Origin of the sequence: uncultured Ellagibacter sp. (genome assembly GCF_934617235.1) — a bacterium.
In the GTDB taxonomy this organism is placed as follows: Bacteria; Actinomycetota; Coriobacteriia; order Coriobacteriales; family Eggerthellaceae; genus Ellagibacter.
Map to the genome: position 1 here is coordinate 1 of NZ_CAKTTZ010000003.1, position 57,671 is coordinate 57,671.

General features: G+C 61.1%; 47 protein-coding genes, 2 tRNA genes and 2 pseudogenes (1 of these 51 running past the window's edge). 10 read left to right on the top strand and 41 right to left on the bottom strand.

Features of this window, described 5'->3' with window-relative positions; translation table 11 throughout:
• Positions 1 to 288: pseudogene (locus Q0G85_RS01030) on the top strand (transposase); the annotation flags it as partial.
• A 232-nt stretch (positions 289 to 520) separates the two neighbouring features.
• Positions 521 to 670, top strand: a pseudogene (locus Q0G85_RS01035) (IS3 family transposase); the annotation flags it as partial.
• Positions 671 to 816: 146 nt separating this feature from the next.
• Here the strand turns inward: Q0G85_RS01035 and Q0G85_RS01040 are convergent.
• From Q0G85_RS01040 to glmU, 6 genes are all read right to left on the bottom strand, one after another.
• A complete protein-coding gene (locus tag Q0G85_RS01040) occupies positions 817 to 6,018 on the bottom strand; it encodes a phosphodiester glycosidase family protein (protein ID WP_297153908.1) in 5,202 nt (1,733 codons plus the stop codon).
• A gap of 445 nt (positions 6,019 to 6,463) precedes the next feature.
• Positions 6,464 to 7,021 carry an aminoacyl-tRNA hydrolase gene (pth, locus tag Q0G85_RS01045; RefSeq protein ID WP_297153911.1) on the bottom strand — a complete coding sequence of 186 codons (558 nt, stop codon included), beginning with the start codon at positions 7,019 to 7,021 and terminating at the stop codon, positions 6,464 to 6,466.
• A 12-nt stretch (positions 7,022 to 7,033) separates the two neighbouring features.
• The gene (locus tag Q0G85_RS01050) at positions 7,034 to 8,005 is read right to left on the bottom strand and encodes a ribose-phosphate pyrophosphokinase (protein WP_297153914.1); all 972 of its coding nucleotides are present in this window, start codon (positions 8,003 to 8,005) and stop codon (positions 7,034 to 7,036) included.
• 155 nt (positions 8,006 to 8,160) lie between these two features.
• Positions 8,161 to 9,000 carry a TipAS antibiotic-recognition domain-containing protein gene (locus Q0G85_RS01055; RefSeq protein WP_297153915.1) on the bottom strand — a complete coding sequence of 280 codons (840 nt, stop codon included), beginning with the start codon at positions 8,998 to 9,000 and terminating at the stop codon, positions 8,161 to 8,163.
• A 514-nt stretch (positions 9,001 to 9,514) separates the two neighbouring features.
• Positions 9,515 to 11,464, bottom strand: coding sequence for an NAD(P)/FAD-dependent oxidoreductase (locus Q0G85_RS01060; protein WP_297153916.1), 1,950 nt, complete (start codon positions 11,462 to 11,464; stop codon positions 9,515 to 9,517).
• A gap of 228 nt (positions 11,465 to 11,692) precedes the next feature.
• Entirely contained in the window at positions 11,693 to 13,060 is a 1,368-nt protein-coding gene (gene glmU, locus Q0G85_RS01065) for a bifunctional UDP-N-acetylglucosamine diphosphorylase/glucosamine-1-phosphate N-acetyltransferase GlmU (RefSeq protein WP_297153917.1), read from the bottom strand.
• Between the two features lie 436 nt (positions 13,061 to 13,496).
• On the opposite strand from glmU, the gene Q0G85_RS01070 reads away from it, so the two are divergent.
• The 3 genes from Q0G85_RS01070 to Q0G85_RS01080 all read left to right on the top strand — a co-directional run bounded on the left by Q0G85_RS01070 (position 13,497) and on the right by Q0G85_RS01080 (position 17,247).
• Positions 13,497 to 15,893: a molybdopterin-dependent oxidoreductase gene (locus Q0G85_RS01070; protein WP_297153918.1), complete on the top strand. Its 2,397-nt coding sequence runs from the start codon at positions 13,497 to 13,499 to the stop codon at positions 15,891 to 15,893.
• A gap of 2 nt (positions 15,894 to 15,895) precedes the next feature.
• Positions 15,896 to 16,522 carry a 4Fe-4S dicluster domain-containing protein gene (locus Q0G85_RS01075; protein WP_297153919.1) on the top strand — a complete coding sequence of 209 codons (627 nt, stop codon included), beginning with the start codon at positions 15,896 to 15,898 and terminating at the stop codon, positions 16,520 to 16,522.
• A gap of 89 nt (positions 16,523 to 16,611) precedes the next feature.
• Positions 16,612 to 17,247: a molecular chaperone gene (locus tag Q0G85_RS01080; protein ID WP_297153920.1), complete on the top strand. Its 636-nt coding sequence runs from the start codon at positions 16,612 to 16,614 to the stop codon at positions 17,245 to 17,247.
• Positions 17,248 to 17,410: 163 nt separating this feature from the next.
• Here Q0G85_RS01080 and nhaA read toward each other — a convergent pair whose 3' ends face one another.
• Positions 17,411 to 19,051: a Na+/H+ antiporter NhaA gene (gene nhaA / locus Q0G85_RS01085; RefSeq protein ID WP_297153921.1), complete on the bottom strand. Its 1,641-nt coding sequence runs from the start codon at positions 19,049 to 19,051 to the stop codon at positions 17,411 to 17,413.
• A 308-nt stretch (positions 19,052 to 19,359) separates the two neighbouring features.
• On the opposite strand from nhaA, the gene raiA reads away from it, so the two are divergent.
• Both raiA and Q0G85_RS01095 read left to right on the top strand, forming a co-directional pair.
• Positions 19,360 to 19,938 (top strand): ribosome hibernation-promoting factor, HPF/YfiA family, encoded by a 579-nt coding sequence (raiA, locus tag Q0G85_RS01090; RefSeq protein ID WP_158048656.1) that lies wholly within the window; start codon positions 19,360 to 19,362, stop codon positions 19,936 to 19,938.
• Between the two features lie 50 nt (positions 19,939 to 19,988).
• The gene (locus Q0G85_RS01095) at positions 19,989 to 20,207 is read left to right on the top strand and encodes an acyl carrier protein (protein ID WP_296060580.1); all 219 of its coding nucleotides are present in this window, start codon (positions 19,989 to 19,991) and stop codon (positions 20,205 to 20,207) included.
• 141 nt (positions 20,208 to 20,348) lie between these two features.
• Here Q0G85_RS01095 and Q0G85_RS01100 read toward each other — a convergent pair whose 3' ends face one another.
• The 21 genes from Q0G85_RS01100 to Q0G85_RS01200 form a co-directional block, all read right to left on the bottom strand.
• Positions 20,349 to 20,528, bottom strand: coding sequence for a preprotein translocase subunit SecE (locus Q0G85_RS01100; RefSeq protein ID WP_297153922.1), 180 nt, complete (start codon positions 20,526 to 20,528; stop codon positions 20,349 to 20,351).
• 1 nt (position 20,529) lies between these two features.
• Positions 20,530 to 21,555 (bottom strand): cytochrome d ubiquinol oxidase subunit II, encoded by a 1,026-nt coding sequence (cydB, locus tag Q0G85_RS01105; protein ID WP_297153923.1) that lies wholly within the window; start codon positions 21,553 to 21,555, stop codon positions 20,530 to 20,532.
• Entirely contained in the window at positions 21,555 to 22,994 is a 1,440-nt protein-coding gene (locus Q0G85_RS01110; RefSeq protein WP_297153924.1) for a cytochrome ubiquinol oxidase subunit I, read from the bottom strand. Before Q0G85_RS01110 ends, cydB begins: the two co-directional genes overlap by 1 nt.
• 206 nt (positions 22,995 to 23,200) lie before the next feature.
• Positions 23,201 to 24,934, bottom strand: coding sequence for a folylpolyglutamate synthase/dihydrofolate synthase family protein (locus Q0G85_RS01115; RefSeq protein ID WP_297153925.1), 1,734 nt, complete (start codon positions 24,932 to 24,934; stop codon positions 23,201 to 23,203).
• Between the two features lie 12 nt (positions 24,935 to 24,946).
• Complete coding sequence (locus Q0G85_RS01120) at positions 24,947 to 25,663, bottom strand: uracil-DNA glycosylase family protein (protein WP_297153927.1); 717 nt, start codon at positions 25,661 to 25,663, stop codon at positions 24,947 to 24,949.
• The gene (gene alr, locus Q0G85_RS01125) at positions 25,664 to 26,893 is read right to left on the bottom strand and encodes an alanine racemase (RefSeq protein ID WP_297154026.1); all 1,230 of its coding nucleotides are present in this window, start codon (positions 26,891 to 26,893) and stop codon (positions 25,664 to 25,666) included.
• Positions 26,894 to 27,103: 210 nt separating this feature from the next.
• A complete protein-coding gene (locus tag Q0G85_RS01130; RefSeq protein ID WP_297153929.1) occupies positions 27,104 to 27,586 on the bottom strand; it encodes a molybdenum cofactor biosynthesis protein B in 483 nt (160 codons plus the stop codon).
• 57 nt (positions 27,587 to 27,643) lie between these two features.
• A complete protein-coding gene (glp, locus tag Q0G85_RS01135) occupies positions 27,644 to 28,897 on the bottom strand; it encodes a gephyrin-like molybdotransferase Glp (RefSeq protein ID WP_297153931.1) in 1,254 nt (417 codons plus the stop codon).
• A gap of 109 nt (positions 28,898 to 29,006) precedes the next feature.
• Positions 29,007 to 30,308 (bottom strand): phosphopyruvate hydratase, encoded by a 1,302-nt coding sequence (eno, locus tag Q0G85_RS01140; protein WP_297153933.1) that lies wholly within the window; start codon positions 30,306 to 30,308, stop codon positions 29,007 to 29,009.
• A 158-nt stretch (positions 30,309 to 30,466) separates the two neighbouring features.
• Entirely contained in the window at positions 30,467 to 31,309 is an 843-nt protein-coding gene (locus Q0G85_RS01145) for an energy-coupling factor transporter transmembrane protein EcfT (RefSeq protein WP_297153935.1), read from the bottom strand.
• 123 nt (positions 31,310 to 31,432) lie between these two features.
• Positions 31,433 to 32,002, bottom strand: a complete 570-nt coding sequence (gene rplQ / locus Q0G85_RS01150; protein WP_297153937.1) for a 50S ribosomal protein L17 — start codon at positions 32,000 to 32,002, stop codon at positions 31,433 to 31,435.
• A gap of 12 nt (positions 32,003 to 32,014) precedes the next feature.
• Entirely contained in the window at positions 32,015 to 32,965 is a 951-nt protein-coding gene (locus Q0G85_RS01155) for a DNA-directed RNA polymerase subunit alpha (RefSeq protein ID WP_297153939.1), read from the bottom strand.
• A 29-nt stretch (positions 32,966 to 32,994) separates the two neighbouring features.
• A complete protein-coding gene (rpsD, locus tag Q0G85_RS01160; protein ID WP_158048644.1) occupies positions 32,995 to 33,591 on the bottom strand; it encodes a 30S ribosomal protein S4 in 597 nt (198 codons plus the stop codon).
• Between the two features lie 19 nt (positions 33,592 to 33,610).
• Complete coding sequence (rpsK, locus tag Q0G85_RS01165) at positions 33,611 to 34,009, bottom strand: 30S ribosomal protein S11 (RefSeq protein ID WP_158048643.1); 399 nt, start codon at positions 34,007 to 34,009, stop codon at positions 33,611 to 33,613.
• A gap of 12 nt (positions 34,010 to 34,021) precedes the next feature.
• Complete coding sequence (gene rpsM, locus Q0G85_RS01170; RefSeq protein WP_296060609.1) at positions 34,022 to 34,390, bottom strand: 30S ribosomal protein S13; 369 nt, start codon at positions 34,388 to 34,390, stop codon at positions 34,022 to 34,024.
• 23 nt (positions 34,391 to 34,413) lie between these two features.
• Entirely contained in the window at positions 34,414 to 34,527 is a 114-nt protein-coding gene (gene rpmJ / locus Q0G85_RS01175; RefSeq protein ID WP_006363204.1) for a 50S ribosomal protein L36, read from the bottom strand.
• Between the two features lie 99 nt (positions 34,528 to 34,626).
• On the bottom strand, positions 34,627 to 34,845 hold the full coding sequence (gene infA / locus Q0G85_RS01180) for a translation initiation factor IF-1 (RefSeq protein WP_158048641.1): 219 nt from the start codon (positions 34,843 to 34,845) through the stop codon (positions 34,627 to 34,629).
• A 295-nt stretch (positions 34,846 to 35,140) separates the two neighbouring features.
• Positions 35,141 to 35,214, bottom strand: a tRNA-Gln gene (locus Q0G85_RS01185).
• Positions 35,215 to 35,258: 44 nt separating this feature from the next.
• A tRNA-Lys gene (locus Q0G85_RS01190) sits at positions 35,259 to 35,334 on the bottom strand.
• Between the two features lie 152 nt (positions 35,335 to 35,486).
• A complete protein-coding gene (locus tag Q0G85_RS01195) occupies positions 35,487 to 36,065 on the bottom strand; it encodes a xanthine phosphoribosyltransferase (protein WP_297153941.1) in 579 nt (192 codons plus the stop codon).
• A 58-nt stretch (positions 36,066 to 36,123) separates the two neighbouring features.
• Positions 36,124 to 37,080 (bottom strand): putative manganese transporter, encoded by a 957-nt coding sequence (locus Q0G85_RS01200; protein WP_297153943.1) that lies wholly within the window; start codon positions 37,078 to 37,080, stop codon positions 36,124 to 36,126.
• A gap of 95 nt (positions 37,081 to 37,175) precedes the next feature.
• On the opposite strand from Q0G85_RS01200, the gene Q0G85_RS01205 reads away from it, so the two are divergent.
• A complete protein-coding gene (locus Q0G85_RS01205; RefSeq protein ID WP_297153947.1) occupies positions 37,176 to 37,886 on the top strand; it encodes a DUF554 domain-containing protein in 711 nt (236 codons plus the stop codon).
• A gap of 60 nt (positions 37,887 to 37,946) precedes the next feature.
• On the opposite strand, the gene Q0G85_RS01210 is transcribed toward Q0G85_RS01205, so the two are convergent.
• From Q0G85_RS01210 to Q0G85_RS01260, 11 genes are all read right to left on the bottom strand, one after another.
• Positions 37,947 to 38,600, bottom strand: coding sequence for a DUF1847 domain-containing protein (locus Q0G85_RS01210; protein WP_297153951.1), 654 nt, complete (start codon positions 38,598 to 38,600; stop codon positions 37,947 to 37,949).
• Positions 38,601 to 39,021: 421 nt separating this feature from the next.
• Positions 39,022 to 40,656 carry a chaperonin GroEL gene (gene groL, locus Q0G85_RS01215; protein WP_297153954.1) on the bottom strand — a complete coding sequence of 545 codons (1,635 nt, stop codon included), beginning with the start codon at positions 40,654 to 40,656 and terminating at the stop codon, positions 39,022 to 39,024.
• A 165-nt stretch (positions 40,657 to 40,821) separates the two neighbouring features.
• A complete protein-coding gene (gene groES / locus Q0G85_RS01220) occupies positions 40,822 to 41,109 on the bottom strand; it encodes a co-chaperone GroES (protein ID WP_158048796.1) in 288 nt (95 codons plus the stop codon).
• A gap of 196 nt (positions 41,110 to 41,305) precedes the next feature.
• Positions 41,306 to 42,088: a response regulator transcription factor gene (locus tag Q0G85_RS01225; protein WP_297153957.1), complete on the bottom strand. Its 783-nt coding sequence runs from the start codon at positions 42,086 to 42,088 to the stop codon at positions 41,306 to 41,308.
• Positions 42,081 to 43,349 carry a sensor histidine kinase gene (locus tag Q0G85_RS01230; protein WP_297153960.1) on the bottom strand — a complete coding sequence of 423 codons (1,269 nt, stop codon included), beginning with the start codon at positions 43,347 to 43,349 and terminating at the stop codon, positions 42,081 to 42,083. Before Q0G85_RS01230 ends, Q0G85_RS01225 begins: the two co-directional genes overlap by 8 nt.
• A 280-nt stretch (positions 43,350 to 43,629) precedes the next feature.
• The gene (locus Q0G85_RS01235) at positions 43,630 to 44,199 is read right to left on the bottom strand and encodes an MOSC domain-containing protein (protein ID WP_296062898.1); all 570 of its coding nucleotides are present in this window, start codon (positions 44,197 to 44,199) and stop codon (positions 43,630 to 43,632) included.
• 207 nt (positions 44,200 to 44,406) lie between these two features.
• Positions 44,407 to 44,619, bottom strand: a complete 213-nt coding sequence (locus tag Q0G85_RS01240; protein ID WP_297153963.1) for a hypothetical protein — start codon at positions 44,617 to 44,619, stop codon at positions 44,407 to 44,409.
• A gap of 318 nt (positions 44,620 to 44,937) precedes the next feature.
• On the bottom strand, positions 44,938 to 45,660 hold the full coding sequence (locus Q0G85_RS01245) for a M48 family metallopeptidase (protein ID WP_297153966.1): 723 nt from the start codon (positions 45,658 to 45,660) through the stop codon (positions 44,938 to 44,940).
• An 11-nt stretch (positions 45,661 to 45,671) separates the two neighbouring features.
• Positions 45,672 to 46,529 (bottom strand): 16S rRNA (cytidine(1402)-2'-O)-methyltransferase, encoded by an 858-nt coding sequence (rsmI, locus tag Q0G85_RS01250; protein WP_297153969.1) that lies wholly within the window; start codon positions 46,527 to 46,529, stop codon positions 45,672 to 45,674.
• 136 nt (positions 46,530 to 46,665) lie between these two features.
• Positions 46,666 to 47,496, bottom strand: a complete 831-nt coding sequence (locus Q0G85_RS01255; RefSeq protein WP_297153972.1) for a phosphoenolpyruvate hydrolase family protein — start codon at positions 47,494 to 47,496, stop codon at positions 46,666 to 46,668.
• Between the two features lie 207 nt (positions 47,497 to 47,703).
• A complete protein-coding gene (locus Q0G85_RS01260) occupies positions 47,704 to 48,912 on the bottom strand; it encodes a Tm-1-like ATP-binding domain-containing protein (RefSeq protein WP_297153975.1) in 1,209 nt (402 codons plus the stop codon).
• 204 nt (positions 48,913 to 49,116) lie between these two features.
• Here Q0G85_RS01260 and Q0G85_RS01265 point away from each other — a divergent pair, with 204 nt between their 5' ends.
• Positions 49,117 to 51,438: a BspA family leucine-rich repeat surface protein gene (locus Q0G85_RS01265; RefSeq protein ID WP_297153978.1), complete on the top strand. Its 2,322-nt coding sequence runs from the start codon at positions 49,117 to 49,119 to the stop codon at positions 51,436 to 51,438.
• A 50-nt stretch (positions 51,439 to 51,488) separates the two neighbouring features.
• The gene (locus Q0G85_RS01270) at positions 51,489 to 52,574 is read left to right on the top strand and encodes a hypothetical protein (RefSeq protein ID WP_297153980.1); all 1,086 of its coding nucleotides are present in this window, start codon (positions 51,489 to 51,491) and stop codon (positions 52,572 to 52,574) included.
• 110 nt (positions 52,575 to 52,684) lie between these two features.
• On the opposite strand, the gene Q0G85_RS01275 is transcribed toward Q0G85_RS01270, so the two are convergent.
• Both Q0G85_RS01275 and gltB read right to left on the bottom strand, forming a co-directional pair.
• On the bottom strand, positions 52,685 to 54,199 hold the full coding sequence (locus tag Q0G85_RS01275; protein ID WP_297153982.1) for a glutamate synthase subunit beta: 1,515 nt from the start codon (positions 54,197 to 54,199) through the stop codon (positions 52,685 to 52,687).
• Positions 54,200 to 54,202: 3 nt separating this feature from the next.
• A protein-coding gene (gltB, locus tag Q0G85_RS01280) for a glutamate synthase large subunit (protein ID WP_297153984.1) crosses the window boundary here: on the bottom strand, positions 54,203 to 57,671 show its 3' portion. 1,217 nt of this gene lie beyond the right edge of the window; only the last 3,469 of its 4,686 coding nucleotides appear in the window; the start codon falls outside the window, past its right edge — the gene reads right to left on this strand; it ends in the stop codon at positions 54,203 to 54,205.

Sequence of the window (57,671 nt, forward strand, 5' to 3'; positions counted from 1 at the left end):
GCCCTGGCCGTGGCCGGCGGGGGAAATCCCGAAAGGCTGAGAAGCGAGGCCGAGTTCGCCTCCCTATGCGGCGTCGCCCCGCTACTGGCGAGCTCGGGCAAAACGGAATGCCATCGCTTGAACAGAGGGGGCGACAGGCGCGCCAACAGGGCGCTTTACCAGATCGCAGTGACCAGGATGTCGTATGATCAGAGGATCAAAGATTACGTCGGGAAGCGCAAGCGCGACGGAAAATCCAAAAAGGAGGCCATCAGGTGCCTCAAGCGCTACATCGCCCGCGAGGTGTTCCGGGCGTTGCGCAACCCGCTCGTAATCAAAGGGCCGTCGTGGAAGGATCTGCGCCCCGCAAGACAAGCTCTGGGCATTACTTTGGTGGAAGCGGGGAAGGCCCTCAACGTCGGATTCCAAAAGGTAAGCTACGCTGAGACCGGCCGCCTGATGAACGTTCGGTTCCTGGAAGAATACGATGCCTGGCTGAAATCTCAGGCGAAAAGAGAGAGTTGACATACATAGGAGCTTCGAGTTCTTCCGGGGACGCAGCTGGCCCGACTTCGAGTCCTTCAAGGCGGACCTCGACGCCTATATCGTCCATTGGAACACAAGAAGACGCCAGGTTAAACTGAAGGGACTGACCCCGGAGGAGTTCCGGAGCCAGTCCCTGGTGGCGTAGTCTTTATTTAGACCGTCCAAGTTTTGGGGCGCAGTTCACTGGGAATCGGGCCTTTCAGGGAGAAAGCGACGAAGCTATCCGCTCTCTTAGAAGCCCGGGAGCAGCTAAAATGCCTCAGGGCTGACGTTTTCGACCGAGCCGCTCCGTTACTTCAAGATGCCCAGCTCGAAAGCTCGCTTGAGCAGAACCGCTCCGCGTTCGCGAGGCATGTTCTCCCCGGCGCGCGCATAATATCCGTCAGGTTCCTCATATCCGGTGATGAGACCCTTCTCCACAGCCCACGCCATGCTCTGGGCCGACCAAGAAGCGATTCCTGCCTGGTCGACGAAACGGGAGAGGACCGCCGTGTCTGCCGCAGCGACGTCATTTTGCGCCGCGTAATTACCGAGAATCACCACCGCTTGCTCGAACGTGGCAGGCTCATCTGGCTGGAAGGCTCGAGTGCCATCCGCCAGCTCAACACCCTTGATGACGCCGCGCGCCACAGCCCAATTCGCTGCGGAGGTGTACCACTGCCCCGCTTCCACGTCGGGCATGCCGGTTTCATTGGCGTCGCTCGAGGCCTCGGGCTTGCCGGCTTGTCGCCACAGGATCATCGCAAGCTGAGCGCGCGTCAGCGAATCGCCCACGCCGAAGAGCGTCGTATCGGAATAACCCGTCATGAGGCCCTTCTGTTCCATGAAGGAGACTCCCGACGCATACCAGGCGCTCTGATCGACGTCGGAGAAGGTCGCAGGCTTGCGCCACTTCGCCCAAAGCTCCACCGAACCCGAAGCGTCGGCGCTGATTTCGGACACAGGCGTGGTGAAGTCTGCATCGGCATACCAGCCGTCGAACACATAACCTTCCTTGGAAGGATCGGCGAGCTTCACCGCCGCGCCCGCCTCATAGGACGCCGGGTTGGAGGCGACATTCGTTCCGCCGTCCAAGTGATAGATGATGTCGTAGGTCGGCACCACAGGCTCGTTCGGCTTGCTCAAGGTGAACGAGTCGATCATGCGCGTGGAACCACCTTCCATCGCGTAAGCTTCAACCGTCAGCTTGCCGCCTTCGGTCTTCACCACGCTGAACACGGGGCTGTTGTCGTCATAGACAACATCTTGCCAGGGGCGACCGTTCACATCGGCGTCGTAGAACTTCGATCCTGAAGAGCATCCTCCCACCACGTAGTACACACCGGACCCATCGGTCGCACGCTCGCCACCGGTCATGTTCGTGCGGCTATAGATGTGGTCATGTCCGGACAGCACCAGGCTCACGCCCATGCGATCGAAATCGGAGGCGAGGGCGCGCACATCTTCTTCGTTGTAGTTCATCGGATACGCGCTCCGATGCATGAGCACGACCTTGTAAGGCTTCGAGCTCGCGGAGAAGACCTCTTCCATATGGGAAATCTGGCTCTTGAAGCCCGGATCGTAGGAGTAGGTCGCCTCGGTGTCGAGATTGTAGATGACCATGTCGCCCGATTCGAACCAGTAGTTGCGCGGCGTGGTGTAGGTGCCGTTGTCGGGGCCGTTGAACAGACCCGTGAACGACTGCGCGTCGAAGTAGCTGTCATGGTTGCCGATAGTCGCACCCCAGATGCCGGACCCAAGATAGCTACCGAAACCGGCGTCGATGGCGCTCCACTCGCTGTAGAGCTGTCCAGAATCGGAAACATCACCTGCAATGAGGCTCATATCGACATCGGGATAGAACCCGCGCAGCGCCTCGATGGTCTCGGGGAATCGGTCGTAGCTGCCCTGGATGTCGCCATAGAACGCAATCGTGGTGTCGCTGCCGCCGCGCGCTGTGGTAAAGCTCTTGACTTCGCTCCAATGCCCTTCCTGGCCCACCTTGTAGTAGAAGGTAGTATCGGACGGAAGGTCGGTAAGCTTCACGCCCCAGCTTTGGTACAGGCGAGAGAAGCTGCTCTCGCTCGTGGTGATGGTGCGCGACTCGCCGTCAACAGTGCGGGCGTCCGAAAGGTCGGCATTCGTGGAAACCACAAGGCTGCTTGCGGGGACAGCAAGGCTCGTTTCCCAGCTAATGCCCACCGACGTCGCAGGATTCTCACCTGTAGTCACCGCGATCTTCTCGGGATCAAGCGAGCCCAAGCTGTCGTAGACCTGCACGGTTTGCTCGTTGGAAAGAGCGCCCGTGTCGTCAACCACCCATGCGGTAAACGAGGTGCCAACTGAGTAGCTTGTCAATTTGTCAGTGGCGATCTGCCCATTCTCATCGGTTACCGCACCGAGATCGATGACGTTATCGCCCTGCTTGACGTTGATCGGCATGCCGGCCACGGGATTGCCATCGGAGTCGGTCACCGTGAACGTGGTGCCGCGCCCAGCCGTCGATCCATCCCAAGAAAGCGTGTACTTGAAAGCCAGCTCGCGGTCGTAGCCTTCCAGGTAGAGATCCGTGCCGTCGACTTCACCCGTCTGACGCACAACGGCCTTGTTAACTTTGATGCCCGTCTGACCGCCCGAGTTGTTCGTCACCTGGAATCGCAGTTTCACAAGCGGGTTGTTCTCGTCTTTTGGCAAATCTTTCATGCCCGAAAGCGAGAACTTCACCGACCCGTTTTCCTTGTCGACCTCATTGACCGAGGCGTTCAGTCGATTGTCGTAGCTCGCATCGACAAGCTTCACGTAAAGCGGATTGAAGCTCAGATCGAAATCGAAGTTCTCGAAGTTCTTATAGTCGGTGGCGTTCACGATATAGTCGAAGGTCGACCCCGCCGCAGCCTTCTCACCTGCGGGCTTCGTCTCCTCGAGGTTCACCGCGTACCCTGCAACGGTAAAGGACCATTCCTTGAAGTACTTGTTGCCCGCATTGTCCTCGATACGGTACTTGATCTTGTTCAAGCCGGATCGCAGGCTGGTGAGCGCAGAGGGAATGTAGCTGACCTTGACGCTGCCGTCGGAGAGCGTTTCTTGCAGCACGTTGTCCATCACGCGGCCGTTGATCCACAGCTTCGTGCGGTCGGTGTTGATGCCGGTATATGCGGAACCTTCAACCTGCGGGTCGCGCACCGTGAAGCTGATGTCCGGCTGATGGCCCACTTCAGTTGCGCCGTCGGAGGGCGAGACGTCGGTGTCGGGAACCATCTCGGGCGCCGCAGTGTCATCATTCTTGTAATCGTACACCGCCCGCAGCCCGTCGACGTAAATGGTGCCCTTCTTGTTCGGAGCGCCGGTAGTCGGCGTGGAAAGCACGCGAATGCCCCACTTCAGGTTATAGGGGAAGCTGGCGGTCGAGGGGATGGGGGTCTCGATGTATTTCCATCCCTTCCAATCGACGAAGGTGTCGCCCGCATAAGCTGCAGGAGCCAGCTGGATGCGAACCCATGCGCCCTGGCCGTCGCCGTAAATCCAGCAACCGATTGCCTTCGGCTGGCCCTCGAGCTCCATGCCGCCAACCGGGCCCGCCTCGCAGGTCACCGTGCCGGTGAGGGGCTTCGTCGCGAAATCATAATCGACGCGCAGGCTGCCGTCGCCGCTTTTCACGAAGCGCTCGTCATGATTGATGGACATCGAGGCATCGCCACCACGTTCGGGCGTGAAGTAGCGCCAGGTCCAGCCCACTTCCTCGAGAGGTTGCTCGAAGTCGTTGAGCGTCACCGGCAGCTTGCCGATTTCAACCGGCATGGTTAGCGTGCAATCCTTGTAGCTCACTTCGAGCGTGCCCGTCCCCTGCGTATCTGCCGCGGTAAACGTGCCATCTGCAGCGATGGTTCCGAGAGAGTCGTCGGAAAGCTTAAAGGCGAGCGCATCGCTTGTAAGCACGACGGGAACTCCGTTGTCCTCGCCAGTGAATGAAAGCTGAGTCGTGGCACCGGGCGCAACGGAGACGATAGAGCGATCGGCAACGAGCTTCGTCAGGCTGTCGGTCACTTTCACGTCGATCGACCCGGTCGCCTCGGTGCCGGCATAGGTTGCCTTCACCGAGCCCTCATGTGCTCCCGATGCGGCAGTAAGCGTACCATCAGGGGAAATCTCGCCGATGCCGCCTTCAGCAGAGAAGCTCACCTTGGAAGAATCAACCTCGGATGCGTAGTAGTTGTCGTCGGTGCCCTTCACTGAGAAGCTCATCTTGCCGTTCTCGAGCAAAGCGACTATCGTGCCATATCCCTCGTCCATATTTGGGTACACGTGAAGCTTGGTCGTTTGAGAGTCAGCCTGCTTGGGAGCACTTGCGATAAACAGAAGCGCGTTGCTGTTCGCGCGCTCGTGCCCGTCGGAGGGGCGGTTGAGCACCGTCGAATCCTCGTCACCTGGCAGCGTGGCGGTGATAGTCGAGCTGCCGCCGCCGTCGAGGTTGAAGACGTTCACGCAGTGCTTCTCGTTGACCAGGTAGTTGGTCATCTCGGCGAAAGTCATGCCGTCGGCAAAGCCAGGCTGGCGACCGTCGCATTGGAAGAGTACAAGCGAGCCATCGGCGCGGATGCCAATAGCGGTGCGCGGGTGAACGGCGTCGTCATCGTTCACCGCAGAAGTCTCGACGGAGTTCTTCACCAGTGTGTGGAAGATACCGATTGCTTGCTGAACTTCGGACCAGTCGACTTCGCTGCTCGCATTTTGCGCGCTCACGGTCACCGTCTGCCCCGGCGCAAGGGCAGACAGGGCAGCATACTTGCTCGACGCGCTGTTCGCTGCGAGAACGATGTTTCCCTTGCCGATCGCGGTAGTGTTTTTATCGGCATTCGCTTGCACTTGGTTCACCGCGGTTACGGTCGCCGTGAAGGAGCCGCCGATGCGAACGCCGGTGTAGCCGGAGGTCGTCACCGAAAGCTGGACCTCCACGCCCGCTTGGCTCGACTCGGTCGCCTTGTCAAACTGCTCGGTGAGCAGATAGGCACCCTCTGTGTCGAGCTTGCGCTCCGTGTTCACCTGGTCGATTGCGAGCTGATTCCCGTTCCCAAGGTCGGCAGTCACCGATACGCTCGGATTGCCGAATACCGCTGTGCCATCGGCTTTGAATCCCACGGCGTCGTTGCCGTTTTTCGAGGTCGAAATCAGGACGCCATCACGAATCGTCAAGCCGTTCGGGACGCCGTTCGTCGTGTCGTACGCATCGCCGTTGATGCCGAAGACGACCTTCTTGCCGCCGCGCTCCTCATCGGCAACCAAATCCGACATGATGTCGCCGCCCATAACATAGGTACCGTACGAAACAACCGGCTCCACCTCGGCAGTCTTCGGGTCGAAATCGACCGTGTAGGTCTTCTGAAGGCCAGTATCGTTCTCACTCATGCTGTGCGAGAGCTCAACGCCGTTGTAAATCTCCCGTGTCCACTCCATCGAAACCGGGCCGATACCCGTCTCGTCGGCGAAGGCCATCTGCTGTGGAGGGAGCTGCACCATCGTTGCAGAAAGAGCAACGGCCAAGCCTGCCGAAACAAGGCGCCTTCTCCAACCGAACATCCTCCGCTTTCTCGTGCGGGCATTCGAGGGTTCACTCACCCCGAGCCGCGCGTGAGAGGTTTGCCGCATGCGCGCTTGCGCTTCCATACGCGTTTTCTCCTTTTCGTCGATCCCCAAGAGCGTCCAATACGCCACATCGATTATGAGAGAAAGAAGAAACGCCCCGAAAGCGGGACAATGTAAAGTTGTTCTTCGCTTTTCGTAAAGCAAAAAGTGACGAAAATGGGACACTCAGCACGACGGTATTCGAAGCAAAAGCGGCGAGAGCGCTACGAACAGGCGCATGGCCTGCAGAGATGGAAAGCGTTAACTGCAAGTAAGAAAGCCCTGGAAGAGTGGCTCTTCCAGGGCTTAAAGAAACCGTGCGAAGATGGACAAAAACGCGCTAGTTGAATTTCTGCTGCGTCTTTTCCAAACCGTGCTCGATAAGGAACAGCGCCGCCTCGCACCCCAGGTCAGTCGCCTGCGTAAAGTCGTCCGCCGCGTCCTTCTTGGGGAGGGACAGCACGTAGTCGGCCACCGGCATGCGTCCCGGCGGGCGCCCGATGCCGCAGCGCACGCGGAACCAATCGCGCGTGCCCAGCTTGTCGCAGATCGAGCGCAGGCCGTTGTGGCCCGCGTGCCCACCGCCGAACTTCACGCGTATCGTGCCCGGGTCGATGTCGAGCTCGTCGTGGATGACGACCAGATGATCGGGCGACACGCCGTACGCGTTCATAAGCTGCTTCACCGGGCCGCCCGATGTGTTCATATAGCTTTGCGGCTTGGCGAGCACCACGTCGATGTCGTGGTAAGCGCCTTTGCCGGTCAGCGCGCCGCACTCGTTTTTCCAGTAACGCACACCGATTTCCTCTGCGATCTTATCAACCGTGTCGAAGCCGGCATTGTGGCGCGTATGCTCGTATTCCTCCCCGGGGTTCCCCAGGCCAACAATAAGAAACATATACTTCGTACCCTATTCGAACAGCGAAGCGACCGAGCCGTTGCTGTAAACGTTTTTGATGGTCTGCGCGAACAGCGGGGCAAGCGTGAGAACCTTGATCTTGCCGGTCTGACGCTCGAGCGGCACGGGGACGGCGTCGGTCACGACGACTTCCTCGATGCAGCTATTATCGATGCGATCGAACGCCGGGCCGCTGAACAGACCGTGCGTCGCGCAGGCAAAGACCTTCTTCGCGCCCTTCGCCTGAAGCGTTGCCGCCGCAGCGACAAGGGAGCCCGCCGTGTCGATCATGTCGTCGTTCAGGATGCAAATCTTGCCTTCAACATTGCCAATAAGCGCGGTGATCTCGGCCTGGTTGTGCTTGGGGCGGTCCTTATGCATGATGGCGATATCGCAATCGAGCAGCGTGGAGAACTTCTTCGCAGCCTTCGCGCGGCCCACGTCGGGAGACACCACGCAAAGTTCCTCGGGGTCGAAGCCCATGGCCTTGTAGTAGTCGACGAAGATGGGCATCGCGGTCATGTGGTTCACCGGCTTGTCGAAGAAGCCCTGGATAGCGTCCTGGTGCAGGTCGATCGCGATGATGTTGTCAGCACCGGCGGTAGTGAGCAGGTCGGCGACGAGCTTCGCCGTGATCGGCTCGCGCGGAGCGGCCTTGCGATCCTGGCGAGCATAGCCGTAGTGCGTGATGACGGCGCTCACGCTGTGGGCGCTCGCGCGCTTAGCGGCGTCGATCATGATGAGCAGCTCCATCAGGTTGTCGTTCACGTCGAAGCCGTTGGGGCTCGAGCACACGGACTGCACGATGAACACGTCGGCACCGCGCACGCTCTCGAGGTAGCGAGCGTAGATTTCACCGTTAGCGAACTTTTCAAGCTTCACATTTCCCAATGAAACGCCCAGTTCAAGGGCAATTTTATCAGACAGCCTCGGGTTGGAAGACCCCGAAAATACAGCGATTCTCTTCATCTTCTCGAATTCCATGCGGCGCTCCTTCTTGTGCCAATCGACTCATCTTTTTCCCGCCCAGAAGGCAAGACTCGTATCGTCCATTGTATCCAAGCTCCGCGCCGATGCGCGAGAAGTTCGCGGTATCTTCGCAGAGGGAAGCGAAATCCTGCGGAACAGAAACAGCAGCCTTAATCGATTCCCCTTTCCTCCATCGCGGCCTCGATCGCCGCAACTAAAAACGCCGTCGCGCCCTTGCCCGCTCGTGAGTCGTAGTAATTGACGAATCGCTCATCTGCAAGGTAGCTTTGGGCGAGCGCAACATACGCATTCGGCGAATACGCCCCTTCGCCCCATTGCGCGCGAATCCATTGGGCATGCATCTGCGCGAGCTTCGTCGCCTCGGGCCCCATTGCATCTCTTGTGGCCATCGCGGCTTTCAGCTGCTCGATAATCGCCCGCTCAAGCGTTTCCTTCTCGACCCACTCAGCCTCGCTCATGCCGAGCTGTCTTTCGTTCGCGGCATCGACCGCAGCATCGCCGTAGCGCTCGCGCGCTTCTTTTCCGTGGATCATCTCGTTGGCATGTACAACACTCCAACGCTTCAAATGCGGCAGCACCGCGCCCATAAGCGACACCGCTTCGTCGCGGGACATGCCCGTGTTTTCGGCCAAGCGCGGCGCACAATCCTCGATCATGGCGTCCATTGTGGTGTCGTAGGTATATTTTCCCTGTTCATAGCACCATTTACAGTAATGCTCATCTTTAGATCCGTCAGCGTCGGAACCGTAATCGGCCGGCGTCAAAAGCATGCCGCAGCTCTCGCAATAGTGCTCGGGCAAATCGAGCAGATGCATAATGGGTTCGTCGAGCACGTTCGCGATGAGCTTCATCATGTCGATGCCCGGCACAACCTCGCCGCGCTCCCAACGCGACACCGCCTGCCGCGTCACGTACAGCTTCGCCGCAAGTCCTTCCTGCGTCAGGCCCTTGCGTTTACGCAGCTCAATCAGTTTTGTTGCGATATCCATTGAAAGCCCCTTTCTCGAACCTGTTGGCAAAACTCTATCCCAACCAAGCACGAATTCCTAGCAACCTTCAGTTGCGGATCCAGTTGGCGCGAGGCGATACATCCCATTCCGGCACTTGCTCACCGAGGGGCTTACAAAAAATTGCCCGATGTGCGTAGGTTTTCGCGGAGCGAGCTCGGATGCCGATTAGTTGCCATATGCGTGACCTGGGCTTTTCTGATTCCGAAGCGCCTGCTGCGAAAGGCCCTACGCCAAAGCCTACGCACATCGGGCATTTTTCTTCATTGGCAGCGCATCGGAAGGTGCGGGGGCGCGGCGGAAGGGGCGGGGCGGCGGCATTGCGTGCCGCCGCGCGTATGGGAAGGTGGCGAGATTAACCAGCAGCCGGCGAAATTGGCCGGTTCCGGCGTTTTAGCTCGATGTCGCGCACCGCGTGGAAGGCGCCACCTCAGCTGGCCAGCGTCGCGTGGTAGGCGCCATCCCAGCTGGCCAGCGCCGCGCGGCCAGCGCCAACCTAAATGTCGAGCGCCGCGTGGAAGGCCTCGTACACCGCAGTCGTGATATTGGAAGGCCGCACCGCGTCGCCGACGATGCGCACGAACGGCGCCGCATCTCGCAGGGCGTCCACCGCATCGCTGCACGAGCGCTGGCCGATGGCGCAAATCACCGTGTCGCCAGGAACAAGGTGCTCCTCTCCATCCCCGTCCGCAACGACGAGCCCACCACGCTCCACGCGCACACCGCGGGCGTTCAGGCTGACGTCGATGCCCGCACGCTCGACCTCCGCAAGTAAGATGGGCCTATGGCGAATATTGGCGTCGATGGCAAGACCGTCACGCATCTCGACGATGTGCGCACGCCTACCGAGTCGCACCTGGTTGATCGCGCATTCGCAGCCCGTCAGCCCGCCGCCGAGGACGACGACCTCATCGCCTGGCTGCTCGCCTTCCAAGTACAGGTCGTCGATTGAGAGCACACGCGCGCCCTCTTCCACAGGAAGCGGCATCGGAATCGGCGCGGACCCCACGGCGACGATTACCGCATCGGCCGCAATCCTCTCCGCGAAGGCGGCATCGACCTCGGTATTCAGTCGAATGTCCACGCCAAGGCGCTCAACCAAGCGCGCATAGGTACGCCCCAACTCGTACATATCGCGCTTGAAGGGCAGCGCTGCCTCAGTGCGCAGAATGCCGCCGAGCTCGCCCTCGCGCTCGCACAGGATGACATCATGCCCGCGGCGGGCAGCCGTCGCCGCGGCGACCATGCCGGCGATGCCGCCGCCCACGACGAGAACCTTGCGCAAACGGGAAGCCCGCGCGACGTCCATCCCCTCGAACTCGCGTCCGATAAGCGGATTCACCGCGCAGCGGCGCGTCTGCGTCACGGCACGCTCGGCCATGCAGACGTAGCAACGCAGACATTTCACCACGTCATCGCCGCGATTTGCCATCACCTTGGAAGGAAGCTCGGGGTCGGCCAGAAGCCCGCGCGCCATGGCGACGGCGTCGGCCTGACCGCTCGCGACGATTTCCTCCATCTGCGCGGGGTCGGAAAGCCCGCCAATCGCCACGACGGGAATACTCACGTGCTTTTTGATCTCCGCCGCAAGATGCACGTTGCAACCGTGGTCGCGGAACATCGACGGGTGCGTGATCGAGAAGCCAAATTGATAGGACCCTGCCGAAACATGCATGAGGTCGACCAGATCCTCGAGCGCATGGGCGATGCGGGCGCCCTCCTCCACATCGTAGCCGCCCTCGAAGAGCTCGGCGCCGCTTATGCGCAGCTCAATGGGGAATCCGGGGCCAACAGCGCTGCGCACCGAAGCGAGCACCTCGCGCGCAAAGCGGATGCGGTTCTCAAGCGGCCCGCCGTATTCGTCTTCGCGCTTATTGAAATAGGGGGAGAGGAACTGGTTGATCAGCCAGCCGTGACCCGCATGCACCATGACCATCTGGAAGCCGGCACGCTTCGCGAGCGCTGCCGCCTCACCATACGCCGCGACAATGCTCGCGATCTGCTCATGCGAAAGCGCGCGCACGGGCATGCCGTCGGGACGCACGCCGTCGGAAGGCCCCCACTGGCACAGATCGCCCTTCTTCTCCTTGTCGACCATGTAGGTGCCGGCATATTGGCCCGAGTGGGAAAGCTCGATAGACGCAACCGCGCCGTGACGCTTGATCGCATCGGCAAGATAGGTGAAAGCGCCAAGTTGACCTGGAGTTTTAAGGGACAGTCGCAGCATTTGCGAGCCGTCGGTTTTGGGATGGACCACAAGCTCACTCACGGTGACAACAGCCGCGCCGCCTTTCGCGCGCAGCTCGTAGAACCCCTGGGTGCGCGGCCCAGGCGTACCCTCTGCCGTGATATCGGTCGCACCCATCGGCGCAGATAGCATACGGTTGCGAAGCGTCAGGCGTCCCACCGTAAGCGGCGCGCACAGATGCGGATAATCTCGCTTCATCGAACTCCCCTTCTTATCAATAATCTCTCTCCGCCGCACATCTCGCGCGCCGCAGGCCGTGGTCACGGGTCGAAGGCCACGCTCGAAAGCCGCAGGCCACATCCCGCGGCCCGCAATCGCGCTCACAGGAAAAGCCCTCAGGCACCGGACGCACTAACGCCCGGCAGGCGTTGCGGCGGGCGCGGCGTCCACCCCCTTGCGGACGCCGCCTGTCAAGCACTGCGCAGTCTAGTTCGACGGATGGTGCTTTTCAACCCAGCCTTCGTGGTTTTCCTGACGACCACGGGCGATGGCGAGCGCGCCGTCGGGAACATCCTTCGTGATGACGGAGCCCGCGGCAACAAGCGTATGCGCGCCCACGTTCACGGGGGCCACCATCATGGTGTCGCTGCCGATGAAGGCGCCGTCGCCGATGGTGGTCGGCCACTTCTTGGCGCCATCGTAGTTGCAGGTGATCGAGCCTGCGCCGACGTTCACGCCCTCGCCGAGCGTCGCGTCGCCGATGTAGCTTAGGTGCGGAACCTTGCTGCCGCGACCGATCGTGGACTTCTTGATTTCCACATGCGTGCCGGCCTTCGCGCCCTCGCACAGGTGCGCGCCGGGACGCAGATACGCGCGCGGACCGCACGTGGCGCCGTCATCGATGCGCGCCTCGATTGCGACCGTTTCATCGACCGTGCAGCCCGAGCCGACGACCGTGTCGGTCAGGCGCGTGTTCGGCCCGATAACGGAGTCTTCGCCCACCTGGGTTTTCCCCAGAAGATACGTCTGCGCGAGCAGCTCCACGTCGGGCGCGATCTGCACGTCGGGTCCGATCCACACCTGAGTCGGGTCCCACATGGTGACGCCCGCCGCCATATGCGCCTTGTTGATGCGTGCCTGCAGAGCGCCCGTCGCCGCAGCCAGCTGCACACGGGAGTTCACACCCAAGCACTCGGAAACATCGCTTGCGGGAAGCGCGAGCACATCGCGCCCGGCAGCGCGACAGATCTCGAGCACGTCGGTCAGATAGAACTCACCCTGTGCGTTGTCGCTTCCCACCTGCTCAAGCGCCTCGAAAAGCGCCTGCGCGTCAAAGCAGTAGAAGCCGGAATTGCATTCGGTGACGGCAGCCTCGGCGGCGTTCGCATCCTTCTGCTCGACGATACGCTCGACGCGCCCCTCGCCGTCGCGGATGATGCGCCCGTAGCCGAACGGGTCGTCGAGCTCCATGGTGAGCACCACGACCGCCGCGTTCGAGCGGGTGCGCATATCGGCGAGCTCACGGATGGTATCGGGTGTGATAAGCGGGCAGTCGCCCGAGAGCACGAGCAGCGAGCCATCGAAGCCGGCAAGCGCGTCCTTGCAGGTGAGCACCGCATCCGCCGTGCCGCGCTGCGCCTTCTGCACGACGACCTCGGTGTCGGACACCAAAGGCTCCACGATATCGCGGGCGTGTCCCACTACCGACACGATGCGATCGGCGCCCGCCTTGCGCGCAGCGTCAACGACCCAGCGAACGAGCGGCTTGCCGAGGATCTCGTGCGCGACCTTAGGTTTCTTCGACTTCATACGAGTTCCCGCACCAGCTGCGAGCACGATGGCGGCAGTATCCATTGAAACGACCTTCCGATTGATTGAAAAATGCCAGGAAAAGTATAGCGCAACCCGAAACTGACACGTTCCTGCAGGCGGCGGGCTCATCGGTATACCATCATCCACCATCGCTCATCGAGCAAAACGGCCGCTTGCGCGCACCCGGCGCTTCGCCAGGCTAGCCCGAATGCATCTTGGGTGGTATCATATCCGTCGAAGGGCCGGGGCATTATGCCCTCTTCTGCAACCCTTCCCTTTCCGCTTTGCAACGCGCGGGGGCGCGACATTCTGCTTGCAAAGAATCAACAAGACGAGAATGCCATAGCACGAAGGCGAATTCGGATCGCCCGAACGCAATCGATTGAAAAACCTTGTGGGAGACGCAAGGTTGTTTTTTGCGCGCTCGTTCGCGCGTCCGACACACCGCATCGCACTGTGGCCTACGAGGTGGAATCAAATGGAAGAAACGAAGCACTGCCTGACCAGGAGGTCGTTCATCCAGGGAACAGCAGCTATCGGCGCCCTTGCGGCGCTCACCGGATGCACATCCGAATCCCTTGCCAAATCAGACGGAAGCGACGCCAAGGAGCCCGTCACCGAAGTGCGGCATTCCTATTGCCAGATGTGCGGACCGACCCGTTCGGGCTGCTCAACGCTGTGCTACATCAAAGACGGCCGCTGGACCAACGTGGAAGGCAACCCCGTCGCCGGCAACAACTGGGGCAGAGGCTCGCGCTCCCTGTGCGCAAAGGGCCAGGCGGCCATGCAGACCATCTACGACCCCACGCGCCTTCTGTACCCGATGCGCCGCACCGGCAAGAAGGGCGAGGGCAAGTTCGAGCGCTGCACCTGGGACGAAGGCATCAAGGCGCTCGCCGACAAGCTCAAAGAGCTCAAAGACGCTGGAACCCCCGAGGCATTCGGCGTGCTCTCCCCTCAGTTCTGGCCGGTGCTTGCCCAGATGGGCCGCCGATTCATGAACGTCTACGGCACCCCGAACTACCTGCACAGCGCCATTTGCGCATCTCAGCGAGCAGCCTCCAAGCGCATCTCCATCGGCGCAGGCGCAAACTGCTATCCCGGCCAGCTCGACAAGACCGAGCTTCTGGTCATCTGGGGAGCCAACCCGGAGAACTCCGAGGTCAACCAAGGGAAACCCGCGCGCATCGTCGAGGCCAAGAAACGCGGCATGCAGCTCATCGACATCCGTCCGATGATGGATCAGCTCACGTCGAAGGCCGACATCTGGATGCCGATCCGCCCCGGCACCGACGGCGCACTTGCGCTCGCCTTCTTGAACATCATCATCGGCGAGGACCTTTTCGACCACGACTTCGTCGAGAACTGGTGCTCGGGCTTCGACAAGCTCGCCGAACACGTGAAGCAGTTCACCCCCGAATGGGCGGCTGAGATCTGCGGAATCGACGCCGACGTCATCCGCAATGTCGCTCGCACCATGGGAACCACCAAGCCCATGGGCATCCTCTACGGCAATGGCATCGGCGACCAGCAAAACGACGGCAACTGGGAAACCATCTCCGTGTGCCTCATCGAGGCCATCACCGGCAACCTCGACATTGCGGGCGGCGGCGGAGCTGGCATGGTCGCCCCGCCGAGCCTCATCAAGACGAGCGCCATCAACATCCTCGCCGATCGCATGCCGATGAGCGAGCAAGACGAGGCAAACGGCTACGCTGCTGGCATATCGGCCCTGGTCGCCCCCGAGTTCCCGCGCTGGTACCAGACTCCTCAGACCACCGAGTCGGGCGGGTCGTCGGCGTACTACAAGGGCCTTATGAGCATCCTCACCGAGAAGCCTTACGCCCTTCGCGTCGTGCTTGCGCAGGGAACCAACCCCTTCGGCGCCACGCGCCAGCCCAAAAAGATCGCCGAAGCGCTCGAGAAGCTCGAGTTCTACTTCGTGGTCGACACGCACTGGAATTCCTCGTGCGACTACGCCGACTACGTGCTTCCCGCCTGCATCCAGTACGAAGCGGGCCTGCAGTTCGCCACGAAGAACTCCGCCGCCGGCACCTTCATCGGCTTCAACCAGCAAATCGCCGAGCCCATGGGAGAATCGCGCTCGGACTGGAATTTCTGGCTCGATTTGGCCGTGGAAATGGGCTACGGCGACGATTTCTGGGGCGGCGACATGGACGAGTGCCTGCGCGAACAGCTGAAAGGCTCGGGCATCACCCTCGAAGAGCTGCGTGAGGCGAACGGCGGCATCTTCGTCGAGCGCACCGACGGCGCGAAGCCGAGCGAGCCTACCTACCAGAACTACGAGAAGCTCTTCGCCCAGCTCCCGGGCGGCAAGGTGCAGTGCTACAACGAGTGGATCGGCGGCAAGCCGAACTGCATGGATACGGGCACGCTGGAGTTCCTCCCCGTTTACTCCGGGCCTCCCGAGGGCATCGCGGAAACCCCGGAGCTCACCGAGGAGTACCCGCTCATCATCACCGACGTCCATGCGTACCGCCTCTGCGAGCACAGCTACTTCGTCGGCATTCCCTACCTGCGCGAGAAGCAGCCCTACCCCTGGGTGCGCATCAACCCCAAGACCGCCGAGAAATACGGCATCGCCGACGGCGACTGGGTGAAGATCGAGTCGCCCCACGGCTGGGTCAAGCTCAAAGCGGAATACTTCGAAGGCCTTTCCCCCGAAGTGCTCATGGCGCGGCGCGGCTGGTGGCAAGCATGCGATGAGCTGGGGCTTCCCGGATACAGCAGCTTCGACGGCGGCGGAGACACCACCGTTTTGTACAACTCCGACATCGACAAGTTCGATGCCTTCCATTCGGCGATGTCCAAGCAGACGCTCGTCAAGATCAGCAAGACCGAGGGGGATGAATAACCATGGCAACGCAATACGGCTTCCATGTCGATTCCGAGAAGTGCATCAAGTGCTGGGCATGCGAAATCGCGTGCAAGCAGTGGAACGGCATCAAGGCGGGAGGCGCTGCCCGACGCAAGGTGCACGAGTTTACTGAAGGCGAGTTTCCGCAGGTGAAACGCACGTTTATCTCGATTGCCTGCCTGCAGTGCGCCGACGCCCCCTGCGCGAAGGCGTGCTCGACCAAGGCGCTCACCAAGCAAGAGGACACCGGCATCATAACCGTCGACAAGACGAAGTGCACCGGATGCAAGGCGTGCCTTGAAGCCTGCCCCTTCGACATTCCCGATTTCTCCGACGACGGCGCAGAAATCTGCGACTGCTGTCTGGGCGCCGGGGTCGAACCGGGGGCATCCCCCCATTGCGTGACCGCCTGCCCGACCAAGGCCCTCACGTACGGCGTCGCAAGCGATGAGGTAAAGGCGGAGAGCGGCAAGACCGCACAGGAGCTTCTCTCCCTGCCACTTCAGGAGGAAAACCCCGCCTACGACGAGCTTGTAACTGAAGCCACCGTCGTGAAGACCCCCGACGACCTCAAATCCGAGGAAGAAGGGTCGGGCACGAAAGCCGTCGACAGCAACGGCTGCTAGCCTTCCCCATGCGCCCGGTGCCTAGCGGCGAAAACGCCAACGCGCCGGGCGCATTGCCCGAACCTGAGAGCCACCGAACCGGAGATTCCATGACCGACAACCCCACGACAAACGACACGAACACGCTACCCCGCGACCGCGCTTCGATCTATCGCCTGTTCTCTGGGCTTCTGATGCAAGAACCCTCCGCCGAGTTCTTGGCGCAGGCGGCAAAACTCGCCCCCGCCATCCAAGGTGAGCTGGGGGAATACTTCACGACGCTCAACGGTTGCGACATCGAGCGAGCCCGCGCCGATGCGGCATCCGACTTCGCGGCGCTTCTGCTCAACATGTCGCCGAACCCTGTGATCGCCTACGAGTCGGTCTACACGAGCGAAGAGGGGCTTTTGATGCAGGACGCGCGCGACGATGTGCGCGCACAATACCGCGCTTGCGGGTTCGCGCTCGATGAGGGTATCTCGCTTCCCGAAGATCACCTGAGCTTCGAGCTCGAGTTCATGGCGCTTCTCTGCGAACGCGAGGCATCGTGTGAAGACGCGATCGATGCGCAGGGGCTTGGCGAGGCGCGCGCCATCGAGCAGCGCTTCCTTAGCGAGCACCTGCTTGCATGGGCGCCCGATTTCTGCCGCAACCTGCACGAACGCGCACGATGCGGGCTCTATCGGGGCCTTGCGAGCTCGCTTTCGCAATTCCTCGACCTCGAACGGGAAGAGTTCGACCTCTAGTCGGGACGCGCAGGGGCGAAATCGGCGGGGACGCGTTACGCCTGCAGGACGCACTTCCATACGCACCCGTTCAGGAGTGCGAAATGCGAGAGCTCGAGAACACGGGCGGCCAAGTTCAAGCGCCCCGCGGCGGCGCCCGCATCCGAACGCCGCCGCGCCCGGGCTAGCGCTTCTCCTTGAGGGAAACCGCCACTTCCGCAATGCCCTCGCACCCCGCAAGCGCCTGCTCCACCTCGCGAATGACCTCGGGATCGTCGATTTCGCGAAGGAGCCTCTCGGATGCGGCGTTGGCTTCCTCGCCTGCAGTCTGACGCTGCATCTCGCTCGGGCCGATCGACATGAAAGCCACGCCCTGCTTCTGCGCCGACTTCGCCTGCACCGCGAGCAGCGAGAAGCCCGCAACGCCCGCGACGAGCGAGGCTAAAAGGACGCCGAGCTTCGCCGCGGCGATCGTGGCCGCATCGACGTAGGCCAGGTTCGCCACAAAGATTGCCATGGTGAAGCCGACGCCGCCCAAAACCGCCGCGCCGAGCATATGCATCCAGGTCACATTCTCGGGCAGGCTCGCCGCCTTCAGCTTCACCACAAGGAAACTCGCGGCCATAATGCCAAGCGGCTTGCCCACTACCAGGCCGAAGAACGCACCAAGCAGCGCCGGGTTCGAGAACAGGGCGCCCAGGTCGCTGCCCGCAAGCCCGACGTTCGCGTTCGTGAGCGCGAACAGGGGCAAGATCGCGAAGTACACCCAGGGGTAGAGCAGATGCTCCAAACGCGTCGCCGGGGGCACGACCTGCTTTGATACGCGCGCCAGCGAGGAGACCGTCTTCAGGTAATCCTCCTGCCCGATGACGGGTTCTTGCGCGTTGAAGGCGCTTTTCGCCTCGGCGACGCGCTCGCCCGACCAGCGGATGAAGCTCTTCACGTTCACGCGCGAGCCGGAGGGAATCGCGAACGCAAGCAGAACGCCGGCGATGGTCGAGTGCACGCCCGACATGAACACGCAGTACCACAACACGGCCCCCACCAGCAGATACGCATATAGCGAAAACACGTGGCGCTTGTTCATGAGCAACAGCGCGCAGAAGACGACCGCCGCGCAGCCAAGCCACGGCAAAGACGGCGCCTGCCCGTAGAACACCGCGATGACGATGATCGCGATGATGTCGTCGGCGACGGCCAAGGTGCTCAAGAACACGCGCACCCCGTTCGGCACGCGGTTGCCGAGAAGCGCCAAGATTCCCAGCGCGAACGCGATGTCGGTTGCCGTCGGGACGCCCCAACCGCCCGCCGTGTCGGGATTGCCCACGTTGAGCGCAGAGTAGACGGCAACGGGCACGAGCACACCGCCCACCGCAGCGACGATGGGAAGAATCGCCTGGCGGATGTTCGTCAGCTCGCCCACCGTCATCTCGTATTTGATTTCCAAGCCCACGAGCAGGAAAAACACTGCCATGAGCACGTCGTTGATAACGTGCGAGAGCGGCATCGTCGCCTGCGCCTGCCCGAACACGAAGCCGACGTCGGTGTGCCAGAAATGGGAGAAGGCGTCGGCGACGGGAGAGTTCGCCACCACAAGCGCCGCGATCGCCGCGAGGAGCATCGCACCCGCAGCCTTCGTGGACGAGCTCGTGAACTGGATGAGCTTGCGATAGCGGGCCTGATGGCGCTGAACCTCGCTGATGTAGATGCGCCCCGGATCGGGGTTTTGCGCGCTGGGGTGCTCGGGTGCTGCAGGCGCATCGAGAGCCACGCCTTCCGCAGAGCGCTCTTCTTTGTGCGCAGATGAGGCGCAATGTTCGGTCATGGGGAATCCAATCTATGCGCGAATAGCGCATACCACGGGGTCGGGCGTTTGCTGCATTATCCCTCAAATAACGGGTTCTTAACTTGCAAAACCCCCTTTCACCTGCGAATGTAAGCGAAGCGTTGCCAAAACGGTCGCAAATACTCATCTCCCCCGACGCCGTTTTGCGCTATGCTGTTCCTATCAGCTTCGAGGTAAGGAGCCAACATGTTCCATGCAGACGGGTATCGAAATCGCAGATAAACCCGCATGGACAAGGGCATCCTCCCAGGCTGTTTTTTATTCGCCACGATTGTGAGGTGGTAACTATGAGCATTACCGTATCCGGCCGCAAAATGCCTGTAACCGACGCGCTGCGCGCCTATGCCGAGGAGAAAATCGGCAACTCGATGAAGGTCATGGATATCGACCCCCTCAACGCCGAAGTCGTCCTGAGCAAAGAGAAGAACCCGGCGAACCCCTGCCCCGACACCTGCGAAGTCACGCTGCGCACGAAGGGCCACATCATCCGCGTGGAAGAGCACGAAGACGATATGTACGCAGCCATCGACGTCGCCGCGGCGAAGGTGCTGCGCCAGCTGCGCAAGTACAAGACGCGCGTCATCGACCGCAAGACCCGGAACGGCGAGAAAACCGTTGACGCCTCGCCCATTCCCGTCTCCGAAGGAGAGCTCGACCTCGACGGGCTTATGAGCGAGCTGTCCGACGACGAGGTCGTGCGCGTGAAGGAAATCGAGTTCGCACCACTCACCGAGGAAGAAGCACTCGTGCAAATCGACCTTCTGGGCCACGATTTCTTCGCTTACACCGATCGCGACACGAACTTGGTGAATGTTCTTTACCGTCGCGACAATGGAGGTTACGGCCTTTTGAAGCAGAAGGAGTAGCGATAGGGTACAATACCTTCGCTAGTTCACTGTGAGAAAGGATGCCTTCAATGGCTACGCTTGATACCGTTAAAGAAGTTCTCGAATCGAACCTCGACATCGACCCCGAGAACGTGACCGAAGACGCCACCTTCGAAGACCTGGGAATCGACTCCCTCGACATGGTCGAGCTCATCTGCGATCTCGAGGAGAAGTGCAGCGTCGACTTCGGCGAGCCGGAAGGCCTCACCACCGTCGGTGACCTCGTCGAGTACATCGACAACCTGTAAGGTTTCACCACCGCAACGAAAGAGCCCGCATCTGCGGGCTCTTTTCATTTTCGGGAACGTGCAGTGGCGCGGTGGCAGAAAAGCGTGGGCACGCGCTGCGGCTTCGGCAAGGCGCCAGGGCGCACAACCGCAACGAGAAGCCTAGTTGCGCTCGCGGCGAGAAAGCCACGCGAGCACGGCGGCGGCAACGACGAGCAGGCAAACCGTCGCAACACGCCCTGCGCTTAAGGGCTGATATCCCACAAGGAAGATGCCAACCCCGAACGCCGCCAGGACCACGCAAACGACGGAGAGCCATTTCAGGTAGTCTTTCCTCTCCATGCTAGGCCACATCTTCCTCGCTCAAACGACCGCGGAACGTGCGATAAACGATAACGTGGTACACCAGCACGAGCGGCACACCGATGCACGCGATGCCCGTCATCCAAGCAAGGGAGGTCTCCGAAGACGCCGCGGTCGCCACAGTGATCGAAGCGCCCACGCCAGCGGGGTCGGCAACCACAAGCGTCGGGAACATCGACGCCGCCAAAAGCCCGATGAGGCAGACCGCACCCACCGATTGCGCGATAAACGCGCCCAGGTCGTTTTCCTTCGCGCGACCCAGATACATCGACGCGATGAGAGCAATCACGAAAAAAACCGCGAACACGCAGGCCACAGGCCACATCGCAGGCTCAATGACGGGTCGGATGACCCCAAGCGTCGCAACCGTGCACACCGCGAACAGCGCAAGCGTCACCACCTGCAAAACGCGTCCGAGCTTGCGCGCCCGTGCACAAAGGTCGCTTCCCTCAGGGGTCTTAAGCGCAATCCACAAGCACCCGGCCGTCAGGCACATCGCAAAACCCAGCAAGCCGACAAGTAGCGTATACGGGGTGATGAGACCCAAAAGCGAAACACCCGAGTAGTCTCCGTTCGCCGCCATGGGAATGCCCGCGAACGCATTGCCCACCGCAACCCCGAGCAATAGCGCCGGCAGGAACGACCCCACGATGAAGCACACGTCCCACACGCGTGCCCAGCTTGCATCGTGCGCGCGGAACTCAAGCGACACGGCGCGCACGATAAGCCCGAACAACACGAGCATCACCGCAAGGTAGAAGCCCGAAAACGTCGTGGCGTATGCCGCCGGGAACGCCGCAAACAGCGCGCCGCCCGCCGTGAGCAGCCAAACCTCGTTACCATCCCACACAGGACCGATGCTGCGACGGATGTACGCACGCTCAGTCTCGTTCTTCGCGAGGATCGGGTAGAGCGTGCCTGCACCCAAATCGAATCCATCGAGCACGAAATAGCCCGCTATCAGCACAAAAATCAGGAAGAACCACAGTATCTGAAGAATCGTCATTACTGCTCACCACCCTTTTCACCTGCGCCGGCAACCGCGAGGTTCCCGTCACCCGTATTGGCACTACCCTCATCAGGCCCCTTCTTCACGAAATGGGAGATGACGCGCACCCAGCCGACGAGGAGGAACAGATACACCGCGAGGAACAGCGCCAGCGTGATCAAAAGCTCAGGCGCCGACACGGATTGGGAAATCGCGTCGTTCGTCAGAAGCGACACGCCGTCGGGACCGGTCGTCGAGGGGTAGACAACCCACGGCTGACGCCCCACCTCCGCCGTGATCCAGCCAACTTGAATGGCCACGAACGGGAACAGCGGCGAAATAACGAACAGCTTCTGCAGCCAGCGCATCGAGCGGACGCGCCCGCCGCGCATGGTGAAAACAATCGCAAGGATCGCCGTCACCATGATGAGCCCATACATGGCAACCATCAGGTGATACGTCTGAAACACAAGGTTTACCGGCTGATCTGCAACGTTCATGTCGGAGTATTTGTCCTCCTGCGCGAGCGAGTGCAGGCCCTTGTACTCGGTATCCCACGTGCCGGTCGCAAGGAAGCTCGTCCCGCCAGGAATGGCGAACGGGGTGATCACCCGCTCGTTTTCCTCGTCAACCCAACCGAACGCGTAGAGCGGTGGCACCTCGTCGTTGTACATGCCCTCCATCATGGCAAGCTTGGTGGGCTGTTCCTCGGACACCTGGACGGCAGACGCATGCGCGGTCACGATCATCGCGCACGAAGCGACGATGCCGACAACAGCGCCGATGCGCACTGTTTTCATGGCGAAGTCGGTGTGCTTGTTCTTAAGCAGGTACCACCCGCCCAAAGCGAGCGACGTGAACGCACCGATGATCAGCAGCGCAACGATCACGTGGAAGTAACGCGGGGCAATCGAAGGATTCATGGCGGCCGCGAGGAAGTCGGTGATAATGGCTTTCTTTCCATCGGCTGCAAGCTCGGCGCCGGCGGGCGTCTGCATCCACGAGTTAGCGATGAGGATCCAGAGCGCGCTTAAAAGGGAGCCTGCCCACACAAGCCATGCCGACACGGTGTAGAACTTGGGCGAGACCTTGTTACGGCCGAACAGCAGCACGCCCAAGAACACCGACTCCAGGAAGAAGGCGAACAGTGCTTCAGCGGCAAGCGGGGCGCCGAAGATGTCACCCACGAAGCGCGAGTAATCCGCCCAGTTCGTGCCGAAGGAGAACTCCATCGTGATGCCCGTCGCCACGCCAATGGCGAACGTCGCGGTGAAGATCTTCACCCAGAAGCGCACCGCCGCGCCGTCCTTTTCGTCACGCGAGCGATAGTACTTCGTCGCGAAAATCGCCGTGATCAGGCCAAGCCCGATCGAAAGCGGGACGAAAATGAAGTGGTACGCAACGGTGAGCGCAAACTGGATACGTGAGAGTAAAGCAACGTCGGTCAAGATATCCATAACGCAACCCCCTCCTCTTCGCAAATGCGATTATTGATTGCTGGAAGTTAGGATAGCACATTATCGATAACTATTCTCATTATTATTGAGAATTATTTTCGATAGTAAGAATCCTAGCAGTCGATCGTTATATGAGGACAGGAATAGCCTAGCCCCGCCTTTTGCGATGACCAAGCACCGTATATGCGAAATGTTGTCGGGAAACTCTACGACTGCGAAGAGTTGCCGTCCGCAGTGCGAAGAAACGCGGCCTTGACGTCGGCAATCGAGTAGAGGCTGCCGAATGCGCAGATAAGGCCTTCGGAGCCGGCGATTTTACGTGCAGCAGAGACGGCGCCGTCGAAATCGCCCGCAACCTCGATGGGTGCGCTAACACCAAGCTCATCGCACGTCTCGTGAATCGCCTCAGCGAGATCGGCAGCATCAAGGGCGCGCGGATTGGGCGGCGTCACGCACACAAAGGCGCTCGCCAGCGGCGCAACCTCTCGAAGCATCGAGCGATAATCCTTATCCGCAAGGATTCCCACAAGGAATACTGGCCGCTTATCAGGGAAAACGTCGCACAGTGAATCGGCGAGCACGCCCGCACCCTGCGGGTTGTGGCCGCCATCGATCACCACGGTCGGCATACCCGCTGGTTGATCAAGCACTTCAAAGCGCGCAGGCCACCGCGTCTCGGCAATTCCGCGCGCGATAGCCTCATCAGGAATCTCCCAGCCGCGCTCGCGCAGCGCACCAGCAATTTCGATAGCCATCGCCGCATTCGAAGGCTGATAAGACCCCAAAAGCCGCGTCGCATACTCCCGCCCGCGATAGAAGAACTGACGCATGGGAACAGCACTCTCAACCTGCGACATAGGGGTTTGGTGGGCATATGCCATGCTCAAACAGTCCTGAGCTCGCACGAACGTGCCAGAGGGCACGTTCGGCTCGTGCGGAACTGCGCGTGGCATACGCCCACCAAACCCGGCATCGATTGACGAACTTACTTGGAACTTCTGGGCGGGGGCAACGTGCTCCGCGCGCAGTTCCGCAGCGCAGCGAGGACTGCCTGAGCACGGAGCCTCCCGTGCGGGGTCGCCAGCCTCGCAGGTTGAGCCTCCCTCGGCCCCCACCTGAAGCTCTTGAGCATGAGGGGCAACGTGCTCCGCACGCAGTTCCGCAGCGCAGCGAGGACTGTCTGAGCACGGAGTATGCCCCTCGTGCTCAAGAGCGGTCCCACAGCTCAACAGCGCAGCGCCCCTCGTCACCTTCCCCACCGAAAGCAGCGAGAAATCAGGCACGACGAGCTTGTCGCCCGCGCGCCGTGCCGCATCTTCCACCACTTCCATGGCGGATGCCTCCTGCGGCCACGACACCACGATCGAACCCGTCTTCACGATGCCCGCCTTCTCATGGGCGATCTCGGCAAGCGTGTTCCCCAGAAGGTTCGTGTGATCGAGCGCAATCGACACGATGGCCGCAACCTCGGGCGCTGCGATGACGTTGGTGGAATCGAGGCGGCCGCCAAGCCCCACCTCGAGCACCACGACGTCGCAACTGACGCGCGCGAAATACACGAGCGCCACGGCAGTCATCAACTCGAACTCGGTGGGGTGTTCCCCGCCTTCCGCCTCCATCGCCTCAGCGCATTCCCGCACGCGAAGCGTCGCAGCCGTGAGGTCCTCATCAGAAATGTTGCGCCCGTTCACGCGAATACGCTCGTGGAAGGTCTCCACGTAAGGGCTCGTGAAAAGCCCCGTCTTAAAGCCCGCCTCCGTAAGGATAGAAGCCGTGAAGGCGCAGGTCGACCCCTTGCCGTTCGTGCCGGCAACATGGACGAACTTCAAGCGGTCCTGGGGGCGTCCCAGCCGATCGAGAAGCTCACGAATGCGCTCAAGGCCGAGGCGGGACGTCAGCCAGCGGGGCGTGTTGATGTATTCGATTGCGTCGAAAGGCATGCTTCCACCTTTTTAGAGAAGTGTTTGCTGAGAGGGTGTGCCATCTTCCACCTGGGAAAACGGCGATGTTTCCCCCACCTTGTCGGAGGGGGCAGGTACGGACGCAGGCGTTCGCGACGCCGTGTCTTCCCCACGTGATAAGCCATCGGGGTCAGCGGCAACGATGCCCGCCTGGCGCAAAAGCTCACCGAGGGTCGCGAAGTCGTTCTCCAACGCCTCGCGCTTGCTGCCGTCGTAGAGCGCAGCGGCGGGATGGTAAATCGGGAAAACGCTGAAGCGACCCGCATGCTGCAAGGTCCCGTGCAGCCGTGTGATTCCCACCTCGGTCTTCAGGATGAACTGCGTGGCGAACTTGCCGAGCGTCACGATGAAGTCAGGCATGATGGTGCGCGTCTGTTCACGCAGATAGGGCGCGCAGAGCTCGATTTCTTCAGGCCTGGGGTCGCGATTTCCAGGAGGGCGGCATTTCAGCACGTTCGCGATGTACACGTCGTCGCGGGAAAGCCCTGCGATCGCAAGCAGGTCGTTGAGCATGTGCCCAGCGGTGCCAACGAACGGCTCGCCCTGCAGATCCTCATTGCGACCAGGCGCTTCCCCTACGAAAAGCACGCGGGCACGGGGGTTTCCCACCCCAAACACCGTTTGCGTGCGCCCCTGCGAAAGCGGGCAGCGATGGCATGCCTCCACTGCGGCGCGAATCTCGGGAAGGGGTATGTGCGGTTTGGTCATCTATACGTACACCTTCGGCAGGCGCATTCCGAAGGCACAGGCCAGCTCGTAGTGGATCGTGCCAAGCTTGTTCGCCATGTCATCGAGCGTCACCACGGAATCGCCCTGGCGGCCGACAATAACCACTTCATCGCCGATCTGCGGGTCGAGGCGGCGGCGGGTGCCGTACGTGCGCAAATCGACCTCGAACATGCACTGGTCCATGCAGATATTGCCGACCTGGCGCACGCGTGTGCCGTCGACGATGAAGTCGGTGCGTCCGGAAAGGCCGCGGTTCAAACCGTCCGCGTAGCCGACAGGCAGCGTGCAGATCTTCACGCTGCCGGGGCTGCGGTAATTCAGCCCGTAGCTCACGCCCTCGCTCATGGGAAGCGTGCGCGTGTCGGTGATGCGAGCATGGACGCTCATCGCAGGCTTGAGGTTGATCATCGTGCGCGTTTCCTGGCAGGTGTGCAGTCCGTAGAGCGACACGCCCCACCGTACCATGTCGAAGTGGACCTGCGGATAGCGAACCGTCGCGGCGGAGTTCGCGCAGTGTACGATGCCGGGGTCGATGCCCACCTCGCGCAGTGCGGAAATAGCTTCCGTGAACCGCTTCACCTGGATACCGAAGTCGAGCGTGCCCTCGCAGTCCGCCGTCGCAAAGTGCGTGAACGTGCCCACCAAATCGAGCGCGCGATGGAAGCTCACCTTCCGCATGAAATCGACCACGTTATCGTAACGTACGCCGATGCGGTTCATGCCCGTGTTCACCGCCAGGTGGAACGGCGCACGGATGCCGTACTCGTCGGCCTTCTCGGCGTAGGCAATGGCGAACTCGGGCGTGTAGATGGACGGCATGATCTTGTAGGCGAGCAGCAGGGGCGCGGCCGTTGCAGGAGGCTCGGACAAAAGCAGGATCGGGGCTCCCACCATGCCCTCGCGCAACTTGATGCCCTCGTCAATCGTAGCGACGGCAAGGTAATTCGCGCCCGATTGCAGCGCCGTCTTTGCAACCCTCACGGCGCCGTGGCCGTATGCGTCGGACTTCACCACGGCGAGAAGGCGCGTGCTCGGCTTGATGAGCGATCGCGCGACACCGACGTTGTGACGGATTGCCGAAAGATTGATTTCCACCCATGACCAGCGACGATCGGTTTCGGGAATCAGGGCAAGCTGCTCGGGATCGAACGTGGGCTTTTCCCCTTGCTCATCCTTGGCGCTGGCCGCGCTCGTCTCATCGGGGGTCATCGCACCAGACCGCCGTGCCGATTGCTGTTGCTGCTGTTGAGCTTTGCGAGCGAACCCCGTGAAGCCGTTGATGAGCTCCTCCACCGCTTCCAAGCCTTTCTCGTAACCTGTTATCGGTAGCAAAGTATAGCACTCATGAAAAACGCGCCCGAGCAATCAAGCTTTTCGGGCGCGTTTCGAAACAAAGCGGAAATAAATCAGCAGGGAATATTAGTGCCCGCCACCGGCCATCATCTTCACCGCATGGGGAAGCGCGGCGACGATGCCATCCCAATTCTCGCGGGCGGCCTTCTCACTTCCCGGCAGGTTGATGACGAGGGTATTGCCGCGCTGCATGCAGATCGCACGCGAGAGCATCGCGTAGGGCGTGATTTGCAGGCTGTGATAGCGCATGGCCTCGGCGATGCCGGGAACCTCGCGCTCGCACACATCACGCGTCGCCTCGGGGGTGTTGTCACGCGGGGACAAGCCGCTCCCGCCGCAGGTGAGCACGATGTCGACCTTCAGGTCATCGGTGCAGCGCTTGATAGCGGCGGCGATTCCGGCGCGATCGTCCTTCACAATCATGTGCGTACGACATGCCCAACCCTGCTCCTCAATCAGCGACTCAAGCGCGTCACCTGCGGTATCGCATTCGGGGCCGCGCGTATCGGAACAGGTGATGATAGCAAATACCGGTTTCTCAACACTCATGGTTGCTTCCTTTCATCTTCCATTAGCACCTCTGTGGCGCGAAATCGTAGGGTTCTTCTAAATCAGCACTTCTTCGGAGACGTCGAGCAGGACGCAGTCGATCATCGAGCCTGCCGCGCGAGACTCCAGCCCTTCGGGCATAATCGCCATGCAGTTGCTGCGCTGGATCGGCCCGAAAAGCCCCGAGCTCTGATTCTGCGCAGGCGTGACCAGGTAGCCCTCGTCGTCCTTAGTGAGCGTCGCGCGCAAAAAGATGCGGCGCGGATCCTTCTTCTTGGTGTCCTGGGATAAGCGCGCGCGAACAACGGGGCGGTTGAAGTGGCTATAGCCCTGCATCTTGCGCAGCGCCTGACGGACGATCATCTCGAAACCACAGTACGCCGCGGCCGGATTCCCGGGAAGGCCGAACACAGGCGTGCCCTTCACCAGGCCGAACGTCTGCGCTTTGCCGGGACGCATGTTCACGGTGGTCATGAGCAGCTCGCCTGTGCCCTCCACCACCGGCTTGATGAAGTCGAAATCGCCGTTCGCAGCACCGCCGGTCGTAATCACGAAATCATAGGTTTCCACTGCATCGAGCACCGTCTTCTCAAGCGCCTCGTACGTGTCCTCCACAATGGGAAGGATAGTGGGGATGCACCCAGCCGCCTTTGCACACGCCGCAATCGCAAGGCTGTTCGAGTTGCGGATCTTGCCGGCAGAGGGAACCTCTGAGGGGTCGATGAGCTCCGACCCGGTTGCCGCAATGGCCACCTTCGGGCGACGATAGACCGGAACCTGCAGCACGCCGCACCCCGCAAGGAATCCGACGCCCGCCGAGGTGATGACCTCGCCCGCGCGCACGATAACCTCACCCGCATGGGCTTCCTCACCCGCCTCACGGATGTTGTTGCGCAGCTTGGTCGGCGCGGTGAAGGAAACGCGGCCGCCCGGCTTGCCATCACCCGACACGACGCCGACAATCTCGTATTTCACCACAGCATCCGCAGCATCGGGAACCGGCGCGCCTGTCATGATGCGCACGCACTGGCCTGCCTCGATCGGCCCGTCGTAGACCTCGCCTGCGCCGATTTCCGCAATGACGTCGAGTTCCACCGGCACGTCCTCGCTCGCGTTCTCAAGCTCCGCCGCATGCACCGCGAAGCCGTCCATCGCCGAATGGGCGAAGGGCGCGATATCGATGTCACTCGCCAAATCAGCAGCCGACACGCGGCCCACCGCGTCGAGAACCTCAACCACCTCCGTTGAAAGCAGCACCACGTTCGCAAGGACGAGCGCTTGCGCTTCTTCCAGAGAAATCATCTCTGCCATCGAATCCCCTTTCACAAAAAACGCGCCGCCGCGAAAAGCGACGGCGCGCACACGTTCGATGGCACCTATTATAGCGTTTCGGCTAGAAAGTCCACCGAGCGATTTCTTCTTACGCCTGCGGCACCTTGATGTTGTAGAACGCGGAAAGACCAGCGTATTCTGCCTGGTCGCCCAGCTCTTCTTCGATGCGGAGAAGCTGGTTGTACTTCGCGACGCGATCGCTTCGGCACGGCGCGCCGGTCTTGATCTGGCCGGTGTTGCACGCGACGGCCAAGTCGGCGATGGTCGTGTCCTCCGTCTCGCCCGAGCGATGGCTCATGACGCACGCATAGCCTGCGCGCTTCGCCATCTCGATCGCCTCGAGCGTCTCGGTGAGGCTGCCGATCTGGTTCACCTTGATAAGAATCGCGTTCGCGCAACCAAGCTGGATGCCCTTCGCAAGGCGCTTGGAATTCGTGACGAACAGGTCGTCGCCGACGAGCTGCACCTTGTCGCCGATGCGGTCGGTCAGTGCCTTCCAGCCATCCCAATCCTCCTCGGCCATGCCGTCTTCGATCGAGATGATGGGGTACTTCTCAACGAGCGCGGCCCAGTAATCGACCATCTCGACGCTCGTGAGCTCGCGGCCTTCGCCCTTAAGCTCATATTTGCCCGTCTCGGCGTTGTAGAACTCGGTGGAAGCCGGATCCATCGCGAACATGATGTCGACACCCGGCTTGTAACCTGCGGCCTCGCATGCGCGAACGATGTACTCGAGCGGTTCCTCGTTGGTGGTGAAGTTCGGAGCGAAACCGCCCTCGTCGCCCACGCCACCGCCAAGACCCGCCTCGTGCAGGACCTTCTTGAGCGTGTGGTAGATCTCCGCGCACCAGCGCAGCGCCTCGGCGAACGTGGGGGCGCCGACCGGCATGATCATGAATTCCTGGAAGTCGACGTTATTGTCAGCGTGCACGCCGCCGTTCAGGATATTCATCATCGGCGTGGGAAGCACATGCGCCCCGATGCCACCGACGTACTTGTAAAGCGGAAGCTGCGCGGATTCGGCAGCAGCCTTAGCGCAGGCGAGAGATGCGCCCAAGATGGCGTTCGCGCCAAGTGCGCCCTTGTTGTCGGTGCCGTCGATCTCGAGCATCGTCGCGTCGATGGCGCGCTGATCCTCGGCCTCGAAGCCGATAAGAGCCTCGGCGATTTCCTCGTTGACATGGGCCACGGCGTCCTGAACGCCCTTGCCCATATAACGATGCGTGTCGCAATCGCGCAGCTCGACAGCCTCGAATGCGCCCGTCGACGCACCGGAGGGAACCGCAGCGCGACCGAACGAGCCATCGTCGAGCGCCACTTCAACCTCAACCGTCGGGTTTCCGCGAGAGTCGAGAACCTCACGCCCGAATACGTCGATGATCATGCCCATGCAAAACCTCCCTGAAGGATTCTTTTCGTTCGACCGACGCAAACGCGGCCGAAACCTAACAGGGAAACTATACCACTTCGCCCGCACGCCACCGCGATGCCCACGCCCGATGCGCCATCTTGATGCGCCTGCGGGGTGTATGTGGGCCGAGCAGCGAGTTAGAAGAAGATGGCGAGAAGCGCGCACGCCGCAACGCCGAGAACGATCAGCACCGCGCCGCGCACTCCCAGGCACGATTCCACGAGAGCGCTACGACGCCCAGCTTCGGTTGGAGCCCCGTAGCATCGCGCGTCCATGGCAGATGCCAGGCGATCCGCGCGCCGAAAGAGAGCCACGAAGAGGGCCACGAACACGCGCTCCCAAGCGCGCAAGGTCTCAGTGATACCCGCACCGGAAAAACGTGCGCACCGCGACCATTGCGCATCGTGGACCTGGCACAATTCCTCAGCCGTCACAGGAATGAAGCGAAGCGCAATCGAGAGCGCGCATGCGGCATCGTCAACGGGAAGAGGGGTTCGTTTGAGGGACGCCATAAAGCTCGACGCCGCGTTCATCATCTCCGTCGAAGTCGTTGTGAAGCTCACAAGCAGGCTCGCGTACACCAAAAGCACGACGCGCAACGCGTTAAACGACCCTTTGGCGAAACCGACAGGAACAAAACCAAACGACCCCACAAGGGCGATCGGGTCGAAGGCCGAAAGCGGTCCCGCCATGGACAGCTCCGAGCCCGATAGGGATATCGGCAACGACACATCCCAGGAAAAAGAGCAAAACGCGATAGCAACAGCGACCAGCACGTACGTCGGCACGGCAAGAATGAAAACGCCCCTGAAGGGAACGCGACTTACCGCATGCGCAAGCGCGTAAATCACTGCGACGATCGCAAGGCCCGTCCAAGTTTCAAGCAGAAACAGCGTGATGGAATACGCAAGCAAGAGCGCAATCTTCACGCGTGGATCAGCGCGATGGAGAAGCGATGTCCCGAAATGATATGTCTTCACAGCTAAATGCACCCATGCAGTATACCGAGCAATAGCCTTAAGGACGCATCACTTCGGGCCAAATGCAAAAAGAGAGCCGAGGCGTATCGCCCCGACTCTCTTCAAATCCCATAGGGGGAAAGACTATTCAGCCTTCTCCTCGGTTGCAGCTTCCTCAGCAGGAGCAGCTTCCTCAGCTGCTGCCTCCTCGACGGGAGCAGCCTCTTCGGCAACTTCCTCAGCGGGGGCCTCTTCAGCCTTCGCTTCCTCAGCAGCCTCGACCTTCTTCGGAGCAACCTTCTTGGCAGCCTTCGCAGCCGGCTTCTCCTCGGTCTTCGCCTTCTTGGCGACAGGCTCAGTGCACAGCTCCATGATGACCATGGGAGCATTGTCGCCCTTGCGGAAGCCCAGCTTCATAATGCGGGTGTAACCGCCCTGGCGATCGGCGAACAGACCCTGCTCGACCTTCTCGAAGATCTCGCGAACGAGCTCTTTGTCGTTGCCAAGAGCAGCGATGGCGAGACGACGGGAATGCAGGTCGCCCTTCTTCGCCCAGGTGATGATTTTGTCGACGTCAGGACGAATCTCCTTGGCGCGCGACTCGACCGTCTTGATGCGGTCGTTCAGGAAAAGGGCTTTAACAAGGCTGCGCTTCATAGCCTTAGTGTGGCTCCAATCGGTGCCGAGCTTGCGCCCCTTCTTGTTGTGTCTCATGATCTCGGTCTCCTATTGCTTCAAATTGAGGTCCATGGAAATGAGTTTGTCCTTCACTTCCTCGATGGACTTCGCACCAAAGTTCCTGATGTTCAGCAGGTCGTTCTCGGAGAACTCGACGAGCTGGCGGACGGAATGAATGCCAGCGCGCTTCAAGCAGTTGTAGGAGCGGACGGAGAGGTCCAGATCCTCAATCTGCTTGTCAAGCTCAGCATTAGACTCCTGGCCTTCGGGGGCGAAGATGGAGGGAGCTTCCTCCCCTTCTTCTTCGTCGGTGTTCGAAAGGCTCAGGAACGCGCCCATATACTGGTTCACGATGTTCGCAGCACGGCACACGGCCTCAGTCGGGGCGATGCTACCGTCGGTCTCGACCTCGAGAACGAGCTTGTCGTAGTCGGTGCGCTGACCAACGCGCGTGTCGGTCACGTTCAGCGTGCAGCGACGAACCGGGGAGAACAGCGAGTCGACATGGATGACCCCGATGGGATCCTCCGTGCGCTTGTTGCGCTCAGCGGAAACGTAGCCACGGCCGACGCCGATGCGGATCGTCATGTCGAGCGTGCCGCCGTCGGCGACCGTCGCGATGACGTGCTCGGGGTTCACCAGCGTGAACTCGGTCGGGACATCAAGGTCGGCGCCGGTCACCGTGCACGGGCCTTCGGCCAGCACGTGAGCGGTTGCCTCGGTGATGTCGTCGTTGAGAGCCGAGAAAACAAGGCCCTTCACGTTCAGGACGATATCGGTGATGTCCTCGATGACGCCTTCAGCAGTGGTGAACTCATGCTGCACGCCCTCGATCTGGATGGCAGTCGCTTTCGCGCCGTCAAGCGAGGAGAGCAGCACGCGACGCAGGCTGTTGCCAAGAGTATGGCCATAACCGCGCTCGAGAGGCTCGACGATGTAACGAGCCACCGTGTCGTTGACTTCTTCCGTTGTTACAGTAGGCCTCATGAACTCTGTCATGTTTTAAAAGCCTCCTTACTATGCTGCGATTACTTCGAGTAAAGTTCGACAATAAGCTGTTCGTTAATGTCCAAATCGATTTGATCGCGCTGCGGAAGAGCCAAAACGTTGCCCTGGAGTTTCTCGATGTCGACCTCGAGCCAAGCAGGAACCTCGAAACGAGCGTTGGAAACGAGAGCGCTCTTGATCACGAGGAGTTCCTTGGATTTCGGAGCCACGGAAACGACGTCGCCGGCCTTCACGCGGTAGGAAGGAACGTCAACACGACGACCGTTGACCATGATGTGGCCGTGGGTGACGATCTGACGAGCTTCCTTGCGGGTACGGGCAAAGCCGAGGCGGAAGATGACGCTGTCGAGACGGGACTCGAGGATGCGCATCAGGTTCTCACCGGTGATGCCCGGCATGGCCTTCGCCTTCTCGAAGTAGCCATGGAACTGCTTCTCGAGAACGCCGTAGATGAACTTCACCTTCTGCTTCTCGCGCAGCTGCATGCCGTACTCGGATTCCTTGCGACGACGCTTGGGCTCGCGCTTGGAGGTTTTAGAGCTGCTGTACCCCAGCACAACGGGATCAAGGCCCAGCTGGCGGCAGCGCTTAAGAACCGGAGTTCTGTTAATTGCCATGGTTATATGATCCTTTCAACTACACGCGACGACGCTTGCACGGACGGCAACCGTTGTGCGGGATGGGGGTGCAATCCTGGATGCTCGCGATTTCGAGGCCAGCTGCCTGCAGGGAGCGGATTGCGGTCTCGCGACCGGAACCGGGGCCCTTCACGTAGACGGCAACCTTCTTGAGGCCATGCTCCATCGCGGTCTTGGCAGCAGCTTCCGCAGCCATCTGCGCCGCAAACGGCGTGGACTTGCGGGAGCCCTTGAAGCCGACGGTGCCGGCGGACTGCCAGGAGATCACATTGCCCTGAGGATCGGTGATGCTCACGATAGTGTTGTTGAACGTGGATTTGATATGTGCGGCGCCAACGGCAATGTTCTTGCGCTCGGAGCGCTTGATGCGCGCACGCACTTGTTTCTTAGCTGCCACTTATCTGCTCCCTTACTTCTTCTTGCCGCCGATTTGCTTACGCGGGCCCTTGCGGGTGCGTGCATTGGTGTGGGTACGCTGACCGCGAACGGGCAGACCCTTGCGGTGACGAAGGCCACGGTAGCAGCCGATTTCCATGAGGCGCTTCACGTTCTGGGAAACTTCGCGGTGCAGGTCGCCCTCAACCGTGAGGTTCTCCTGGATGTAATCGCGAAGCTTGCCGAGATCCTCTTCGGAGAGGTCCTTCACGCGGATATCCGGGTTCACGCCGGTTTCCGCGAGGATCTTCTTGGAGGTGGTGAGGCCAATGCCGTAGATGTAGGTCAAGCCGACTTCAATGCGCTTATCGCGAGGAAGGTCGACACCAACGAGACGTGCCATAGGTTAATTCCCCTTCTTTCTTCCTAGCCCTGACGCTGCTTATGACGAGGGTTCTCGCAGATGACGAGGACCTTGCCATGGCGTCGGATGATTTTGCACTTGTCGCACATTTTCTTGACCGAAGGACGTACCTTCATTTCTCAATTCCTTTCGGTTATGCGTTCTCTTCTATATACAAACGTCCAGCCGCAGACGTTATTGCCGAAATTCGGCGGAGAAACCCGAGGTTCCCTTCCCTACTTGAAGCGGTACGTGATGCGCCCGCGATTCAAGTCGTAGACGGACAACTCGACCGTGACTTTATCTCCCGGAAGGATCTTGATGTAATGCATGCGCATCTTTCCGGAAATGTGGGCCAGGATCTCGTGGCCGTTCTCGAGCTCGACCTTGAACATTGCATTCGGCAACGCTTCAAGGACCGTGCCCTCAAGCTCGATGACATCTTGTTTCGCCAACTGTGCTCTCCTCTTAATGTGGACTTAAGACAGCAACACGAGATGATATCAAACATATGAAGTTGAGTGGGAGAATTGAGCGTAAAAGCACACAAAACCAACAAACCTGTGGTTTTCGAAATACCTGCTTGCCAGGCCCGCGGTCATGCCGCGCGATTGTCGCTCCGCTTTATCCGGAGTGGAATCGCCAGGTATTCGCGCTTTCGCGAAGCGCAGCCGCCTTGTCGGCTTTTGTTGACTGATGCCAGCTTGCTCGCGATGGCCCCAGTCGAGTGCTGCTTTGGTGCATCCATAATGGCTGGGGTACCAGGATTCGAACCTAGATAGCTGGTACCAAAAACCAGAGTCCTGCCGTTGGACGATACCCCAGTCTGGATTGGTGCAGACCCAAAGCAGGTCTTACGGAATCGGAATGGTGGGCCGTCGGGGATTCGAACCCCGGGCCTTGGGATTAAAAGTCCCCTGCTCTGCCAACTGAGCTAACGGCCCTCTTATCCAATAGCGCAACTGTATATGCTAGCGTTCGAGGCGAGCCTCGTCAAGGAAAAAGTTAGCAATTCCGCGACGAGGGGGGCGCAGGGCGCGAAGGAACCTGAGAAGTCAAGGAGCCAAAGCCGCCCAAGGGCCCAAATCCCAGAACGCTAGCGGAAGATGACTTCGCCGGTGTTGGGGTCCATCGATTCGAGAATCGCAAGCGACTCCAGGTGATAACCCTGCTCGCGCAGCTTGTCGCCGCCGTGCTGGAAGCCCTTTTCCACCGCGATGCCGATGCCCTCGATAGTGGCACCTGATTCCTTCACGAGCTCGATCAGGCCCGTGAGCGCGCAACCGTTGGCCAAAAAGTCGTCGATGATAAGCACATGGTCATCAGGGCTTAAGAACTTCTTCGAGACGATGACGTCGAAGATGCGCCCATGGGTGAACGACTGGATTTTGGTGGAGTACATCTCGCCGTCGAGGTTGATGGACTGAGCCTTCTTCGCGAACACGACGGGCACGTTGCCGAAGTGACGCGCGACCAAGCACGCGATGCCGATGCCCGACGCCTCGATCGTGAGGATCTTGTTCACGGGTGCACCCGCGAACAGCCGGGCGAACTCCGCGCCCATCTCGTCGATCAGGTTGACGTCGATCTGGTGGTTGAGGAAGCTATCGACCTTCAGCACGCCTTCCGACTTGACGACGCCATCACACTTGATGCGTTCTTCCAAAAGCTTCATTCCGTGCCCTTTCGTGCGCTTCCGAACCAATGAATCTGCGCGAAACAGTGTAGCAGAATTAGAACACGATGCCCGCAGCAGAGACGACCGCTCCTGCCACAATGCCGACGATGAGAAGTATCGCCACGATAATGAGGTTTTGCTTCGGACGACGGTTCGCGCGGAAGAGGACGAGCAGGCCGACGCCCGCCGAGACGAGCAAGCCCGCGAACATGGCTCCCGCGCCGAGCACGCCTTCCACATACAAGTCGGCGATGACGACACTCGCCGCGCAGTTGGGGATAAGGCCAACGATGGCCGCCACAACGACCGAAAGCGCGCTGTTCGAGCCGAGGATCTGCGCCAGCGCATCCTCGCCCACCGTTTCGAGCACCACGTTCAAAAGCAGTGTGACGATGAAGATGAAGACCGTGACCTGTGCGGTGTGCTTGAGCGCGCTCTTCACGATGGAAGCGCCCGCGTGATCATGATGGTGCTCTTCGTCCTTTTCCACCTCGTAAACAAGCTCGGGATTTTCCTCGCAGGCATGGCATTCACCATTGCAGTGGCAGTGATCGCGCTGACAGAGCTCGTGGATGCGCAGATGTTCTTCGGGGCGATGAAGCAAGCGGAGCACGCCATCGAGTGCCAGGCCCGCGACGATGCCCACGACCACCTTCGCTCCCAAAATGGCGCCCATGGTGGAAAGCGGCACCTGCGCCGCGAGGAAGATGGGGATCATCTCGTCGGAGGTGGACAGAAGCACAGCGATGAGCGTGCCGACCGTGATGACGCGACCCGCGTAGAGCGTCGAGGCAGCCGCCGAGAAGCCGCATTGGGGCACAACGCCGAGCACCGCGCCAATGACGGGGCCCGCCTTCCCCGCACGCTTGATGGCGTTTTGCGCCTTGTCGCCCGCCTTGTGCTCGAGCCATTCCATCGCTAGATAGGTGACGAACAGAAACGGGATAAGGTAGAGTGTGTCTTCTATTGAGTGTTCGAGGACATGCCCCGCGATATGCATGATTTCTTCCATAGCGAGGTATTCTAGCGCAGTGACTATCGCGCGGGCGACAACGTGCGCGCAGTTTCGCCAAGCGACAAGAAAAACAAAAAGGAGCAAACACGACCATGATCGGAACCATCGTCAACACCGTCGCAATCGTCGTGGGAAGCGTTATCGGAAGCCTTGCGAAACGCGGACTTGGCGAGAAATACCAGAACATCCTATTCTGCGCGATGGGTCTTGCGGCGACGGGCCTTGGTCTTCATTCCGTGGTCGAAGGCATGAACGGAAGCGTCTATCCCGTGCTGTTCATCGCGAGCCTCGCCATCGGAGGCGTCGTGGGCACAGCAATCGACATCGAGGGGCGCTTTGGCCGCCTGACCGAGCGCCTATCGAAATCGAAGGCGGAAGGAAGTGACGGAACCAACCTCTCACGTGGGCTTTCGACTGGCATCGTGCTGTTCTGCTTCGGCACGCTTTCCATCTTGGGCCCGATCAACAGCGCGCTTTACGGCGACGAGACCTTCCTGCTTACCAACGCGACGCTCGACTTTGTAACCTCGATGGTCCTCGCGTCGTCGTTCGGCGTCGGCATGGCGCTCGCGGGCGTGGTTCTTTTTTGCTGGCAGGGCTCGATCTTCCTTTTGGCGCAGTGGCTCGAGCCGCTTATGACCGCGAACCTGATGTGCGAGATTACCATCGTCGGCGGTTTTCTGATTCTCGCATCGGGCCTATCCATCTTGAAAATCAAGGAGATTTCGGTCATGAATCTCCTGCCCGCGCTCTTGGTGCCGCCCGTCTGGTTTGCCATCCTGCCGCTTTTGCGCCTTGGGTGAGCTATCTTTGACATCGAGCATACATCGCTCGTGCCTCGCGAGGGGGGTGTCTCAGGCGCCTCATTCCCCTTTGTCGGGCGCGATTTCCCCAATGGTTTTTTCCAGCTTACGCTTGTAAACAGAATCGGCGGCATAAAGCACTGAACAGGGGTTATGCACCGTCATAAAATCCTTTGCAACCAAGGTCACTGCGGGCGCATTCGAATACTTGCAGAAAAGCGCATCGTGTCCTATGCAAATACCCATCAGGATATTCAGATCCGTCTTCGCATCGTTGAGCAACAGAGCCTGCATGATTGGATTGCAGATAACGCAATCGTCTGCCAACGAAGGTACGTCAATGTTCAGGTCAGCTTTCATGTTGCTTTCCAGCTTGCAGCCAACTACCTGCACCTCAAACCCGGCCTTCCTGAGAAGCTCTGTCAGGATACGCGTTTCCCTCAACATGGCCGTGCAGGTTGCTATGCCGACAAGAGACGCCCCCATGCAGGACGCAAACTTGATCGTGTCCTGAACGCGTGTCGAATTAACCGTTTCAGCGCTGACTATCGCGGCAGATTCCATTATGAGGTGGTTCTCGGGTTCGTTGTAAAGACGCAGCGCCTCGTCATGCATTTCTTTAGTAATTGATGTTTGAACGCAGAAATCAGGCGCAGTCTTGTCCAGATGTTCGCAAGCTACTACCCGGCAACTCTCGCAAGCAATATCGCTCATCGTCCTCAACGCCTTTCGATCCTGAATTGCACCCAATTCCGCAAGGGAGCGAAAATACCCCGTCTCGCGTCGTTACACACAGGCACAAAATAACACCCAGCAAGAGGAAAGGCAATTCTTGACAAGCGCTCCGACCAGGTCACCTTGCACAAGGGGAAAGTGCGAAGCGCCACACTCGCCCCGAAGACAGCGAGAAGGCCTCTGGCGGATGCGGGGCGCGCGAAAGGATTTCGACGCGTACTTCGCGCGGGACGTCACGCTCGCCCCGAAGACAGCGAGGGCCCGCCCGGCGAGTTCAGATGGCGCGAAAGGTTGAGGACGCGTACTTCAAGTACGCGACGAAACCTTGGAGCGCCAGCTGGACCGCCAGGCGGGCCCGCAGCGTCGAGCTATTTCGCTGGCTGTAAGCCAGCGAAACCTATTACATCATGCCCATGCCGCCGCCCTGGCCTGCTGCGGCGAGAGCGGAGAGGTCGACGCCTTCCTTCGGAATCTCGGTGACCGTGGCCTCGGTGATGAGGATGAGGCCAGCGACGGAAGCTGCGGACTGCAGCGCCGTGCGGGTAACCTTGACCGGGTCGTTCACGCCCATCGCAATCATGTCGCCGTACTCGCCGGTTGCGCAGTTCAGGCCTTCGCCAGTGGGCAGACCCTTGATCTTCTCAACCACAACGGAGCCTTCGAAGCCGGCGTTCTGAGCAATCGCGCGAATCGGAGCCTCGAGAGCCTTGCGGATGATGTCGATGCCGACGAGCTCGTCCTTGTCGGTGGTCTCAATCTTATCGAGCTCGGAGACAACGTCGAGCAGAGCGACGCCGCCACCAGGAACGATGCCCTCTTCGACAGCCGCGCGCGTTGCCTGCAGCGCGTCTTCGATGCGGGACTTCTTCTCCTTGAGCTCGGACTCGGTAGCAGCACCGACCTTGAGCACGGCCACGCCGCCGGAGAGCTTGGCAAGGCGCTCCTGGAGCTTCTCGCGGTCGAAGTCGGACTCGGTGCGATCGAGCTCGGCCTTGATCTGGGCGATGCGATCCTCGATGTCCTTCTTCTCGCCCGCGCCGTCGACGATGAGCGAGTTCTCCTTGGTGACCTTCACGGTCTTGGCGGTGCCGAGCATGTCGATGGTGACATCGGCAAGCGTCATGCCGAGATCCTTCGAGATGACGGTTGCGCCGGTGACGGCGGCCATGTCCTCGAGGATGCGCTTGCGGCGATCGCCGAAGCCGGGGGCCTTGATGGCGACGCAGTTGAACGTGCCGCGGAGCTTGTTGAGCAGGATGGTGGCAAGCGCTTCGCCTTCGACGTCCTCAGCGACGAGGAACAGCGGACGGCCGGTCTTGATGATGGACTCGAGCAGAGAGACCATATCCTGGATGTTGGTCACCTTCTGGTCGGTGAGCAGGATGAACGGATCTTTCAGGTTCGCTTCCATCTTCTCGGCGTCGGTCGCCATGTACGGGGAGATGTAGCCGCGATCGTATTGCATGCCCTCGACGATGTTCACGTCCATGCCGAACGTCTGGGAGTCCTCGACGGAGATAGCGCCGTCCTTGCCGACAGCTTCCATGGCCTCGGCGATCTTCTCGCCGATTTCGGGGTCGCCCGCGGAGATGGTGCCGACGTTGGCAATCTGCTCCTTGGTGTCGATGGTCTGGGCGTTCGCCTTGATGGCCTCGACGACGGCGTTGGTCGCCTTCTGGATGCCGCGGCGGATGCCGAGCGCGTCGGCGCCAGCGGTGACATTGCGCAGGCCCTCGTTGACGATGACGTCGGCGAGCAGGGTCGCGGTCGTGGTGCCGTCGCCCGCGTCGTCGTTGGTCTTCACGGCTGCCTCGCGGATGAGCTGGGCACCCATGTTCTCAACGGGGTCATCGAGCTCGATTTCCTTGGCGACAGTGACGCCGTCATTGGTGACGAGCGGCGCGCCGTAGGACTTCTCGAGGGCGACATAACGGCCCTTGGGGCCAAGCGTGACCTTCACAGCATCGGCGAGCTTGGAAACGCCGGCCGCGAGAGCGGAGCGGGCGTCAGATTCGAACTTGATATCCTTAGCCATTGTTAGGCTTCCTTTCCTTGAAGATACTGAGCAAAGCGGAAGTGGTTCGCGATGGATTCCGAAAGTGGAAAGCCGGGAGGCTTGAAGCAAGCGACCTTAGGGCCGCACGCAAAACCGGTGCCTCACGTTGCGATTTCGGGCCTACCGCGAAAACCGTCAGACTAGCTATTCGAAGACTGCGTAGATGTCCTCGGAGCGAAGGATCATGACCTCTTCGCCGTTGACCTTGACTTCGGTTCCGCCGTACTTGCCATAAAGCACGCGGTCGCCTTCCTTCACGGGCACGGGAACGAGGTTGCCGTCCTTGTCGAGCTTGCCCTCGCCCACCTTGAGAACAACACCCGTCTGGGGCTTTTCCTTCGCGTCGTGCGCGAGAATGAGGCCACCTGCGGTGGTTTCCTCTGCTTCGTCCTGCTTCACGATGACGCGATCGCCGAGCGGCTTCAGGTTCATCATTGCTTGCCTTCCTCTCATCAACCTTGAATCGATGGTTGTTAATACCGAGCTTTCGAGTGCTAGCACTCTTCGCATCTGAGTGCTAACAACATTGGGTAACTATAGCATCTGAAAAAGTGAATGCAAGCATTTTGCAGAAAACTTGAGTGCTAGGGACTTAGGTTTTATCGAATCGTCACACTGCGTTCATAATTCACTTCGCACGCGGGGAGACAAGCCCGCTCTCGTAAGCGCATACCACAAGCTGCGCCCGATCGTGCGCGTCGAGCTTTCCCATGACGCGCGCGACGTGCGTTTTCACCGTTGCGGGCGAAATTACCAGCTCGCCTGCGATTTCCTCGTTGGTAAGCCCGCGCGCCACCAGCGTGAGAATCTCCCGTTCGCGACCGGTGAGCGAGCGCATGGCCTCCCGCGCAGGCGACCCCTGCCGCGCGCCCGCACGTGGACGCGACGCCACGAACGTCTCCACCAGACGACGCATGACCGAGGGCTGGATGAGCGCATCGCCGCGCGCGACGATGCGGATGGCCTCGACAATATCGTCGGGCTCGGCATCCTTCAGCAGAAAGCCGCTCGCCCCCGCAGCGAGCGCGTCGTAGACGTACTCGTCGATGTCGAATGTGGTGAGAACGAGAACGTGCGTGCCCATGAGCAGCGGGTTCGAAGTGATATCGCGCGTGGCTTCGATGCCGTTTCTCACCGGCATGCGGATATCCATAAGCACCACGTCGGGGCGGATCTTCTGCGCGAGATAAACCGCCTCTTCGCCGTTGCGCGCCTCGCCTGCGACCGAAAGCCCATCGTAGGAGTTGAGAATCATGCGGAACCCGCTTCTCACGAGGTCCTGATCGTCGGCAACGAGGATGCGCAGGACGTCCTTCGCCGAGTCCTGGCTGCCCGCCGCAGATGCAGGGGCAGCGCCGCGCGCGACGGGAGCTACGGAAAAACCCGCCGCCTTCGACTTATCCTCATCCATGGGATTCCCCTTCCCCGCTCGCAGCATCGAAGCTTGCGGGCGCATCGCCTACCGGGATGGTCGCGCGAACGCGAAAGCCTCCCCCGCTGAGCCGACCTGCATCGAGAGAGCCTCCGAGCAGCTTCGCCCTCTCCCGCATGCCATCGATGCCGTGGCCGTCCGCCGAGGCAGTGCTGCTTACAGCATTCAGCGCGCCGTCGCCGTCATCTTGCACGGTAAGCGTCGCCTTCGCGCCGTCGCTCGCAAGGACGATCGACGCGTTTTTCGCATGGGCATGACGAACGATGTTGGTCGTGGCCTCGCGGGCGATGCCGAACAGCGCGATGTCGATAAACGCCGGCGTCGCGTCCCGATTGTAGCCCGACGCATCGAGCGTTGCGGCGACCCCTGCTTCCTGAAGGTAATCCGCCAAATCCTCAAGGCGCGCCGTGCCCTCGGTCGGGGTGGTTTCAGCGGAGGAATCCCCCGCCCTGAGCACGCCGATCATCGCGCGGATTTCCTCGAGCGCCTCTTTCGCCGTCTTATGCGCAAGCGACACCGCTTCTTTCGCAGCAGCGGGATCGCGCTCGATCAGGCGCTCGGCTGCCGCCGTCTGAATGCTGACCGCCGAAAGCGAGTGAGCCGTGATGTCGTGGACCTCGCGCGCGATGCGGACGCGCTCCTCCTCGACGCGACGAGCAGCCACCTCTTCACGCGTGCGCTCGGCCTCCTCCGCTCGCTGCTCGGTTGCTCGCACGGAATCGCGATGAGCGCACACGGCCAGCCCACCGAGCACCGAGGCGACCATAAGCACGAGATTTTGCACGTACGCCCAAAACCACAGCGCAGCCGAGGTTCCGCCGTAGGTCGCTGCCGCAAGCGCCGCGACGCTCGCGACGGACGCGATGGCCATCTCGATGCGCGAGCATTCCACGACGATGGTAAACAGCGCAACCATAGGCCCGAAGATGGCGAGCGTCGATCCGTGGAAAGAGCTTTGCAGCCCGACGAACGCCACAAGCGTGAAAACGAAGACAAGCCAGGGTGATTTTCTACGCGCTACCAGGGGAAACGTTGTGAGGGCAAGCGCTATGAACGACGAGGTTGCAGGGACGACCGCCTCGATTCCGAGCATGCGGCGCAAGGCCTCGTCGGGCAGGATAAGACTCGCGGAAACCATGAGCTGCACGGCACCGAAAGCGAAGGCGGCAAGCGCCACGGCAACGTCGATCGCCCAATCGCGCGGGCTCATTTCACGATTATGTATAAGCAAGCTGTCCATGACCCCATTATGCGCAAACCCCGCACGGCGCGCCATACGCCATGCGGGGTATCCGAACAAAACCAGACTTGGAATCAGGGGCCGAAACGAGCAGAACCAGTAGTTGGTGGTCACTTGAGCGAGTTGTGCGCTGCCATTTCTCAGAATAATTCAATTTGCTTTAAGCTGACCTGGGGTTTCGTTCTCGAAGGATGTCCCAAGCCATCGTGAAGGGGAGAATCGGGCGAAAAAACGTCGCACAACTCGTTCAGTTGACCACCAACTAAGGGGTGTGCTCTCGCTACGCGTTGGCAGCAGCGGCCTCTTTCGCCTTCGCAGCCTTCTCGGCGGCCTCCTCAGCGCGCACCTTGGCAATCTCGTCGAGCGCCTCCTGCGGGGTGTACTTGCAGTGGCCGTCACCCATCTTGGTCACCACGATGGCGTCGCCCACCGACACCGTGCCACCGGTGACCACCTCGAAGAAGATGCCCTCGCGCGGGAAAATGCAGTCGCCCGCCAGGTAATAGATGGCGCACTTCTTATGGCACACCTTGCCGATCTGGGAAAGCTCGAGCACGACCTCGTCGCCGATCTTCACCTGGGTGCCGAGCGGCAGTGCAAGAAGATCCATCCCCTCGGTGGTGATATTCTCGGCAAAGTCGCCTTCCTTCACGTCGAGACCCATCGCGCGCGCCTTCTCGATGGATTCCCACGCGAGCAGCGACACCTGGCGATGCCAGTCACCGGCATGAGCGTCGCCCGTCACACCATGGTGCGGGTCGATGTGAATTTGCCCACTCTCAACAGGCTTTTTGCGCGTACCCTTGCGCTCGGAAACGTTGACGGAACGAACGTGGCCGGTGTTTTCCATAATGATTTCTCCCCTCAGTGCGAAAAAGGCCGCCAGTCCGTGCGAGCGAACTCGCGGCGAGGACTTGCGGCCTTTGCGTTAACATCTAGTAACTGAGTAGGAATAATAGAACTCCCAGCGATTAAACGCAAGAAGGAATAATAGAATTTTCTGCGCTGCACGAATTTCGACACGTTTTGTATCGTTTCGTCACGTTTCGCTGCATCGTCATTTGCTTCGACGCGTTCGGGGAAGCAGCACGAAGCCCGCCCCTATGCCCACGGCCACGATCACCGCCTGCACGACGAAGCTCAACGCGTACAGAATCGTCGATGCCACGTCGAGCTTGTCGTGGCCTTTCGAGCGCTTCACCACGTCGGAAAGAAGAAAATGCGCCGCCAGCGACAACACGACGGCGATTGCGCCCAAACACGCGAACATCGCGCGCCATCCCCATCCATAGTGAGGCTCTCTTTCTTGTAGGTTCCCCGCAGCTGGGGCGCGCAGCTTATCGAAGAGGCCGCGCAAACGCAGCTGGTCGGATATGAAGCTAAATAAAGTTTATACCGCCTTTTCCTGGCGTAATGTAAAACATGGGCATCCCGCGCAAATATACATGACGGGCGCATACGGGCGGGCGGAAGCAGGCGTATGAGCGGAAGCGAGTCGCGATCAGAAGCGGGTGCGCAGGGGCGCAAGGGCTCGCACGGCCGCGGGCACAGGCGGGCATACCTGGACGCTCGCTGGAAGGGACACCCCTTAGCGCAGCTTCGCGCGGCGCTGCTTCCAATCGGGCATAAACGCGTCCATGAGCTGGTGGAACCTGGGGCCGTGGCCGCGCTCCAGCAAGTGACACAGCTCGTGGACGACCACATATTCCAAGCATTCCGGCGGATAAAGTGCCAACCGCACGTTGATGCAGATGCGCCCTGTCGCCGGTTGGCAACTGCCCCAGCGGCTCGTCATGTTGCGATACGCGAGCTTGCCCGCCTTCACGCCCATGATCGGCTCCCACGCGGCCACGAGCGCGGGCACACATGCGCTTATCGCTTCGCGCCATTGGGCGACTTCTTCGGGAGTCGCCTGGGCCGCACGCGCCATGGGAGTTTGCGCGGCCTGCGCCATGTGAGATGCGATCCACGCCGCCTTGCGCTGAACGAAGCCACGCACCTCGTCTTCGCTCACCCACGAAGGCGCCGACACGTCCACATGCGATCCGTCGCGGGAAATGCGCAGGTTGAGATTTTTCACACGCTTGCGGGAAAGCCTCACCTCGATGCCGTCGACGAAGAACACGTGCTCAACAGCGGCGGACCGAGCGCTCGAAGCGAAGCGGGTTCGCCCAGCTGCGCCGGCTCGTCTGCCACCTTGAGAACCAAAACTCGCTCGCTTCGGGACGCGCTTGCTGGAGGAGCGAGCGCCCGCAGGTCCAGGCGCGATACGCCGTGTGCGCACGGGGCCTGATTGGTTGGAATACGGCACGGCACCCACCTTTACGCGTCAAGCGCGATCTCGTAGGCGGCGTTTCGGGGAAGCCCGAACTCGACGGCGATCGTCTTGGCAATCTCCTTGTTGCGCGCGCCTTCCGCCTTGAGCTCGGCAGCGCGAACTCGGGCGGCGTCGGCGGCGTCGAGCTGCGCGGCGTCCTCCTCGGCGGCGCTCGGCTCGTCGATCACGATGGCGATCTCGCCTTTGATGGAGCCATCTTCCGCACGACGGGCGAACTCGTCGCGCAGGCTCGGCAGGGTATCGCGCACCACTTCCTCGTGCAACTTGGTGAGCTCGCGACACACCGCCGCCTCGCGCAGAGGAAATGCCTGCGCCATTGACTCGAGCGCCGACGCCACGCGATTGGGGCTTTCGTAGAAGATAAGCGCCGCGTCGAGGGAGCGCAGCGCGTCGAGCATCGCCTTACGCTCGGCATCCTTGCGCGGGAAAAATCCGCCGAAGTAGAAGTGGGGGCAGGTGCATCCGCTCGCCACGTAGGCGGTGGCGCAGGCAGAAGCGCCAGGGAGCACCTCGACGGGTGCACCAGCCTCGCGAGCTGCTCGAACAAGGCGAAGTCCCGGGTCCGACACGCCCGGCATGCCAGCGTCACTGCAATATGCGATCACCTCGCCAGCAAGCACACGCTCGGCAACCTGCGCCGCGCGGTCGCCGATGAGCGCCTCGTCCAAACGCTCGAGCCGCTTCTCGATGCCGAAGGCGGCGAGCAGCTTCCCCGTCACGCGCGTGTCCTCCGCGCACACGACGTCCGCATCCCCAAGCGCCGAAATCGTGCGCTCGGTCATGTCGCCTAAGTTGCCGATAGGCGTCGGGCAGATGATGAGTTTTCCAAATGTGTTAGCCATGCGCGTTAGTATAGCGCGAGCGGAACCGCGGTGCGCAAGAGGGAGTGCACCCGCCACGAGAAAAGGGCGCCGCCGCGACACGAATCGCAGCAGCGCCCTTCGTTTGAGTCTCGGTGGAGCTTGGAACCGAGAGCTGTTACTTCTTGATAGCCTTGAATGCCTCGGTCTGGGCCTTGATGCCGCGCTCGGCAGCCAGGCGCTCGATGGAGGTGGCGCCAAAGAAGCCGTCGATGCCGGGCACGTGCTCGATGACGTACGCCGCGTCCTTCGGCTCGGAAATCGGGCCGCCGTGGCAGATGACGAGCGCGTCGGGGTTGATGTCCTTCACGACCTTCACGATGCCGGTGATGATCTCCACGCAGTCGTCGAGCGTGCGCGCGGTCTCGGCGCCGATGGTGCCGCCGGTGGTGAGGCCCATGTGCGCGACGATGATATCGGCGCCGGCCTTGGTCATCGCGACAGCCTGCTCCTCGTCGAAGACGTACGGGCAGGTGAGCATGTCGAGCTTGTGCGCCTCGGCGATCATGTCGACCTCAAGGCCGTAGCCCATGCCGGTCTCCTCGAGGTTCTTGCGGAACACGCCGTCGATAAGGCCGACGGTCGGGAAGTTCTGCACGCCGTTGAAGCCCTGGTCCTTCAGCTCGGCCAGGTACTTCTTCATGACGCGGAACGGATCGGTGCCGCAGACGCCGGCGAGCACCGGGGTGTCCTTCACGACGGGCAGCACCTCGGCGCCCATCTCGACGACAATCTGGTTCGCGTCGCCGTAGGAAAGCAGGCCCGCGAGCGAGCCGCGACCGGCCATGCGGAAACGGCCGGAGTTGTAGATGACGAAGATGTCGGCGCCGCCGGCCTCAGCCGACTTCGCCGTGATGCCCGTGCCGGCGCCAACGCCGAGCAGGATGTTTCCCTCGGCGAGGGACTTACGGAAACGATCGAGAATTTCCGCGCGGGACAGTTCAAGCATGGTGTTCTCCTTCTTTTTCGAGTACTACCTTTTTCTTGCCGAACATATGCGTTCACGGCGCGCCTGCGAGTTAGAACAGGCGCCGCCGATGAAGCCTGGGGGTGCGTCGCCTTGCGGCGTGCCCGATGACGACGGGATGGCTGCAATCCGGCGCGACGCGGTGTCAAAGGGAAGGCGGAAGCGCGTCGCCCCCGCTCCCCGCTCGTGCTATTTCTCCATGAGGTCGATGAGCTTCTGGGCTGCGGCGATTGCGAACTCGTCGTCGTTTACGTGCGCGTCCATCTCGATGACCTCGGCCTTCGCGGGGTCGACCTCGTCCCTGAGCGTCTTGAAGAGCGCCGCGTCCTCGTCGGGACCGTAGAACGGCTGGCCCTCGGCGTCGATCATCGACACGCCCTTGAGCGGCAGCATGACCGCGCACGGGCCGATCGACATGTTCACCTTGGAGGCGATGGCATGGCCGATCTTCTCGTTTTCCTCCACCGTGGTGCGCATGAGCGTGACCGTGGGGTTGTGCTTGTACAAGTTTCGGGACTGGTACTGCTCGGGAACGGTATCCCACGGACCGAAGTTCACCATGTCGTCGGCGCCGACTGACACGACTGCCGGCACGCCGTTCAGAGCAGCCGCGCTGCAGCGATCGGGGCCTGCGGTGAGCACGCCGCCCGCAACCTCGTCGCACCACTCGGTGGTGGTCAAGTCGAGCACGCCCTTGATGAACCCGCCGTTGACCAGCGCTTCCATGCATTTTCCACCCGTTCCCGTCGCGTGGAACACGAGCACCTCGAAGCCCTTCGACTCCAGGTAGGCCTGCGCCTTCTGCACCGCGGGCGTGGTCACGCCGAACATGGTCGCGGCGACGAGCGGCTTGTGGTCCTCGACCTTGGGGGCGACGTGCTCGAGCATGCCCGTCATAGCGGCGACGGCGTTGTTGAAAATAGTCGCCGAGAAGGAGTTGATGCCCGCGACGTCGACGATCGAGGGGAACATGGCGATGTCCGACGCGCCGATGTAGGGGGACGTGTCGCCGGAAGCCATGGTGGACACCATGACCTTGGGCACGCCGATGGGAAGCTTGCGCATGCCGGCGGTCGCGATGGCGGTGCCGCCCGAGCCGCCCATGGAGAACACGCCGTCGAAGCGGCCGTTCGCATACAGCGTGGGCAGAAGCTTCTCGACGCCGTGCGTCATGGTCTCGGTGGCGAAAGCGCGGTCCTTCTTCTCCACGATGGTCGACATCTCGATATCGACCGCCGCCGCGACCTCCGTGTTGGGAACGTCGGGCATGGTTTGCGGGTCGAAGACGCCGCAATGGATGGTAAGGGTGTTGACGCCCAGCTCCTCGAAGCGGGCCTTCACATAGGCGAACTCCTCGCCTTTCGTGTCGAACGTGCCGATGATAGCGACTGTTTTCACACAGGCCTCCTTAATGTAAGGTTTCGACTCGCTGCACAGTTTAGTTCGCGCGCTACGGCTTGAACGCCGCGTTCGCAACTCGCCACAGCATCACGACAATTCCGCGAAAGGTATTTGTTACACGGCGGATAGCATAAAAGGCTTGTGCTATGCTAACGAGAACCCGACAACCGAGACCCATCCCAAGATTCGCAAGGAGCCACGATGAGCAGCTCATTCCCTCTCGCAAAGGCAACCGCACGATTGTTTCTCGCCCTCTCCCTCGCCTTCGCGATTTGCCTTCCCCTTCCCGTCGAGAAGGCCCACGCACTTGACGGGGGCTTTGACCTCGCGGAAAGCGATGCGGGCAGCGGCTCCGTCGACGACGATGCGATCAGCGCCAACGCCGACGCGTCCCCGCAGCTGGGCGGCTCCGCTTCAAGCGCGCTCTCGCATGCCGCCGAATCCGGCAGCCCGCTCGTCGACTGGACGGCCTGCGGAACCTGTCGCTGGATGATCGATGCGCGCGGCTGTCTCACGATCGCGCCGATGGAGGGCGCCAATAGTGGCGAGCTTTCGTATTGGAAGGACGCGCCTTGGTACGATTACCGCGATTCCATAACCTCCGCACAAATCAAGGACGGCGTCGTTGCCGCAACAACGTTTCGCATGTTCAGAAACTGCTCTCGCCTGATCTCGGTTGACCTATCGGGCCTTGACACCTCGAAGGTGACCGAAATGGGGAGAGAGGACACCTGGGAAAGCGGCATGTTCTCCGGCTGCTCCCGACTCGCCTACCTCGACCTCTCGAGCCTCGACACGTCCAATGTCACGAGCATGGGCTGCATGTTCGAAGGCTGCTCGTCGCTTACCTCTCTCGACCTGTCCACCTTCGACACCTCAAACGTCGTCGACATGAACAGCATGTTCTTCGGCTGCACCAAGCTCACATCCCTCGATCTGTCAGGCTTCGACACCTCGAAGGTAACCAACATGGGAAGCAAAAGCAGCAGAACGGCTGCAGGGATGTTCGAGCGCTGCTCGAGCCTTACATCCCTCGATCTGTCCTCCTTCGACACCTCGAAGGTGACGGACATGAGCCGGATGTTCTTCGGCTGCGCCAAGCTCACGTCCCTCGATTTGTCGAGATTCAACACGTCTAACGTCACGTGTATGGACGGCATGTTCTGGGACTGCTCGGGGCTTTTCTCCCTCGACCTGTCGGGATTCGATACGTCCAGCGTCACAAGCATGGCCGCCATGTTCTGCGGCTGCTCGTTACTCGCACCGGTGAACCTGTCTGGCTTCAATACCTCGAAGGTAACGAATATGAGCTTCATGTTCGAAGACTGCTCCCGCCTTTCCGCGCTCGATTTGTCGAGCTTCGACACCTCGAACGTGACGTACATGGTATCGATGTTCGAAGGCTGCTCCAAGCTCGCCTCCCTCGACCTGTCGGGTTTTGACACCTCGAGCGTCACAAGCATGACGGCCATGTTCGCCGAATGCTCGTCGCTTTCCGCGCTCGACCTGTCAGGATTCAACACCTCCCAGGTAACGGACATGAGCAACCTGTTCTCGTTCTGCTCATCACTTGCGTCCCTCGACCTGTCGGGCCTCGACACCTCGGAGGTGGAGAACATGACCCATATGTTCCTTCGCTGCTCCGAGCTCACCACCCTGGACCTGACGTCCTTCGATACCTCGATGGCGAAGAGCATGGACTATATGTTCTACGGCTGCTCGTCGCTTAAGTCGGTGTCGCTCAGCCAGAAGTTTTCTTTCACGGGACGGGGAATCACGCGCCAGTGCAAGCTACCGAAGCCCCTTGAGAAGAAGGGGTACACGGGGCTTTGGGTGAGCGCGACCGACGGTGCGGTTTACACGCCCGACGAGATTCCCAACTATGTGGCCGCAACCTACACCGCGCAAATCGCCTTCCCCGACGTGGATTACGCGGATTGGTACGGCGAAGCGGTCTCGTTTGTTTCGGCAAAGGGCCTTATCACAGGCTACACCGACGGCGAGAAGGCAGGGTTTTTCGGCGTGGGCGATACGCTGACGCGCGCGCAGTTCGCCACGATTCTCTGGCGCAATGCCTGTCCCGACGAGTACGCGACCTACGACCCCAAGACCGCCGTGGACACAACGGGCATCGAGGGCTCAGCTGACGGCACGTACTACACCGCTGCCGCGAACTGGGCGGTCACCAACAGCTACATCACTGGAATCGACAATCTGGACGGCACGTTCGACTTCGCGGCCGACACGCCCGTGAGCTTCGAGCAGATGATCACCATCCTCTCGCGCGTCGGCGCAAACCCCGACGAGGTCGAGGCGTCAGGAGGCGACCTGTCCGCCTTCGTCGACGGCGATATGGCGAGCGACTGGTCGCGCAAGCCCCTCGCATGGGCGCATGACCTGGGCCTTGTCGAGGGTTACAACGATCCCGACAGGGGTAAGCTCCTCTGCCCGGGCGAGAATGTCGAGCGCCAGCGCGCGGCCACCGTCCTCGCGCGCGCCTTCACCATGGGAGTCCTGAAGTAGCGCGGTGCCGTATAATGCACGTAAACGATTTTGCCTGAGGGAGGTGCGACATGCTCTATCAGCTGATGAATAAGAACACCGTCGTCGCGACGTACAGCGAGCATAAGGATATCGACGACTTTCTCTACGAAGAGGTCGAGCGCTTCGACCCCTATCTTCCCTATGGATTCATCGATATCAACGACTGGATCGACGGGCGAGCCATCGCCAAACACCGAACGTCGATCGAGAAGCTCATGCGCGAGCTCGGCCTTACCACCCGCCATGACTTCATCGGCATGGTACGCTGCCTGTCGCTGACCGACACTTTCTGGATGAAGCGCGAAGACGAAGTTTTGACCTGGGATGACGTATCGCTTTATCGCAATCCCTTCGATGATGTCATCGCGCGCATCGCCTTCGACGGCACCGGCATGTACGGACGGCAGAACTCCCTCACTTCCCCAGAGTTCGCGACGTCAGGCTCGTTTGCGAAATGCTGGATTCGCGAAAACGGGCAGATTTCACTTTTGAAGCGCGGCTCCTCCGGTTATGCGAACGCAGGGTTCGAACCGTACTCCGAGAAACTCGCATCCGATTTGCTCGACGCCGCTAGAATCGACCACGTTCCTTATTCGCTGCTTCGATTCCATAAAAAGCTCGCCTGCAAATGCCCCCTGTTCACATCGGAGCGTGAAGGATTCGTTTCGGCTCACAGATTCTTCGATGGCCCCTTCGGCGTTAAAGACATGCTCGCTTTCGCCTCGGAACACGGCGCTGAAGAGGCATTCCGCGAAATGGTCGTGATGGATGCAGTCATGGCGAACGTCGATCGGCATGCGGGGAATTACGGCTTTTTAGTCAACAATGCGACCGGTGAGATTCTTCGCATGGCGCCGCTGTTCGACCACAACATGGCCTGCCTGCCCATGATGATGGAGATGGACGACTTCGACGAGTACATCCGCCTCATCGGGCCGAAGATCGGCACCGACTTCATCGCCATCGGACGCGCCCTTATGACGCCCGGCATCCGCGCGAAGCTTGTCGACTTGAAGGACTTCGAATACGAGGACCCGGGCTTCGACTACCCCAAATGGAAGCTCGACGCCGTGAACAAGCTGAAGAACGCGCAGATCAAAGCGCTGCTGGCGTAGGGATTGAAAGCCCCAACGTAAGGGTCGAGGAGAACCCTCGAGAACGGAAAAGGCGCCCCGTATTGTGCGGGACGCCTTTTCTGCAAGGTGATTCAACGGCGAAATCGAGGTTACAGCCCCAGGTCGGCCGCCACTTCGGCCGCGCACTTGAGCGCGTCGGCCATCGAGCTCACCACGAGCGAGCTGCCGTTGCGCGCATCGCCCGCGACATACACTGCGGCACGACTCGCCGCAGCAGCGTCTTCGGCGAGCTCAGCGCGATGCGTCGCCGCGGCCGCGCCGGTCGCGCCGCCTTCCATCACGGGAAGGGGACGGCCCGTCGTCGCCACGGGAACGCCGAACGCATCGAACACGCCGCGCTCGGGACCCGCGAAACCGCAAGCGACAAGCACCAGCTGCGCATCGATTTCCCGCTCAGAGCCCTCGACCGCAAAAGGCTTGCCCGCCGACCAATCGAGCAAGTGAACCTGAAGCCCGCGCACGTGCCCGTTGTCGTCCAGGAGCACACGCTGCGTGTCAGCGCACCATTCACGCAGGTCATCACCCTGAAGCGCAATAGCCTCCTCCTGGCCGTAGTCGGTCTTTTTCACGTTGGGCCACTCCGGCCACGCATTGGAGGCCGCACGCACCTCGGACGCGCAGGGGCCGTATTCCAGCTGGCGCACCGTGCGCGCACCCTGGCGCACCGCCGTACCCATGCAGTCGTTGCCCGTATCGCCGCCGCCGACAACGACGACGTCTTTGCCCTCGGCGCTGATAGCAGGCTCGCGGCCCTCGAGCAGCGCGCGCGTCTGCTCGGTGAGATAATCGACCGCGTAGACCACGTCACCCGAGGCGAGGCCTTCCTCGAAGCCTTCGGCGCGAACACCGCGTGCCGCACACGCGCCCGCCGCCACGACAACCGCGTCGAATTCCTCGGCAAGCCCCACAGCCACCGCGGAATCGGCCGCGTCGGTGTTCAGGCGAAACTCGATGCCCAGCTCGGCCATGAGCTCGGTGCGGCGCGTGACCACCGACTTCTCGAGCTTCATGTTCGGGATGCCGTACATGAGAAGGCCGCCCGCACGGTCGTGGCGCTCGACCACCGTGACGCGGGCACCGCGGCGCGCGAGATCCCAAGCGGCGACCAAACCCGCAGGTCCCGAACCGATTACGGCAATGCTCGGCGCATCTGCGGCCGCAGGCGCGAACCTGCGCGGCCCGCCGTGTTCCCATTGCCAATCGGAGATGGCGCGCTCGTTGTCGTGGATTGTCACGGGCTCGTCGTTGCGGCCTAAGTTGCACGCCGCCTCGCACAGCGCCGGGCACACGCGGCTCGTGAACTCGGGCATGGGACTCGTGAGCGACAGACGCGCCGCCGCCTCGCCCCACTGGCCGCGCCACGCGAGGTCGTTCCACTCGGGAATCAGGTTGTGAAGCGGGCACCCCGAGGGGCGTGCCTTCCCAAACGAGGCCCCGAACTGGCAAAACGCCACGCCACATGCCATGCAGCGGCTCGCCTGCTCGCGCTGGCCCTCTTCGGGAAGATTCACACCCAGCTCGTTGAAATCCTGCGTGCGCTCCGCAACGGGACGCAGGTCATGAGCATGACGACCATGCTCCAAAAATGCTCCTGGCTTGCCCATCGCTTACTTCCCTTCCGTCATGGCGTCGAACGCGATCTGCAACGCCTCTTCATGCGACTTCCCCGATGCCTCGGCGGCCTCGACCGCGTTGATCACGCGCTCGTAATCGCGGGGAATCACCTTCACGAACAGCTTCTTCAATGTGTTGAACTGGTAGAGCAGCTTGATGCCGCGCGGCGACTGCGTGCGCTCGGCATGCTCCTCAATCAGACTGCGGATGAGCTCGATCTCGTCCTCGGAGGGCTCGCACAGGCGCACCATGTCGAGGTTGCAGTTGTCCGCGAGCGTGCCGAACTTGTCGTACACGTACGCCACGCCGCCCGACATGCCCGCCGCGAAGTTCGGCCCGACCTCGCCCAAGATGAGCGCGATGCCGCCGGTCATGTACTCGCAGCCGTGGTTGCCCACACCCTCGACGACCACCGTGGCGCCCGAGTTGCGCACGGCGAAACGCTGGCCGGAAAGGCCGTTCACAAAGCCCTTTCCGCTGGTCGCGCCATAGAACGCCACGTTGCCCACGACCACGTTCTCGTCGAACTTATACGTGGCGGCCTCAGGCGGGCGCACCGTCAGGATGCCACCCGAAAGGCCCTTGCCGAAGTAGTCGTTCGCGTCACCCTCGATGTTCAGCGTGATGCCGCGCGGCAGGAAGGCGCCGAAGCTCTGCCCGCCCGAGCCGTCGCAGTCCACCGTGATCGAGCCCTCGGGAAGCCCCTCGGGATGTTGGCGCGTCACCTGGCTGCCGAGCATCGTTCCCACGCAGCGGTTCACGTTGGCGATGTCGGCGCTGAAGCGGATGGGGCGCAGATGCTCACGCGCGTCGGCCGTGTAGGGGATGAACAGCGTCGCGTCGAGCGCGCGGTCGAGCTGGCAATCGGGCGCCATCGAGGGGAGGAAGTGCTTGCCCTCGGCACCGGGGATGGCCTGGCCGAACTCATTGGTGGCCGTGGCGAGCATGTCGGCGAGGTCCATCTCGTTCGCCTTCCAGTTGCCCGGCACCTCGACCTGGCGCAGGTACTCGGGATGGCCCACCATCGCATCAACCGTGCGGAATCCGAGCTGCGCCATGATTTCGCGCATTTCTTCGGCCACGAACATCATGAAGTTCACGACGTATTCGGGTTTGCCGGCAAAGCAGCTGCGCAGCTTGCAGTTCTGCGTCGCGACGCCGACGGGGCAGGTGTCCTGCTGGCAGTCGCGCTGCATCATGCAACCCATGGCGACGAGCGGCATGGTGGCAAAGCCGAACTCCTCGGCGCCGAGCAGTGCGGCCATGACCACATCGCGCCCGCACATGAGCTTGCCGTCGGTTTCCACGACAACGCGACTGCGCAGGCCGTTGCGCAGAAGTGTCTGCTGCGTTTCGGCGAGGCCGATCTCGAACGGGATGCCCGCATGGTAGATCGAGTCGCGCGGGGCTGCGCCCGTGCCGCCGTTGTGGCCGGAAATGGTGATCTTGTCGGCGCCGCCCTTGGCAACGCCCGTCGCGATAGTTCCCACGCCCGCGAGAGCACACAACTTCACCGACACGCGCGCACCGGGGTTCGCGTTTTTCAGGTCGAAGATGAGCTCGGCTAAGTCCTCGATCGAGTAGATGTCGTGGTGCGGCGGCGGGGAAATGAGCCCCACACCTGGGGTGGAGCGACGTACCTCGGCGATCCAGGGGTACACCTTCTTGCCGGGCAAATGGCCGCCCTCGCCCGGCTTCGCGCCCTGCGCCATCTTGATCTGGATCTCAATGGCCGAAGACAGATAGCGGCTCGTCACGCCGAAGCGGCCCGACGCCACCTGCTTGATGGCGCTGCACTTGCTGTCGCCGTTGGGAAGCGGCGTCTCGCGCGCCGGGTCCTCGCCGCCTTCGCCCGTGTTCGATTTGCCTCCGAGGCGATTCATCGCGATGGCCAGGCACTCGTGCGCTTCCTTGGAAATGGAGCCGTAGCTCATGGCGCCCGTGTTGAAGCGCTTGACAATCTCGCTTGCAGGCTCGACCTCGTCGATCGGCACCGGGGCGCCCTGCGGCGCGAAGTCGAGCAAATCGCGCAGCGTGACCGCGCGGCCGGGAACGTGGCACGCGGCGCTGTATTCCTTGAACAGATCGTAGTCGCCTTCGCGCACCGCACGCTGGAGCAGATAAATCGTCTGGGGGTTGATCAGGTGCTCCTCGCCGTCGATCGGGCGCCACGAGGTCACGCCGAGCGTCGGAAGCTGATCGGGCGCGGGCGTCTTGTCGAGCGCAATCGCCTTGTCGTAGCGCTCGTTCAGCTCGCGTTGCACACCCGCGGCATCAAGACCGCCGATGCGCGTGGACGTATGCGTGAAGCACTCGTCGACGAACGCGTCGTCAAGGCCCAGAATCTCGAAGATCTGCGCGGAATGGTAGCCCTGCATCGTGGAGATGCCCATCTTCGACATGATGGACGTGATGCCCGCAGTGACCGCCTTATCGTAGTTCGCAACAGCCGTGTCGCCGTCCACATCGAGTTCGCCGCGCTCGCACAGATCGCGGATGCACTCGTGCGCCATGTACGGGTAGATTCCCGATGCGGAATAGCCCACCAAGCAGGCGAAATCATGCGCCCGCATGGCGTCGCCGGCTTCCACGAGAAGGTCGGCGTCGGTGCGCAGACCCACGTTAATCAGGTGGTTGTGCACCGCAGCGAGCGACAGAAGGCTCGGGATGGGAACCTCGCCCTCGCCCGCGCGGTCGGACAGCACGATCAGGTTCGCACCGCCGCGCACGGCCGCTTCCACGTTTTCGCGCAATGCGGCAAGCGCGCCTTCAAGCGCACCCGGCTTAGCGTCGCGCGGATAAGTGCAGCTGAAGCGCGCCGTCTTGAATCCGACGCGATCGATCGAGCACAGGCGGTTGAACTCGTCGTGCGTGAGCATCGGACTCTCGAGGCGCACGAGGCGGCACGTGTCGCGGCAGTCTTCCAAGAGATTGCCGTGGTTGCCGACGTAGAGCACCGTCGAGGTGACGAAGCTTTCGCGCAGCGCGTCGATCGGCGGGTTCGTCACCTGGGCGAACAGCTGGTTGAAGTAGTCGAAGAAGCTGCGGGTCTTTTTGGAGAGACACGCAAGCGGCGCGTCGGTGCCCATGGATGCAAGCGGAACCTGGCCCTTGTTCGCCATGGGACGGATGAGCTCCTGCACGTCGTCGAAGTGGTAACCCAGCTTGGCCATGCGGCGCGTGAAGGGCACGTTCGCATCCTTCTCCGCGGCAACCTTGGCAGCCGCGGCAGCAGGCTCGGGCAGGGGCAAGTCGTCGACGGAGAGCGTTTCCTCGCCGAGCCAATCGCGGTAGGGCTTTTCGTTCGCATAGCGGTTGCGAATCTCGTCGTTCCAGATAACACGCCCCTGAGCAGGGTCTACTTCGAGCATCTCGCCAGGGCCGAGGCACCCCGCCTGCAGGATGTCCTCAGGATCGACGTCGATTGTCCCCACCTCAGAGGACAAGATGAGCCAATCCTTG

What these genes read in the sequence shown, in the direction of transcription:
- Q0G85_RS01040 (WP_297153908.1), bottom strand. Translation starts at nt 6,018, where the DNA reads ATGGTGCAGCTCCCTCCACAGCAGATGGCCTTCGCCGACGAGACGGGT.
- pth (WP_297153911.1), bottom strand. Translation starts at nt 7,021, where the DNA reads ATGTTTCTTATTGTTGGCCTGGGGAACCCCGGGGAGGAATACGAGCAT.
- Q0G85_RS01050 (WP_297153914.1), bottom strand. Translation starts at nt 8,005, where the DNA reads ATGGAATTCGAGAAGATGAAGAGAATCGCTGTATTTTCGGGGTCTTCC.
- Q0G85_RS01055 (WP_297153915.1), bottom strand. Translation starts at nt 9,000, where the DNA reads ATGGATATCGCAACAAAACTGATTGAGCTGCGTAAACGCAAGGGCCTG.
- Q0G85_RS01060 (WP_297153916.1), bottom strand. Translation starts at nt 11,464, where the DNA reads ATGAAGCGAGATTATCCGCATCTGTGCGCGCCGCTTACGGTGGGACGC.
- glmU (WP_297153917.1), bottom strand. Translation starts at nt 13,060, where the DNA reads ATGGATACTGCCGCCATCGTGCTCGCAGCTGGTGCGGGAACTCGTATG.
- Q0G85_RS01070 (WP_297153918.1), top strand. Translation starts at nt 13,497, where the DNA reads ATGGAAGAAACGAAGCACTGCCTGACCAGGAGGTCGTTCATCCAGGGA.
- Q0G85_RS01075 (WP_297153919.1), top strand. Translation starts at nt 15,896, where the DNA reads ATGGCAACGCAATACGGCTTCCATGTCGATTCCGAGAAGTGCATCAAG.
- Q0G85_RS01080 (WP_297153920.1), top strand. Translation starts at nt 16,612, where the DNA reads ATGACCGACAACCCCACGACAAACGACACGAACACGCTACCCCGCGAC.
- nhaA (WP_297153921.1), bottom strand. Translation starts at nt 19,051, where the DNA reads ATGACCGAACATTGCGCCTCATCTGCGCACAAAGAAGAGCGCTCTGCG.
- raiA (WP_158048656.1), top strand. Translation starts at nt 19,360, where the DNA reads ATGAGCATTACCGTATCCGGCCGCAAAATGCCTGTAACCGACGCGCTG.
- Q0G85_RS01095 (WP_296060580.1), top strand. Translation starts at nt 19,989, where the DNA reads ATGGCTACGCTTGATACCGTTAAAGAAGTTCTCGAATCGAACCTCGAC.
- Q0G85_RS01100 (WP_297153922.1), bottom strand. Translation starts at nt 20,528, where the DNA reads ATGGAGAGGAAAGACTACCTGAAATGGCTCTCCGTCGTTTGCGTGGTC.
- cydB (WP_297153923.1), bottom strand. Translation starts at nt 21,555, where the DNA reads ATGACGATTCTTCAGATACTGTGGTTCTTCCTGATTTTTGTGCTGATA.
- Q0G85_RS01110 (WP_297153924.1), bottom strand. Translation starts at nt 22,994, where the DNA reads ATGGATATCTTGACCGACGTTGCTTTACTCTCACGTATCCAGTTTGCG.
- Q0G85_RS01115 (WP_297153925.1), bottom strand. Translation starts at nt 24,934, where the DNA reads ATGCCTTTCGACGCAATCGAATACATCAACACGCCCCGCTGGCTGACG.
- Q0G85_RS01120 (WP_297153927.1), bottom strand. Translation starts at nt 25,663, where the DNA reads ATGACCAAACCGCACATACCCCTTCCCGAGATTCGCGCCGCAGTGGAG.
- alr (WP_297154026.1), bottom strand. Translation starts at nt 26,893, where the DNA reads ATGACCCCCGATGAGACGAGCGCGGCCAGCGCCAAGGATGAGCAAGGG.
- Q0G85_RS01130 (WP_297153929.1), bottom strand. Translation starts at nt 27,586, where the DNA reads ATGAGTGTTGAGAAACCGGTATTTGCTATCATCACCTGTTCCGATACG.
- glp (WP_297153931.1), bottom strand. Translation starts at nt 28,897, where the DNA reads ATGGCAGAGATGATTTCTCTGGAAGAAGCGCAAGCGCTCGTCCTTGCG.
- eno (WP_297153933.1), bottom strand. Translation starts at nt 30,308, where the DNA reads ATGGGCATGATCATCGACGTATTCGGGCGTGAGGTTCTCGACTCTCGC.
- rplQ (WP_297153937.1), bottom strand. Translation starts at nt 32,002, where the DNA reads ATGAGACACAACAAGAAGGGGCGCAAGCTCGGCACCGATTGGAGCCAC.
- Q0G85_RS01155 (WP_297153939.1), bottom strand. Translation starts at nt 32,965, where the DNA reads ATGACAGAGTTCATGAGGCCTACTGTAACAACGGAAGAAGTCAACGAC.
- rpsD (WP_158048644.1), bottom strand. Translation starts at nt 33,591, where the DNA reads ATGGCAATTAACAGAACTCCGGTTCTTAAGCGCTGCCGCCAGCTGGGC.
- rpsM (WP_296060609.1), bottom strand. Translation starts at nt 34,390, where the DNA reads ATGGCACGTCTCGTTGGTGTCGACCTTCCTCGCGATAAGCGCATTGAA.
- rpmJ (WP_006363204.1), bottom strand. Translation starts at nt 34,527, where the DNA reads ATGAAGGTACGTCCTTCGGTCAAGAAAATGTGCGACAAGTGCAAAATC.
- Q0G85_RS01195 (WP_297153941.1), bottom strand. Translation starts at nt 36,065, where the DNA reads ATGAAGCTTTTGGAAGAACGCATCAAGTGTGATGGCGTCGTCAAGTCG.
- Q0G85_RS01200 (WP_297153943.1), bottom strand. Translation starts at nt 37,080, where the DNA reads ATGGAAGAAATCATGCATATCGCGGGGCATGTCCTCGAACACTCAATA.
- Q0G85_RS01205 (WP_297153947.1), top strand. Translation starts at nt 37,176, where the DNA reads ATGATCGGAACCATCGTCAACACCGTCGCAATCGTCGTGGGAAGCGTT.
- Q0G85_RS01210 (WP_297153951.1), bottom strand. Translation starts at nt 38,600, where the DNA reads ATGAGCGATATTGCTTGCGAGAGTTGCCGGGTAGTAGCTTGCGAACAT.
- groL (WP_297153954.1), bottom strand. Translation starts at nt 40,656, where the DNA reads ATGGCTAAGGATATCAAGTTCGAATCTGACGCCCGCTCCGCTCTCGCG.
- groES (WP_158048796.1), bottom strand. Translation starts at nt 41,109, where the DNA reads ATGAACCTGAAGCCGCTCGGCGATCGCGTCATCGTGAAGCAGGACGAA.
- Q0G85_RS01225 (WP_297153957.1), bottom strand. Translation starts at nt 42,088, where the DNA reads ATGGATGAGGATAAGTCGAAGGCGGCGGGTTTTTCCGTAGCTCCCGTC.
- Q0G85_RS01230 (WP_297153960.1), bottom strand. Translation starts at nt 43,349, where the DNA reads ATGGACAGCTTGCTTATACATAATCGTGAAATGAGCCCGCGCGATTGG.
- Q0G85_RS01235 (WP_296062898.1), bottom strand. Translation starts at nt 44,199, where the DNA reads ATGGAAAACACCGGCCACGTTCGTTCCGTCAACGTTTCCGAGCGCAAG.
- Q0G85_RS01240 (WP_297153963.1), bottom strand. Translation starts at nt 44,619, where the DNA reads ATGTTCGCGTGTTTGGGCGCAATCGCCGTCGTGTTGTCGCTGGCGGCG.
- rsmI (WP_297153969.1), bottom strand. Translation starts at nt 46,529, where the DNA reads ATGGCTAACACATTTGGAAAACTCATCATCTGCCCGACGCCTATCGGC.
- Q0G85_RS01255 (WP_297153972.1), bottom strand. Translation starts at nt 47,496, where the DNA reads ATGCTTGAACTGTCCCGCGCGGAAATTCTCGATCGTTTCCGTAAGTCC.
- Q0G85_RS01265 (WP_297153978.1), top strand. Translation starts at nt 49,117, where the DNA reads ATGAGCAGCTCATTCCCTCTCGCAAAGGCAACCGCACGATTGTTTCTC.
- Q0G85_RS01270 (WP_297153980.1), top strand. Translation starts at nt 51,489, where the DNA reads ATGCTCTATCAGCTGATGAATAAGAACACCGTCGTCGCGACGTACAGC.
- Q0G85_RS01275 (WP_297153982.1), bottom strand. Translation starts at nt 54,199, where the DNA reads ATGGGCAAGCCAGGAGCATTTTTGGAGCATGGTCGTCATGCTCATGAC.